This window comes from Gemmatimonadota bacterium (assembly GCA_016713785.1).
Classification (GTDB): domain Bacteria; phylum Gemmatimonadota; class Gemmatimonadetes; order Gemmatimonadales; family GWC2-71-9; genus JADJOM01.
In genome coordinates this window covers 567,111-616,246 of sequence record JADJOM010000003.1, presented here as the reverse complement: position 1 = coordinate 616,246, position 49,136 = coordinate 567,111, and the positions used below count along the sequence as shown (strand labels likewise).

The following is a 49,136-nucleotide window of genomic DNA, read 5'->3' as shown; positions in this document are numbered from 1 at the left end:
GCCAGCTCGGGCCTGACCTCCTCAACAAGCAGGCGTGGTACATCGCCCACCTCGGCGCCGCGCTGGCCGTGTTCATCGGGGGCCCGCTGCAGTTCAGCACCTCCCTGCGCACGCGACGCCCGGCGCTCCATCGGCTCATCGGGCGGTGCTACATCGGCGGCGCCACCATCGCCGCGCTTTCCGCGATCTACCTGGGCGCGACCATCGAGTACGAGGGCTCGCGCCTGCCGATCGTCCTGCTCGGCGCGCTCTGGCTCTTCTTCACGCTGGCCGCGTGGCGGTGCGCCCTCCGGCGGCGCTTCGCCGCCCACCGGCTGTTCATGATCCGGAGCTACGGCCTGGCCCTGGTGCTGGTCTGGCTCCGGCTCATGTATGACCTCCAGGACTGGCTCTTCTTCTACGTCCGGGATGAGGCCATGCGCGACGCGACCCGTGAGTGGGCGAGCTGGGTGATCCCGCTCCTGGTGCTCGAACTGTGGCTTGCCTGGCTGCCCCTGCTGCGGGGCGACGCCCGCCGGGCGGCGACGGCGGAGTAGCGCGGGGGCCGGACGTGGAGCCGGCATGTCCTTGCCGCGGCCGACGAGCCGGCCCAGTTTGTCCCACCGGCACCACCGCTGCGCCGCGCCATGCAGGAGCCTTGGCGGCTCTGCTTGTCGGCCTGCTGGCCCCCTTCGACGAGGACCTCGTGGGCTCCCACCACCCTGCCGCGGACGCGACCGGCGCGGCCCCCCTCACTCTTCGCGACACCCTGTTCGGCGACCTGGCGCTGCCGCACTGGCCGCCCGCGGGCGCTCCGGTGGGGGACGCGCCGTGGAGCTCCTTCGCGGCGGCGCGGCACCACCTGGAGGCGGGAGATCCCGGCGCGGCGCGGGCCCGGTGGCGCGAGGTGCTTGCGCTGCCGGGCCTCGAGACGCGCCACTACCTGCAGGCCTGGAGCTTCCTCCGGGCGCAGGGGGAGCAGCCGCCGGAGGCCCAGGCCAGGCAGGTGCATGGCGTGGTCCTCGAGGTCGCGCTGGCGGAGGGCCTGGATCTCCTGGCGGCGTACGACGACCACTCGGCGCGCTACTACAACTACTCCGGCGCCGGGGAAGTCTGGGAGCGGCCGGATGCCTCGCTCGACGGGTGCATCGACCGGCTGCTCACCCACAGCGTCGCGGTGGTGCAGCGCATCGGCCCGTGGCTCGAACCCCGCCGCCCCGCCCCGCCGGCGGGCCAGGTCCGGATCAACTTCCTGACGCCGAGCGGGCTCTATTTCGGGGAGGGGACGATGGAGGCGCTGATGGGCTATCCCGTGGCGGTGCCGGTGCTCAACGGCGCCATCGAGCTGATGCAGCAGCTGGTCGACCGGCAGGCGGCATGAGCGTCCCGCGGATGGACAATGTCGGCATCGTGGCCGCTGGCCTCGATGACCCCCTGGCGCGGCGGCCGTGACGACCGGCGCGGGGGGCCGAGTGACGCCGCGGCTGGTGATCCGCCTTGCGACGCCTGGGGACGGTGCCGACCTGGCCCGGATCTACCGCCCCGCGGTGGAGGAGCATCCGACGTCGTTCGAGGCCAGCGCGCCGGACGGCGCGGAGATGGGGCGGCGGGTGGAGGCGCTGCTGCCGCGGTTCCCATGGCTCGTCGGGGTGGAGGGCGAGGCCCTCCTCGGCTACGCGTACGCCAGCGCGCACCGCGAACGGGCGGCGTACGGGTGGTCGGTCGAGGTCTCCGCGTACGTCGATGCGCGGGCGCATCGGCGCGGGGTGGCCCGTACACTGTACACCAGCCTCCTCGGCGTCCTCCGGCTGCAGGGGTTCCAGAATGCCTACGCCGGGATCGCCCTGCCGAACCCGGCGAGCATCGGTTTCCATGAGGCCATGGGATTCCGGGAGGTCGGTACCTACCACCGCGTGGGGTTCAAGCATGGGCAGTGGCGGGACGTCCGCTGGTTCGAACGGGCCATCGGCGCATACCCCGCCCCGCCCGATCCGCCGCGGCCCCTGGCCTCGGTACTGGCCGAGCCAGCATTTTCCGCCGCCCTGGCCGCCGGCTGATCCGCCCGACAGCCTTCGCCTTCGATGCCGCCCCTGCCCGGTGGGGCAAGCAGGCTCCCGCCCACAGCCCGCCGGGCGCCGGGCGCCGCGGCGACCACCAACCCTCGACCAAGTGAACCCATGCCCCGCGCCATTCCCTGCCTGGCCCTGACCCTGCTGCTGGTCCCGTCGCTCGCGTCGGCCCAGGCCGCGCCCGCGCGCCCCGCGGACAGCAGCCTCGCCGTGACGAGCGCCGAGCTCGAGCATGCGATCACCCTGGCCGACACCGCCCCGGTGGCCGATACCCGGGTGCGGTTCGTGCCCATCGGCGGCTACAACGTGGCGGTCTCGATGGTGCGGCGCTCCCAGGTGGACGGCCGCACCCCGCCCGACGCCATCGTGCACGACGCCATCACCGAGGTGTACGAGATCCGGGAGGGACGCGGGATCCTGGTGGTGGGCGGGACGCTGGTGGACGCCCGCCCGTTCCCGCCGGAGAGCCCGGTGGTGCTCGGGCTCATCGGGCCGAGCGCCCGGGGCACCGCCATCCGCGGGGGGATCCGGCGGGAGGTCGGGCCCGGGGACATCGTGGTGATCCCGCCGCACACGCCGCACGGCTTCGCGGAGCTGCTCACGCCACGGATCACCTATGTCATCGTGCGGGTCGACGGCGACCGGGTGCTGCGGCCGGCACCGTGACCCTGAGCCCCACCCGGGACTAGCGCAGCGTGAGGGCGTGGGCCACGAACTGGTCCACGGCGATCTCGCTCCCCTCGTAGAAGCCCGACGCCTTGTTGGTCGCGAGGTCGGCTTCATTCCGGTGCAGCGCGGTGAAGACGTAGCGGGTGCCGCTGCCCTCCGGTGCCAGGGTCATGATGGCGGTGATCGGGATGTCGTCGAAGACCGCCGGGCGATAGCCCGGGAACAGCATCGACGTCCAGACCAGGCGCTCCATCGGGACCACCTCCAGGACGCAGCCCACGTTGGGCGCGTCCGGGCCATCGCCGACGGCGATGTCGATGCGGACGATGCCGCCCGGCCGCAGGTCGAGCTCGGCGCGCGCCACCCGCCCCCAGGCCCGGGGCATGTACCACTCCTTGAGGTGCTCGGGCAGGGTCAGTGCGGCCCAGACGAGCCGCGGGGGGGCGTCGATGAACCGCTCGATGGCGAAGTCCAGCTTCGGATTGAACTGGGACTGCGTGGTCATGGGGCCGCTTCCTTGTCCTTGAGTTGTTTGACGTAGGCGTCGAACCGGTCGAGCCGCGCCTCCCACTCCCGCCGGCGCGCCGCCAGCCAGCCTTCAACCACCGCGAATCGCTCGGGGACGAGTTCGTAGGTGCGCACCCGCCCGCGCTTGGCGGATCGCACCAGCCGGCTGCGTTCCAGCACCCCGAGGTGCTGCACGAACGAGGGGAGCTGCATGTCGAAGCGATCCGCCAGCTCGCTGACGGTGGCGGGTCCGGCCGAGAGCCGCTCCAGCACCCGGCGCCGGGTGGGATTGGCCAGGGCGTGAAAGACCTGATCGGTGGCGACCTGCGCCATGTGGTGCCCCTTCCCGATGCGCGGGTGATCCATCGTGCTCCTCCGAGTCTAGCACAGACTGATACTTTTGTAAATACCTAAGTATTCGAGACACCGGAGGCCGTCCGCGCGGCCTGCGACCCGCACCGCGGGCAGGGCCGGGGATTGCCGCAGGCTCCGATGGTCGAGAGATTGGAGGCAGGGTCGGCCTCCCAGAGTCCGACTCACGCGGACGTTCCCAGCCTGGGGCGGCGGCTGAACATGCACGATGCTCCTGGCAGGACCGTGCATCGGTCCCCGGGTTTTCCAGGCCGCGTCGCGGCGCCCACCCTGACACTGCCCATGACCAACTCCCCGGACCCCCGCGTCTATTTCGCCGCCGAGCGGACGCTGCTCGCGTGGCTGCGGACTGGCCTGACGATCATGGGCTTCGGTTTCGTCGTCGCGCGATTCGGGCTGTTCCTGCGACTGGTGAGCCTCCAGCACCTGCCGGGAGAGGTGGCCGGCCACGGCGTCTCACCGGTCCTTGGGGCTGCCCTGGTCATGCTCGGGGCCTTGGCCACTGCCTATGGAGGGGTCGCGTTCTCCCGGCACTCCAGGCGACTCCCCCCCCACGACCTTCCCACGACTGGCGCGGCGGTGATTCCCCTGCTGCTGACGGCCGCGCTTGTTGTGGCAGGTCTGGTCCTGGTCTGGGTGCTGCTCCGCTGACCCCGGCCCATCCGTGACCCCGCGGGCCAGGCAGCACCCCGCCCGGACGCCGTGCTCGCGTCGTTGAGCAATCCCCGCGTCAGGCTGACGCGCACACCAAGGGGGGCAGGTTGCATATCGTGTTGTGGATCCTGCAGGGCGTCGGCGCGCTGCTGTACGGCGCGTCCGGCGTGATGAAGGTGTTCCTGTTCGACAAGGTGAGCGGGGACGTCCCCTCCTTCGGCGCGTTGCCGCGGCAGGCGTGGACGGCCCTGGGCATGCTCGAGCTGGCCTGCGTGCTGGGGCTCATCCTGCCGGCCGCGTTCCGCTGGCGCCCGGGCCTCACGGTGGTGGCCGCGGGGGTGCTGGCGCTGGAGAGCCTGGTGTTCATCTGGGTGCACGTGCGGTATCGCGAGGTGGGGTCCATCGTCATGAGCGCGGCGCTGGGCCTGCTCATGGCGTTCCTCGCGTACGGGCGGCTGGTGCTCAAGCCGATCGCCTGAGCGGCCGCCTCCGGTCAGCCGCCCGCCACTCCCCGAACCCCGTCGCCGGAGGGCAGGATGGCTGCCCTGGCGCGGAATGCCCAGCCCGGCGGGAAAACGACACCCCTGGACCCGATGACGACAAGGAGCATCCCCATGCAGGCTGCAGCCCAGGCTCGGATCAAGGACGGAGACCGCTGCCAGGTGGTCGGCGGCACCCATGCCGGCAAGTCCGGCACGGTGCGCGACATCCACACGAGCAAGACTGGCGCCGTCACCATCACCGTCGTGCAGGACAGCGGCGTGCGGTTCAAGACCCTGGCGAAGAACGTCACCGTGGAGCGCCCCGGGACGGCCCGGTAGGCCGGGCTCCCCGCCGCTGTCCCCTGCCATGGACGGTGCCGCCGCCGCGGCAGACGCCGGGCGGCCGCGGCCTCCTCGCTCCCCGACTCCTCTCACCCGAGGCGCACGTGTCCCTGACGGATGACGAACTGCGCGACATCCTCGCCCGCGCCGAGGAGCTGGACAGCGTGGCACGGCGGGGGGCCGAGCGGACGGCGGATGTCGCCGCGCTGATCGGGGCGGCGGAGGAGGTCGGGCTGTCGCGGCGGGCGGTGGAGCGCGCGCTGGCCGAGCGCCTTGACCTGCCCCTCGCCCCGCCCACCGTCGGCAGCCTGGCGTGGGCCCGCTCCATCGACGGCCGCTGCTATGTTGCCGAGGTGCTGGCGACGACCCCGGAGAGCACGCAGGTGCGGTTCCTGCGCGGCGGGGAGCATGCCATCCCGACGGAGGGGGTGCGCCCGTGCGGGTTCCTTCCAGGGGAGCGCGTGAGCTGTGACTGGCCGATGTGGGGCCCCTGGACCGGGACCGTCGTGGCCTACACCCCCGAGCGGCAGCGCATCAAGTTGAGCGACGGCTGGGGTTCCACCAGGACCTTCCGCCTCTCGGAGGTATGGCTGGCCCCGGCGGCCGCGGCGCCGGAGCGGGAGCGCCGGCGGGCCTCGATGGTGCTCCTGGGGATCGGCGGCGCGGTGGGCGCGCTGCTGGGGTCGCTGCTCACGGCGCTCCTGCTGCGCTAGGGGCACCAACGCCGCCACCCTGCCCTGGCGGACACACCGATGGATTCGCCTGCGATCGACGCAGGCACGGCCTTTCCACACTCGAGGATGGCATGCGACGCGTCACCGGCATCGGCGGCATCTTCTTCAAGGCCAAGGATGCCCCCGCGCTCCAGGCCTGGTACAAGCGGCACCTGGGCATCGATGTCCAGGCGTGGGGGGGCGCGGCCTTCCCGTGGACCGACGCCGCGGGCAGCCCGGTGGCCGGGACGACGGCCTGGTCGATCGGCCCGCAGGCGGGGAACCAGTTTGCGCCGAGCGCGGCGGCGTTCATGGTCAACTACCGCGTGGACGACCTTCGTGCCCTCGTCGCGGCGTTGCAGGAGGAGGGGTGCCAGCTGGTGGGCGCGATGGAGGAGTCCGAGTACGGCGCCTTTGCCTGGGTGATGGACCCCGAGGGGAACAAGGTGGAGCTCTGGCAACCGCCCGCCGGCCAGTGAGGTCCGGCGCCGCGGTGACGCGCTCCGACTTCATCTCAGTCACACGGCGCCCCCGCGGCGCCCCGCTTCCGGAGCCACCCTCATGACTCCCGGCACCATCCAGCTGCATCGCGTGCTCCGCACCACGCCCGAGAAGGTCTACCGGGCCTTCCTCGAACCCGACGCCCTGGCGCGGTGGCTGCCGCCGCACGGCTTCCTGTGCCAGGTGCACCAGCTGGAGGCGCGCGTGGGCGGCAGCCACCGGGCGTCGTTCATCAACTTCGGCACGGGCGCCGGGCATTCGTTCGGCGGGACGTACCTGGAGCTGGTGCCGGCGCAGCGCCTCGTCTACACCGACCGCTTCGACGCGCCCGGGCCGCCGGGCGAGATGACGGTCACGGTCACGCTCCGGCCGGTCCTCTGCGGCACCGACGTGTCGATCACCCAGGCCGGGATCCCGGCGGCGATCCCGGTCGAGATGTGCTACCTGGGGTGGCAGGAGTCACTGGGGCAGCTGGCCCACCTGGTGGAGCCCGACATCAAGGACGGCTGAGGCGGGCTCAGGGCCGGGGCACCGGCGGTGGCGCGCCGGGCCCGACATCGAGGATCGACGGGGCCGGGGGTGCGAGCCAGCGGGTCTTGATCTGCCAGTAGCCGGCGCCGGTCAGCACGCCTGACGCGATGATGATCCCGAGCACCAGGGCGAGTTGTGCACGGGACTTGGGCCGGGCCTGGAAGGCGTCGAGCACCGGCGGGCCGCCCAGCAGGAAGGCCAGGCCGGTCACGATCGCGAGCGGGATGAACACCAGCGCCTTGATTCGCACCGGCCCCATCACGCCGACGGCGCCATCGCGGAGCGGGAGATAGACGAACAGCAGCGCGGCGAGGAGGCCGCAGGCGATGAGGCCGAGGCCGGCGAGTCGGGTCTTCACGGTGGCGCACCTGGCGCGGGGTGAGGGGAGGAGGTGTACGGTGCGGGATACCTTACCGGTCGCCGGGGACGTTGGGAAGCCGGCACGTCCCGGGGCCACGGTCCGGACGCGCCGCCGCGGCGGGGACCCACAGGAGACCGACTGATGCCGATGTTCCGCCTGCCCGTCGCCTTCACGGTGCTGGCCCTCACCCGGGGGGCGGCGCTCGCCGCCCAGGCCGTCGCGGAGCCGCCGGCCGCGCCCGCCACCCTCACCGCCCACGACAGCGTCGTCACGCTGCTCTACCGGTCCGACACCCTCTTCCACGGCTTCGTCACGGCCAGCGGAGCACCGCCGGACTTCGTGCAGCTCCTCGACAGCACGGCGGGCCGCGTCACCCAGGTCCTCAAGTGGACGGCGCGATCGGGCCGGCTCGAAGTGCGCGGGACGGTGGGCGGCTCGGCGGAGGCGTTCGCGGCGGAGGCAGAGCCGCGTGAGGATGGGCTCCGGGTGGTGCGGCACGCCGTGGGACCGGCGGTCAACCGGCTCAATCGCGCGGTGTACGACCGGCGCGCGGACTGGGTGCTGTCGGTGGACGTCCCGGCGGGGGTGGAGGTGACGCCGGCTGCCGGAACGGGCGACGGGAGCGCCTTCACCCTCGTGGCGGCGGGCGGCGAGGTGGCGCTCCGCTTCCGGCCGCGGTTCTACCAGCGGCACCGCGGGCTCACCGCGTACCGGCCCTGGGAGTACCGGCCCTGGACGGGATCGGTGGCGGGCTGGACCTCCTGGTATGCCTACTTCGACCGGGTGACCGCGCGGGACATCGCCGCGACCGCCGAGGTGCTCGGCCGACGGCTTCGGGCCTATGGGTACCAGTACCTGCAGGTGGACGACGGGTACCAGCAGCTGCCGATCGGGCGACCGGAGCACTGGCTCGAGCCGAACGCGAAGTTCCCGGGCGGGTTGCCCGCGCTGCAGCAGGCGATCCGGGCCCAGGGGCTCACCCCGGGGCTGTGGACCAACGTCGCGTTCCACGACCGGGAGGCCGCGCAGGCGCATCCCGGGTGGTTCATTCCCGACGCCACGGGGGCGCCGGCCTGGGGGAACTGGGTGGGCTACGTGATGGACGGCAGTGCGGCGGGCGCGATGGATACGCTGGTGACCCCGGTCTACCGGGCCCTGCGGGGGATGGGCTGGGGCTACGTCAAGCTCGACGCGCTCCGTCACCTCCGGTACGAGGGCTACAACAGCCACGCCGCGACGCTGGCGGCGCGGGGGCTCGACCGGGCCGCGGTGTTCCGCGGGGTCGTGGAGCGGGTCCGCGTGGCGCTGGGCGACGACGTCTACCTGCTGGCCTGCTGGGGGATCCGTCCGGAGCTGATCGGCCTGGTGGACGGGATGCGGGTGGGCGACGATGGCTTCGGGTACGGCTCGTTCGCGCAGTACAACTCCTTCAACAACGTGGTCTGGCGCAACGACCCGGACCACATCGAGCTGCGGCAGCCGGACGGGTATCGGGCGGCGACGCTGACGACCCTCACCGGCTCGGTGCTGATGCTGACGGACCGGCCCGCGGTGTACGAAACCGGACGGGTGGAGGCGGCGCGCCGGACGGCCCCGGTGCTGTTCACCAGGCCCGGGCAGGTGTACGACGTGGATCCCTCGCGCTCCGCGCGGCTGGCGCTGGCGGATGTCGAGGTGAGCGGCTCGGGCCCGCGGGCGTTCGACGCCGACCAGCGGGAGGTCGTGTCCCTCTACCAGCTGGACGTGGCGCGGCCCTTCGAACAATGGACGGTGCTGGCGCGCACCCGGGACGACGGGGCCGGCGTGCCGCTCGCGGAGCTCGGGCTCCCGGCCGGGAGGGCGTACCATGCCTTCGAGTTCTGGACGCGGAGCTACCGCGGGGTGGTGCGCGACACCCTGGCCGCGGGTCCCATCGCCGCACCGTACGGGGTGCAGGTCTTCTGCCTGCGGGCGGGGGTGGCGCATCCGCAGCTGCTGGCCACGAACCGCCACGTGACCTGCGGTGGCCCCGACCTGGCGCACGTCGAATGGGCCGACCCATCGCTCCGCGGGGAGAGCGACCTCGTCGCCGACGACCCGTACGAGATGTACCTGACCGAGCCGGCCGGCTTCCGGTACGCGGGGGTGACGGCCACGGGCGCGCGGGCCGGCAGCCGGCTCCGCGCCGATGGGGTGCGGGTCGTGCGCCTCACCAGCCCGGCCGGCGGGCGGGTATCGTGGGCCGTGCGGTATGCCCGGCGCTGAGCGACCAGGGGCACCCCTGGCGTCCGTGGCTGCCCACGGGGCCCCCTGCCCTGGCGGCGGCGCCGGCGCTATGCATTCCGGGTGATCGTCGGCGGTGCCGCCAGCTGCGGCGGGACCGCACTTCCCCCTGCCCGGGGTTCCTCCATGACCCGCCCCCGTCATCCGCTCCCCCCGTATCTCGGTCACCCGCAGCCGTGGACCGTGGCCGGCCACATGGGGCTGCGGGCCCTGAGCCTGCTGCCGCTGCTGGTGATCACGCTGCTGCTCGGCATGGCGCTCTATCACTGGCAGGAGGGGCTGGGCTGGGCCGATGCGTTCCTCAACGCGGCGATGCTCATGGGCGGGATGGGCCCCGTGGACCGGGTCAGCACCACGCCGGGCAAGTGGCTGATCGGCAGCTACGCGCTGTTCGCGGGCCTGGTGTTCATCGTGATGGCGGGCATCATGCTGGGCCCGGTGGTCCACGCGGTGCTGCACCGGTTCCACCTGGAGTCGGGCCAGGGCAGCGACCCATCCTGAACGCGGCGGACGCCACAGGCCGCGCCCCCTCGGACCGGCACCCCGATTTCACCCCTCACGGAGCGGTTCCCATGCAATTCCTCGCCATCGGCGGCATCGCCGGCATCCTCTCGGGACTCTTCGGCATCGGGGGCGGGGTGGTGATCGTCCCCGCCCTGCTGCTCATTGCACGGATGAAGCCGGAGACCGCCACCGGCACCTCGCTGGCCGCCCTGCTGCTCCCCGTCGGGGCGCTCGGCGCCTATCGATACTACCGCAGCGGCTTCCTCGACCTTCCGGTGGCGCTCAAGCTGGCGGCGGGGCTCTTCGTGGGCGCGTGGGTGGGCGCGCACCTGGCGCTCAAGCTCTCCCCCCGGGACCTGCAGCGCGCCTTCGCCGTTTTCCTCGTGTTCGTGGCGGGCCACCTCTGGATGTCGGCGCCATGACGCGCGCCCGCCCCGCCACGCGCTGAACCGGGCCAACGGCCACCGCGGGGCGGTGCGCGATCCTCGCGCCGGAAGCCCGGATCGGCGAGGAGATCAAGTGGATCGCGCCGGCCTTCTCCGCCCAGCTGCGCCACCTGCGATAGCCGGCGCGGGGCGTGCGCGTCCCGGCTGGCGCCCGGGGGCCGGCCCGCGCAGCTTTCGCGACGGTCGCCGGCCGATTCCCCCTCGCCGCAGGAGTTCCTCGCATGCCCGCCCCAGGCACCCTGGTCCACATCGCCTATCGTGCCCTGCCGGGGCAGGCGGAGACGGCGCACCGCGAGCTGTCGGCGCTGATCGCCACCGTCGTGGCCACGGAGCCGGACTGCACCGGCATCCAGCTCTACCGGGAGGCCGCCGACCCCACCCGCATCCTCCTGCTGGAGCAGTGGTCGAGCCAGGCGGCGTACACCGGCCCGCACATGCAGACCCCGCACCTGCGGGCGTTCATCGCGCGCGCGCCGCAGTTTCTCGCCGGCCCGCCCGAGATCAGCTTCTGGGACGGCCTCGACGACTTCCGGCGGCCGGCCTGACGGCCCGAGGGTGTGGCTGGCGCCTTGCCGGGGCGCTCATGCTGATCCTGGCCACGGGTGGCCCGCTCCGGGCGCAGGCACCCGGGATCGCCACGCTCACGGTCACGGTCACCGGGGTACGGGCCGAGCTGGGGGGCGAGCTCGTCGTCGCGCTGTACGACCGGGCATCGGCGTGGCTGTCGCCCGACTCGGCCCGGGCGGTGCAGCGGCTGGTGCCGGCGGGGGATTCGGCGGTAGCAGTGTTCGCCGGGCTGCCGTTCGACTCCAGCCTGGCGATCGCCGTGATCCACGACCGGAACGGCAACGGCCGGATGGACATGCGCTGGTTTCCCTTCCCCAAGCCGAAGGAGGGCGCGGGGGTGTCGCGGAACCACCAGCGCATGGGGAAACCGCGGTACGCGGAGGCGGAATTCACGCTGTACAACGCGGAAGAGGCGCAGCGGATCGCGCTGCGCTACTAGCCACACCCTTCACCGCCCGGGGAGTTCACCGATGCGCATGGCCACCCTGTGCCTCGCCACCGTGCTGGGACTCGCCGCCGGCGGGTCGCGGCCGGCACTGGCCCAGGTCCTCCGGGTCGGCGACCTCACCACCCGGCAGATCGCCGCGCTGGATCGCTCCCGGACCGTGGTGCTGCTGCAGGGCGGCATGCTGGAGGAGCACGGCCCCTACCTGCCCGCCTTCACCGACGGGATCCTCAGCGACCGGCTCAGCGACGCCCTCGCGGCCGGCATCACCCGCGCGCTGCCGGGGTGGACGGTGCTGCGGTTCCCGGTGATCTCGGCAGGAAGCAGCGGGTCGAACGAGATCGGCGGGCGGTTCAGCTTTCCCGGGACTTACGCGGTGCGGCCCTCGGTGCTGCGCGCGATGTTCATGGACCTCGCCACCGAACTCGGCGAACAGGGCTTCCGGTGGATCCTGGTGGTGCACGTGCACGGCTCCCCGCTCCACATCGAGGCCCTCGACGACGCCGGCGACTACTTCCGCGAGAGCACCGGCGGGACGATGGTCAACCTCTGGGGCCTGCTGCCGGTGCTTGCCGGCTGGGGGAGCGTGCTCGGCACCCTGCCGGACTCGGTGCGATCGGAGGACGGCGTCTCGCTCCACGCGGGGCTCGACGAGCACAGCATGATGCTCTACCTCGATTCGACGCGCGTGGCGCCGGACTTCCGCCAGGCCCCGACCGTGGCGGGCGGGAGCTACGACTCGGCCTTTGCCGTGGCGCGCCGGCCGGGGTGGCCGGGCTACCTCGGCGCCCCGCGGCTGGCCTCCGCCGCCACCGGCGAGGCGATCTGGAACGGCTTCGCGGGCGCCACGGTGCGGACCGCGGTGGAGATCCTGCGCGGCAAGGACCCCGCCGGCTACCCGCGGTACATGAGCTACCTGCGGAAGAGCCCGCTGTATCTGGGGTGGATCGCCGCGGCGGAGCGCCGGGACAGCACCCTCGCCGCGGGGCAGCGCACGTGGCTCGAACGCCGATCGGCGGCCCGGGCCGCGCCGTGACCGCGATCCGCGGGATCTACTGGGACGCGCCCGATCCCGCGCTGGCGGGACTGCCGGCGCTGCCGGGGGCGCAGGGCGTGGCGCTCTGGCCCACCCCGATCGACGCGGACAGCTGCTTCGCGGACGCGGGCTTCGAGGAGTTCGAGGACTCGGATGCCGAGTGGGATGCGGCGTTCGAGGCGCTGGGGGCGCTGCTGGTGGCGACGGTCGCCGTGGCGGCGGGCCCGGCGGAGCCGCTCCCGCCGCCCCCGCCCGAGCGGTCCTGGTTCGGGCTCCGCCGCGTGGCGCGGCCGGCGCCCACCGCGCTCGAGGCACTGCTGGAGGCAACCCACGACGACAACCGGGGCCGGGTGACCGTCTGCTTCGGCAGCCCCCGCCGCGCGGCGCTCTCCACCGCCGATGGCCATCCCATCTGGTGGCTGCACGTGCTGCCCGCGGTGGACGGGTTGCCCGACGCGGTGCGCGCGGCCTGCGCCGCGCGTTACCCGGTGGCGCGGCGGCCGCTGCCGTGGGGCACGCTCAGCCCGTTCGGGCCGCGGCGCGGGTGACGCGCGCCCGCACGGGGCCGCCCGCTCAGATCACCGCGACGAACATCTTCCGGACCTGCCAGTAGTAGACCGCGCTCGCGTGGCTGTCCATGTCGTCCTGTTCGCTCCCGATGTAGACCTCGGAGCCGACCATGACCTGGACCCGCTCCCCGGCGTCGAGGGTCTCCTCGGTCACGCCCTCGACCTGGAACAGCATGGAGTTGTCGATGTCGGTCACGGTGCGGCTCACGTCGTCGCCATCGGAGTCGAGGCTGGTCGCGAGCATGGTGGTGGGAAGGTGGATCACGTCGCGCCCGCGGATGACGTCGATGAAGAGCCGCACCTGCAGGCCGAGCTTCCCGTAGGAGAAGCCGAAGCGGTCGCGGAGGGAGAGCACGGCCTTGTTGTAGTAGTTGCGGACGTTCGCGTTGACCTGCAGCCGGCCGGTGCGCGGGAGGGTGACGTTGCCGCCACAGGAGGCGAGGCTCGTGGCGGTGTCCGGCCGGGTGGTCAGCCCGAAGGCCCCGATGATCGCCGGGGTGCTCTCATCGCGGTCGAAGACGAAGTTGTTGACGAGGTTGCCGGCCGCCGGGCCGGCGAAGGAGGTGTCCGCGGTGACGCGCCCCCGGGGGTCGAGCATCTGGACATCGAACAGCGGAAAGGGGGGCACGAACTCCAGGGCGCCCGGCGGCGGCGCATGGGGGCGCTCTCCCCAGGCGACATCCAGCCTCGGCCCCGCCGCCCCGGAGAGGGCGTGACTGTCCAGCTGGAGCTGCACCTTCCGGTAGCCCCTGGTGAGCGCCAGCCACTTGCGATAGCCGGGCAGGGCGCGGGCCGCCTGCCGGTGGAACTTCCGGCGCGCGGCGTCCTTGAGGGCCTCGAGGCGGGTGGCGTCGCCGCCCGCCTTGAGGCTGGCCTGCCGCCACTCGAGCTTCACCGCGTGGGCGATGGCGGCGGCGCGCTTGAGGTCCGCGGCGGGGATCAGCTTGCGACAGGCCTGGTGGTATTCGCGGGTGAGCCGACGCAGGGGACGGTCGGCGGCTTCCTGCCGCGCGAGGCGGTGGGCGCGGAGCGGGTTGCCACGAAGCGTGCTGCCGGTCCGGGAGCGCCGGTCCTTCAAGGGAATGGTCGACATGGTCCGAGGGGGTCGGGGTGGGGAGGGGTCAGCGCGAGGCAGCGCCTGCCGGTCCCAACATGGGGCGCGCACCGACCCACGGCAAGCAGTCGGCATCCACCCCGCGCGGGACGCGGGCGGTGGGCTGGTCCATGGTGGCCCGAGGCCGGGGACGCGGGCCCGGGGTGTCCCCCCGTTTCGCCGGGGTGGGAGCCACCGATAGAATTGGGCATGCGCAAGCACGTGCTTCTGTACGGCATCCTGTGCGGGGTGCTGATCGCGGCGCTCCGGGCCATCGAGTACCGCTGGCTGGTCGTGGATCACTCGATCGAGATCTACGGCGGCCTGGTCGCCGCCGTGTTCGCGGGGCTCGGCATCTGGCTCGGGCTGCGGCTCACCCGGCCCGGCCCGGAACGGGTGGTGGTGCGGGAGGTCGTGGTCGAGGCGCCCGCCACCTTTGTCCGGGACGAGCGGACGCTCGAGGCCCTGGGCCTGACCCCGCGGGAACTCGAGGTGCTGGAGCTCATCGCGGCGGGACTCAGCAACCGGGAGATCGCCGACCGGGTGCACGTGAGCGAGAACACCGTGAAGACCCACCTGAGCCGGGTGTTCGACAAGCTGGGGGCCCGGCGCCGGACCCAGGCGGTGCAGCTGGGGAAGGACCTCCGGCTCATCCCCTGAGCTCCCCGCCGGAGGAGACCGCGGCGGGCCCGGGGCGCCCGCGGCCTCCCACTTTCGCATGATTTTCCGGCCCGAACGCGCAAAATCACCCCTTCGGGTGATGCGCCCACCGGGGCCGGAGGCTAGACTCGGCCGTCCTCAACCCCCTTGGAGTCTGCATGCGGAAGATCGTACTGACCTTCGGGCTGATCGCGGGCGGCGTGCTGTCGGCGATGCTGCTCATCACCCTCCCGTTCCAGGAACAGATCGGGTTCGACAAGGGCGCCATCATCGGTTACACCACGATGGTGCTCGCCTTCCTGATGGTGTATTTCGGCGTCCGGTCGTATCGTGACACCGTCCTCGGCGGGCGGATCTCCTTCGGCAAGGCGTGTGTGGCCGGGCTGCTCATCACCCTGGTGGCGACCGCCTGCTACGTGGCCACCTGGGAGGTCATCTACTTCGGGACCGAGAATGACTTCGCCGACCAGTACGCGGCCCACAGCCTGGAGAAGGCGCGGGCCGGCGGCGCCACCGAGGCCCAGCTGGCGGCCCAGGCGGCGGAGATGGCCAAGTTCAATGCGCTGTACCAGAACCCGCTGGTGAACATCGCGGTGACGTTCCTGGAACCGCTGCCGGTGGGGCTGCTGTTCACCCTCCTCTCGGCCGGGCTGCTCAGCCGCAAGCCGCGACTGCAGGGCATTCCGGTCACGACGTAGCCGGCCGTACCCTCTCGCGGGAGTCCCGATGGTCCGCATGGTTCGATGGCTGGCCGGGCTGGCGCTGCTGGGCCACCCGCTGGCGGCGCAGTCGTCGGGGGCGCTGCTGGTGCCGCTCCTCCCCGCCACGACGGTGGAGGCCGAGCTGCTCCAGGAATGGGCCCCACCACGGCTGCAGGAGCTCGCCGGCCGGATCCAGGAGGCGGCGCGTGCCGACCCCGAGTGGTTCCGGCGTCACGTGGAGGCGTCGACGCCCGGCGAGCCCCTGCCCTACGATGCGCGCCTCGGGGTCACCGCGGAGGAGTACCGGGAGTTCCAGGCGCTCTCCACCACCCTGGAGTTCCGTCCCGCCTTGACGGTGCCGCTGACCCTCGCGCGGACGCCCACGGGGTGGCGCATGCCGGACGACTTTGCGCCGCCGAGCCTGCGCGGGCTCGAGATCGACACCGTCGCCGACGTGATCCGGACGAGCTACGGCGTCCTGGCCACCCGGAGCCTGGTCGAGGCCTCCGACTACCAGCGTGCCACGGGGCGCTGGTCGGGGCCGCAGTGGAAGCTGGAGACGCTGGATCCGGGGACGCTGACCGGCGTGGTGGCCACCTTCGCGGTGGGGCGGCTGGAGGCGACGGGCCACACCCTGCTGTATTACAACGCCCAGGAAGCGCGGGAGGGCGCGGTGGTGCGGCAGGCGATGGTGTTCCTCCGCCTCCCGGCGCGCTGAGCCCACGCATGCCCCGCCCTGCGCGTCCCGCACCGGCCTGACGTGCAGATCGTCGCCTTCCGCCCCGAGCTGGCGCCGGCGTTCGCGGCCCTCAACCTCGAGTGGATCGAGCGGCTGTTCGCGCTCGAGCCCGCCGACCTCGCGGTGCTGCGCGACCCCGCGGCGGCGATCCTCGCGCCCGGCGGCGCCATCTTCTTTGCGCTCGACGGCGAGGCCGCGGTGGGCACGGTCGCGGCCATCGCCGCGTCGCCGGGGCATTTCGAGCTCGCCAAGATGGCCGTGACACCGGTGTACCAGGGGCGCGGGCTCGGCGAGGCGCTGGGCCGCACCGTGCTGCACTGGGCGGGGGAGCAGGGCGCGGAGACTGTCTTCCTGTTGACCAACAGCCGGCTCACCGGCGCCATCCGGCTGTACGAGCGGCTGGGGTTCGAGCACCGGCCGCTGCCCAGTCACACCGAGTACGCCCGCGCCGACGTGTACATGGAGCGGGCCCTCCCGGCGCCCCACGCCGGCGGCGCCGCCTGACCGAACGGCGCGCCGACGATCCCCCATCGGAGCACACCCCATGGCCACCCAGGCGCAGGTGCGACGCATCGCGATGGCACTCCCGGGGACGGAGGAGATCCCGGGACGCTTCGGGTTTGCGGTCCGGGACCGGGACAAGCTCAAGGGCTACGCGTGGGTCTGGCTGGAGCGGGTGCACCCGAAGCAGGCGCGGGTGCCCCAGCCGAAAGTCCTCGCCATCCGGGTGGCCAGCCTTGACGACAAGGAGTTCCTGCTCGGCCTCGACCCCGGGAGATTCTTCACCGAGCCGCACTACAACGGCTACCCGGCGGTGCTGGTGCGGCTGCCCGCCGTGACGGTGGGGGAGCTCCGGCCCCTGCTCCTCGAGGCATGGCGCTGTCAGGCGCCGAAGGCGCTGCGGGCCACCGTGGAGGGGGTGGCCCCGGCCAGGGCGAGCCGCACCCCCGCGCGGCCCCGGCGCCGGGGGACGCGTGGCGGCTGAGCGCCGGGCGCGGCGGCCGCGCGCGATGGCCGCAGGTCCCCCGCCTTTCTATTGTTCCTGCGTGCGCCGCTGTCCCTGCTCCCACCCCTGCCCAGGCCCGCCATGCCACGGCTCTCCAAGGCCCTCCGTTTCTGGCCCGTCGTCGGGGCCGTCCTGCTGACCGACTGCGCCACCAAGGCGGTCGCGGTGCGCGAGCTCTCCCCGGCGCACGTGCCGCACCCGGTGGCGGGGGAGCTGCTCCGCTTCACCCTGGCCTACAACACCGGCGGGGCCATGAGCCTGAGCCTCGGCCCGCTGACGCGGCCGCTGCTCACGGTGGTGGCGCTGGTGGCGCTCGGGGCGCTGTTCACCTGGTACCGGCGGCTGGCTCCGGACGCCACCGGCAAGCTGCTGGCGCTCGCGCTGCTGTGGGCCGGGGCGGCCGGCAACCTGTGGGACCGGGTGCGCAGCCCGCGCGGCGTGGTGGACTTCATCGACGTGGGGCTGGGCGGCTGGCGCTTCTGGATCTTCAACGTGGCCGACGTGGCCATCACTGTCGGCGCGGTGCTGCTGGCCGTGCTGCTTGCCCGCGAGGAACGGCCCCGGCCGGCGGGCTGACGGGGCGCCCGCCGCGCCGGCCGCGGGAGTATCTTTCATGCGTCCCCGTAGCCGAGCCTGCATGACCGGTACCGCCGATCGTCCCGCCGTCCTGCCACGCCGCCCGCAAACCCGCCGGGAGGAGCTGGCGAATGCCCTGACCCACGGCTCCGGCCTGGCCGCGAGCCTGGTGGGGCTTCCGGTCCTGGTATGGGCGGCGAGCCGGCGCGGCGGGCCGCGGGAGCTGGTGGCCTGCGCCGTGTTCGCGGCCACCCTGGTGCTCCTCTACGCCGCCTCGACCCTGTATCACGCGCTCCCCGCCTCGCGGGCCAAGCGCATCCTCCGGGTGGTGGACCACACCGCCATCTACCTGCTCATCGCCGGCAGCTACACCCCGTTCACGCTCGGCGTGCTGCGGGGGGCGTGGGGGTGGACGCTGTTCGGGGTGGTGTGGGGGCTCGCCGTGGTCGGCATCCTGCACAAGACGCTGCTCGGGTTCCGCTTTCCCCGGCTCTCCACGCTCATGTACCTGGGCATGGGGTGGCTCGCGGTGGTGGCGGCCGGGCCGCTGGCGCGCGCGCTGCCGGCGGGCGGGCTCGCGTGGCTGGTGGCGGGCGGGCTGTGCTACACCATCGGCGTGCTCTGGTACGTGCGCGACCACCTGCCCTACCGCCACGCGCTGTGGCACCTGCTGGTGCTGGCGGGAAGCGCCTGCCACTACACCGCGGTGTACCGGTACGCCACGGGCCCGCTGCGCTGATCCACCCCCCTCACGGATCCCCGATGCTCGACGCCATCCGCAACCTGGTCACCCGCAAGGTCCTGCCCCCCGCCACCGGCCCGCGCGGCGGGGAGAGCGTGCAGCTGGCGGCCTGTGCCCTGCTGCTCGAGCTGGCGCACGCCGATGGCGAGTTCAGCGCGCCCGAGCGGGCGCACATCGAGGGCTCGCTGGCACGCCACTTCGGGCTCGACGCCGCGGGGGCCGCCGAGCTGCTGACCCTGGCCGAGGCGGCGCGCAGCGCGTCGGTGGACCACTTCCAGTTCACCCGGGTGATCGCCGCGCAGTACGACCTGGGGCAGAAGATGGTGCTGGCGGAGGTGATGTGGGGGGTGATCCTGGCCGACGGCCAGCTCGCGGAGCACGAGGCCTACCTGGTGCGGAAGATCGCCAACCTGCTGGAGCTCGAGCCCGGCTACCTGGCGCAGGCGCGCCGGGCCGCCGCCCCGCCGACATGACCCGCGACCGGCGGATGGGCCTGCTCTGCCTGGCGGCCGGCCTCGCCTGCGGCTCGTCCACCGAGCCCGAGGAGGGGACCTACCGCCTGCACTCGCTGCGCCACACGCCGGTCCCGTACGTGGACACCCTGGGATGCTGCACCTACACCGGGGGCCGGCTCGCGCTGGACGCGCAGGACTACGACCTCCGGCTCTACTTCCAGAACAACACCAATGCCCTGGTGGACACCGCGTTCGAGCGCGGGACGTACACGGCCCGCGGGGACAGCCTCGCCTTCACCCCGCTGCAGGGCAACTACCCGTTGAGCCTCTCCGGCGCGGTCCGCCAGCGCGACACCCTCCGCCTGGCCCTCGGCGGCGATGGCCCCGGCGCGTCCGACCAGTTTCCCGCCGTGTTCATCCGGTAGCGCGGGTCATGCGGCTCATCCTGCGGTTGCTGGCCCCCGCCGGCACCGCCGCCGAGGCGGCGGCGCGGCTCGGAGAGGAGCTCCTGCCGGCGGGGTTCCGGATGGCCGCTCCCCCGGAGCCCTACTGGAAGATGCCGGCGTGGTACGAGCACACCTGGCACCTGGACCCCGCGACGGAGGCCGACTTCGACCAGCTGCTGGCACGGACACCGCTCGGCTGGCACCACGTGGTCCGTGACGGCGAGTGCGACGCGGTGTGGGTAGCCGAGCCGGGCGCGGCGTTCCTGATTCCGGAGGCCACCTGGGCCCAGGTGCTGCTGGTGCATCCTCCCGCACCGTGATGCCCCGGCCCACCCCGCGCCGAGTGATGGCCCGAGGCGGGGCCCGTCGCTAGCTTGGCCGCAGGTGTCCGCGCCACCCACCCTTCGCCTTCACCCGCCATGCTCATCGACGTCTCCGAGTCGGACCTCACCCTGCTGGCGAACGTCCTGAACGAGGCGCTGCAGGACGCGGCGATCCCCGACCCGGTGTTCGCGGAGCGGATGGGGGAGAGCCGCCCGGCGGGGGCCGCGCTGCTGGCGCGCCTGGCGGCCTTTCGCTCCGCCCTGACGCTGAGCCACACCGGCGCGGGTCAGGAGGAGTGGCTGGTGGATGTCGGCAACCAGCCGCCCACGGAGGACCAGGTCACGGCCCTGGCGGCCAGCGCCATCGGGCCCGCGAACGCGGACCTGCGCGGCGCACTGCGACACTACGGCCTGCTGCGCGCGCTCGGACCGGGGTGGGTGGCCGCCATGGCGCCGACCTCCGGCGACCAGGCCGCGGTCCCCGGCTGGGCCGTGCAGCAGATGCAGCTGTTCCTGGGCAGCGGCCAGCCGCCCAGGCCATGAGGGTGGCGGATCCGCCCCCTCCATACTGGAGCGAGCATGCGACATCCGGTCCTCCCGCTGGTGTGCCTGATGCCCCTGGCCACGGGGTGCGCGAGCGTGAGCGTGACCACCACCGTGCTGCCGCCGCACCGGCTGGAGCGGCCGGTCTGCGCGTCCGCGGTCCTGGTGGCCGACCGGCCGGAGGATGTCCCGGCGGGCGGGCGCCTGCTGGCCCGGCTGCGGGTGAGCGGCGGCGACTTCTCCACCACCAGCGACAAGCTGCGGCGACGGCTCCAGGAGGAGGCAGGCAAGCTCGGCGCCAACCGGGTGCTGGCAGTGGCGGTGACCACGCCGGGGACCCTGGCGGCGCTGGGGATGACCGCGGCCACGGCGTTCCGGCCGGCCCCGGGGAGCCCGGATGCCCGGAACGACCAGGCCACGAACCCCAATCAGGCCACGAGTTCGTCGGCGCCGGTGCCGACCGACCCGAACTACTATGGCCGCGGACTGGCGTACGCCATCTTCGTCCCGGACGACACCCTTCGCACCAATCTCGAGTGCCCGCCGGGGGCGCGCTGACCAGGCTCGCGGGGCTCATCGGCGCCACGGTGGGTGGGTCGGTCGGGTGGTGGCTGGGCGCGCGGCAGGGCGTGATGACCGGCTTCGTGCTGGGCGTCGTCGGCACCGCGGTGTGCGGCTACTGGGCCCGGCGCTGGGCCGACAGCGCGCTGCGCTAGGAGCGCGCAGCCACCTCCGGGAATTGCGATCGGCGGGGACGGATTGGCCCGGCGGGCGCGCCCTGCCTAGCTTGCGTCAAACCAACCTCCCATTCATTCCCATGCCGATCACCCAGACCATCGACCACGCCCGGCGCCGGACCACGACCCTTGTGACGGGGCCCGTGCACCTGTCCGACGTCGAGGCCCACTGGCGGGCCGAGGTGGCGGAGCGGGGCGAGGGCTACCCGGAGCTGGTCGATGCCCGGGAGGCGACCCTGGCCTTCGGCACGGCGGAGGTGCGCCGGATGGTGCACCTGATCCGCAGCACCCATACCGAGAGCGCCCTGGGCCCGACGGCGGTGGTGGTGCGGACCGAGGTCGGCTATGGCATGGTGCGGATGTTCGGCCTGATGCTCGAGCCCGAGTGCGAGATCGTGCCGTTCCGCGACCTGGCGGCGGCGGAGGCCTGGCTTGCGGCGTTCGAGACCCGGGGTGATACGACCTCGCGGGAGCCCGAGGTGGGGATCGCCTGAACGCCCTCGCCGGGGCCGGGCAGCGGGAGTAGGTTTGGGTCCGCGTGGCCCAGGCGGGCGGGTGTCCGGGCTCCGGGCACCCGCCCATTCTGCAACGAACCTCCACCATCACACGTACATGAAGCGTCCGACCGGCAGCCCTGCCCCCTCTCCACCCTCGACCGCACCGGCCCCTGGGCCGGGCCATGTGCCCCGGAGACCCGACCCGATGTCCACCCGCCCGCGCCCGGTGACCGCCCTGCTGCTGCTCGCGCTTGGGTGCGCGACGCCCGCGCCGGCCCCGGGGCCCACGCCCGCCCCGGCGCCGCGGATCGTCGGCGCGTCCCCGGCGGCGCTGGCCCAGGCCGACAGCGTCCGGCGCTCCTTCACCGCGGCGGACGTGGCGTTCATGACCGGGATGATCGGGCACCATGCGCAGGCGATCACGATGTCGCACTGGGCCCCGACCCATGGGGCGAGCCCGGCCCTGCTCCGGCTGACGGAGCGGATCATCAACGCGCAGCAGGACGAGATCGCGACGATGCAGACCTGGCTCCGCGACCGCCAGCTGCCGGTGCCGGACCCGATGGTGGGTCACGACATGGCCATGATGGGGCACGCGCATGACGGCATGCCGATGATGCCGGGCATGCTCACGCCGGCGCAGATGGCGGAGCTCGAGGCGGCGCGCGGGCCGGCCTTCGACCAGCTCTTCCTCCGCTACATGATCCAGCACCACCGGGGCGCGCTCACGATGGTGGAGACCCTGTTCGGGTCCCAGGGGGCGGGCCAGGAGGACCTGATCTTCAAGCTGGCCTCCGACGTGCACACCGACCAGGTCACCGAGATCGCGCGGATGGAGCGGATGCTGGCCGAGCTGGCCAGCGCCGCCCCGCCCGCTCCATGAGCAGTCGTTCGCAGGAAATGCCCGTCCACCACCCCTCACCGGATCGTCTCATGCGCAACGTTCCGCCCCCAGCCCGCGCGGCCCTGGCCGCGCTCGGGCTGGTCGTCCTCTCCGCCTGTGCCTCCTCCACCGCCGGGCCCGCGGGCGCCGGGCCCGCGCCGCGGGCCATGATGGGCCCGCCGTCGCCGGATCCCCGGGTCGGCCTGCGGGCCGGCCTGTTTGACGCCCAGCAGGCCGCCTGGAACCTGCGGCTGGTGTCGACCACGCCCTCGCCGGGGCCGTTCGCCGGGGTCACCAACTCCGACCTGGCGTTCAGCGGCAAGTACGCCATCCAGGGCAACTACAACGGCTACCAGGTGTGGGACATCAGCAACCCCGCCAAGCCCACGCTGGCGGTGGGGTACCTCTGCCCCGCGTCGCAGAGCGACGTGTCGGTCTACAAGCACCTGCTGTTCGTCTCGGGCGAGGGCCTCTCCGGCCGGCTCGACTGCGGCACCCAGGGCGTGGCCGACACGGTGAGCAAGGACCGCCTGCGCGGACTGCGGATCTTCGACATCACCGACATCGCCAACCCGAAGAACGTCGGCAACGTCCAGACCTGCCGCGGCTCCCACACCCACTCGGTGCTGGCGGACCCGAAGGACCCGGACAACGTCTACGTCTACATCTCCGGCTCCGCCGGGGTGCGCTCGCCGAGCGAGCTGCCCGGCTGCTCCCGGGAGATGCCGGAGGACGACCCGAACAGCGCGCTGTTCCGGATCGAGGTCATCAAGGTGCCGGTGGCGCACCCGGAGCAGGCGGCGATCGTCTCCTCGCCCCGGATCTTCAACGACCTGGCGCCGCCGCCGCAGCATGGCGAGGCGCCGGCGGACGCGGCGGCGCGTGCCGCGGCGCTGGAGCAGGCGCGGGCCCGCGGGGCGTTCATCGTCAAGTTCGGCGAGCAGGAGATGGCGCTCCCGGACGGCTTCGCGAAGAACATGCTGGACAGCGTGGTGAAGGCGCGGAACGGCACCGGCGCGGCCACGGGCGCGGACAGCGCGGCCCTGCGGGCGGCGCTCCCCGACATGATCGCCCGCATGACCGGCGGCCCGGCGCGGGGCCCGCGGCGGCGCACCGGCCCCACCCAGTGCCATGACATCACGCTGTACCCGGCCATCGGGCTGGCGGGGGGCGCCTGCGAGGGCTACGGGCTGCTGCTCGACATCAGCAACCCGACCGCCCCGACCCGCCTCGCGGCGGTGGCCGACTCGAACTTCTCCTACTGGCACTCGGCGACGTTCAACAACGATGGCACCAAGATGCTGTTCTCCGACGAGTGGGGCGGCGGCGGGCAGCCCAAGTGCCGCGCCACCGACAAGCAGGAGTGGGGCGCCGACGCGATCTTCCTGCGCCAGGGGAACCAGCTGGTGTTCCAGAGCTACTACAAGCTGCCGGCGGCCCAGACGGTCCATGAGAACTGCGTGGCCCACAACGGTTCGCTCATCCCGATCCCGGGCCGCGACGTGATGGTGCAGTCGTGGTACCAGGGCGGCATCTCGGTGTTCGACTGGACCGACGCGGCGCACCCGATCGAGATCGCCTTCCACGACCGTGGGCCGGTGGACTCGACCCGCATGGGCAACGGCGGCTCCTGGTCGGTGTACTGGTACAACGGCGTGATGGTGAGCAGCGAGATCTCGCGCGGGCTCGACATCTTCGAGCTGACGCCGAGCGCGTACCTGACCCAGAACGAGATCGACGCCGCCAGGACGGTGCACCTGGACTACCTCAATACCCAGGGGCAGCCCAAGTTCGCCTGGCCGGCGAGCTTCGCGCTGGCCCGGGCCTACCTGGACCAGCTGGAACGGTCCAAGGGGCTGGCGCCGGAGAAGATCGCGGCGGCCCGCTCCACCCTGACGGCCGGGGAAGGCGTCACCGGCGAGGCGCGGCACACCGTCCTGCGGGGGCTGTTCCAGAGCCTCCGGGCCGATGCCGCCACCGCGGCGGATGGCGCCAAGGTGCAGCTGGCCGCCGACGCGGTGCACGGCCTGGCGATGGCGACCCACTAGTCGACACCGCTGGCGGGTCCGGGCCGCAGGGGCGCCATCGGCGCTCCTGCGGCCCGTCCCGTTCCGGGACACCCCCGTCACCCCGGAGGCCTTACCGCCGGGGGGGCCCGGGTTACTTTCTAGGACGCGACCGCCGCCGGATACCCGACCCCGAACCTGCACCGACCACCCCTCCCCCTCCGCACCGCCTCATGGGCCTCCGCATGCGCCTGTACCCGGCTCCCGACCCCGACCTGGGGGCGTTCTCCATCGCGCCGCAGACGCTCAAGGCGTGGCTGCGGTATGCGCGGAGCCGGCCGGAGGTGACGCTGCGGGAGTCGTGGCGGGAACTCGATGCCATCCTCGGGGCGACGGACCCGGCGCCCTCGGCCTCGCCGCTCACGCCGCGGGGGGCCACCTGGAACTTTCCCGGGGCGTCGGAGCGGGGGGCATTCGCGCTGTCGTCCAAGGCAACGGCGCAGCTGCGGGAGGCCATCGACCGGGTGAGCCGCACCCAGGTCGAGGCGCAGATCCGGCGCCGGTGGATGGTGGAGGCCATGAACGCCGGCGCCGCCTCCGAGCGCGACGCCGCCGAGCTCACCGCCGCCGCCGATGAGCTGCTGCAGTACCTCCGGCTGCTGCGGGAGACCTGCGCCTTCGCCGAGACCAAGGGCTACGGCCTGCTGATGGAGCTGAGCGAGGACCCGTGAGCGGCGGCGCGCCGGAGCCGGCATGAGGATCGTGGGCGGCGCACTGGCGGGCCGGGAATTGACCGCGCCCAACGACTTCCGGGTGCGCCCCACGGCGGAACCGGTCCGCGACACCCTGCTCAGCGCGCTGGCGGCCGACCTGCCGGGCGCACGGGTGCTCGACCTCTTCGCCGGTACCGGGGCGCTCGGCCTCGAGGCGCTGTCGCGCGGGGCCGACCGGGCCGACTTCGTGGAGTTCCGTCCCGCGAGCCTGCACGCCCTCAAGGCGAACATCGTGGCGCTGCGGCTCACGGACCGGACCCGGGTGTTCAAGCGGGACGCGGTGCCCTTCGCGGCGGCGCTGGCGGCCGACAGCTACGACATCACCTTCGCCGACCCGCCCTACGAATCGCGGGTGCTGGACCGGATCGTGGAGGCCTGGCGCGCCCAGCGCTACAGCCGGGTCCTGGCGGTGGAGCACGCGAAGGGCCACCGCCTTCCCCCGGGCGCGTTCCGGCGGACGTTCACCGACAGCGCGGTCACGGTCTATCGTCGCTGAGCGATGGCCTTCACCGCCGCGCACAAGACCGCCGGCCGTGAAACCGGGTAGCTTGCAGGCTGACCCGCCCGTCCCGGCGCCTGACGGGGCGGGTCCCGAGGCTCCCTTCGACCCGTGATGGTCCCCATGCCGCACCCCGAGATGCACCGCACCGCCCACATCGGCTGGATGCGCGCCGCGGTGCTCGGCGCCAACGACGGCCTCATCTCCACCAGCAGCCTGGTCGTGGGCGTGGCGGCGGCGGCCAGCACCCGGGCCCCGGTGCTGCTCGCGGCCACCGCGGGGCTCGCGGCCGGGGCCCTCTCGATGGCCGCGGGGGAGTACGTGTCGGTGAGCTCCCAGGCCGACACCGAGAACGCGGACCTCACCCGCGAGCGGAAGGAACTGGCCGCCGAACCGGAGCACGAGCGGCGGGAGCTGGCCGGCTTCTACGAGGCCCGCGGCCTCACCCCGGAGCTGGCGTTGCAGGTGGCCGACCAGCTCACCGCCCACGATGCCCTGGGCGCGCATGCCCGCGACGAGCTCGGCATGTCGGAGACCACGCGCGCGCGGCCCATCCAGGCGGCGCTGGCCTCCGCGGCGGCCTTCGCGGTGGGGGCCGCGCTGCCGGTGATCCTGGTGCTCGCGGTGCCGCTCGCCCGGTTGACGCCGGTCGTCATGGGCGCATCGCTGGTGCTGCTCGCCCTGCTCGGGGCGCTTGCGGCACAGCTCGGGGGGGCGCCGCGCCTCCGTGGGGCCCTGCGCGTGGCCTTCTGGGGCGCGGTGGCAATGGGCGTCACCGCCCTGGTCGGCCGGCTGTTCGGCGCCACCGCCGGATGACGCGGTGACCGGCGCCCGCACCGGCAGGCCTGTCGGCGCCGGCCGCTAGCATGCCGGGCGCGCCCGTCATCGTGCGAGAGGCCACGCCCGCGGACGTCGCGGGGCTGCTGCCGCTGCTGGCCGCGCTTGGCTACCCGGCGTCCCGCGCGGTGTTGGGGGAGCGCCTCGCGGCCCTGGCCACCGAGGATCCGACCGGCCGGCTGCTCGTGGCCGATGCGGATGGCCGGCTCCTCGGCTTCGCGACGCTGCACGTGACACCCGTGCTGCACCGTGCCACCGGCGTGGGTCGCGTCACCGCCCTCGCGGTGCTGCCCGAGGCCCAGGGCCGCGGCGTGGGCCGGTGCCTGATGGAGGCGGCCGAGGCGCACTTCCAGGCGCTCGGCCTGTGCCGGGTGGAGGTGACGAGCGGCCTCACGCACCTGCCGGCGCACGAGTTCTACCGGCGGCTCGGGTACGCCGACCACGGCGTGCGGCTCGCCAAGCCGCTGCCCGACTGATCGCCCTTCACCCCGGTCCCCTCATGCCCGGACCCCTCCTGCTCCTCGCGGGCGCGATCTTCTCCCTGCTGGCGCTGCTGCACGCCGCCTACACGCTGCTCGACCTGCGCACGCCGCGCCGGCTGGTGCCCACCGACCCGGCGGTCCTTGCCGCCATGCAGGGCACCACCATCCGGCTGTCGCGCGGCGGCGCCACCATGTGGCAGGGGTGGGTCGGCTTCAACCTGAGCCACAGCCTCGGGGCGCTGCTCTTCGGGGGGGCGCTCATCGCCACGGGGTGGCGGTGGCCCGTGGCGGGGCTGCCGGCCGCAGTGCTGGCCCTGCCGGTTGCCATCTGCCTGGCCTACCTGGTTCTGGGCGTGCGGTACTGGTTCTGGATCCCCACCACCGGGATCGCCATCGCCACGCTGGCGTGCCTCGGCGCGTGGCTGCTGGCGTGAATCCGCGCCCCGGGTCCAGCCGCATGGACCGCCCGGTGCCCGCTCGGTAGATTCGCGCAGGTGATCCTCAGGCCGTACACCACTCCCCGAAGGCACTCCTCCCATGACTGACCCCGGGACACCGCCCGTCGGCCTGAACGCCGTCACCGTCCTGCACCGGGCCCTGGTGGGCGGCCTGACCGTCGTGGTCGCCATCTTCAGCTTCCTCATCTTTCAGCGTGGCGGGCCGCTGCTCGCCGCCGACGCCTCACGCGACCTCATCGGCCTCGTGATCGGCGGCGCGGGGCTGGTGCCGCTCACGCTGGGGTTCCTGGTGTTCCGGCCCCGGGTGCCGGCCCGCCTGCCGGGGCAGGGCGCCGACGTGTACTGGGGGCAGCCGGAGGCGTCGGGGCGGGCATTGCTGGTGTGGGTGCTGTTCGAGGGCAGCGGGATGATCGGGGCGGTGGGCTACCTGCTGAGCGCGCACCTGGCCGCCGGCTTCACGGCCGCGGCCGGGCTGGCGGCGCTGGTGCTGAGCGGCCCGGGGTTCCTGGGAGGCCGCCGTGACTGACGCCGCGCAGGGCCGCGCATGCTGAGGGTGGTGGGCGCGGGCCTGCTCTGGGGCGTGCCGGCCTACGTGGTGGGGGCCGCGCTCGGCGCGCTGCTCATCTCCAGGCTCTCCTCCAACCGGCACGACCGGTCGCAGGAGGCCGCGGTGACGGGGCTGTTGATCGCCGGCCCGATCGCCGCCCTCCTGGGCTTCGGCTACGGCGTGCTCCACGCGCTGGGCAAGGTCTGACCGGCCGTGCGGGCGTCCCTGTCGTGTGGCCCGCCGCTGGCATGGGAACCTCGCAGGATGCTCTGGGCGCGCGGCCCCGCTGACCGGGAATCGCCGGGGGCGCGGGCACCCCGCGCCGCGCTTATCTTCCACGCACTGCACCTCCCGTCGAGGACGCCGCCGTGCCCCCTTCGCTCCTGCCCGACCGCGACGCCACCCGCATGACCCGCGAGGCGTTCGCCGCCTTCCTCGACCGTCTGGCCGCGATCGGCGCGTCGCCGGCCGAGTACCGGGCGTTCGCCGTCACGCACTATGCCGATGCGGAGCTGGAGCGGGCCCGCATCCAGGTGGTGCGTGCGCTGCTCGGCTCGCTGGCCGTGCCGGACCAGGCCACCGCCCTTGCGGACCAGCTGCGGGCCCTGGCGCGCGGGCTGCGCGAGCGGCCCGCCTGACCGGCAGGCGCCGGCCCCGCCGCCGCGTCCTCGTCGCGGCGCTCACGGCCGGGCAGCTCCTCGCCGCGGTGATGCTCGGGCTGCGCGGCTTTCCCTACTACGGTTCGTCGCTGGTGTCCAACGCGCCGGCCTGGGAGCTGCCGCTGGCGGCCGCGCACCTGCCCGGCATCGCGCTGCTCACCGCGACCGGGCAGTGCTGCGGCTTCCGGAACGGGCGGGTGCTCGGGCCGCGCATCGTGGCGGGCCATATCCGCCTGTCGGCCGCGGGGCTGGCGCTGCTGGCCCTGGCCAACTGGGGTGCCTGGCTGGCGATCGGGGCCGCGGGGGCGCTGGCGCTGCGGCGGCGGGCGGCGGCGCCCGCGGCGGCCGGCGCCCTGCCGCCCAGCGACCTGGCGGACAGGTAGGAGGTGGGCGCCGGGGGGGCCGCCGTGCCAAACGCCCTGAGCCTGCTGCGGATCGGGCTCGCCGCCGGGCTCCTGCCGGCGGCGCTGCTGGACCGCCGCGACGCCTTCTGGACGTGCCTGGTGGCGGCGCTGCTCACCGACGCACTCGACGGCTTCCTTGCCCGCCGGCTCCACGCCAGCAGCGACCTCGGCCGGCGGCTCGACAGCCTCGGGGACTACGTGCTGCTGCTGGCCCTGGTGCCGGCGCTCGTCCTGCTGTGGCCGGCGCTCATGCGGCGGGAGGCGGCGTGGTTCGCGGTGGGGGTGGCCGCGTACTTCGCCCCCACGGCCTGGTCGCTGCTGCGGTGGCGACGGATGCCTGGCCTGCACACCTGGGCCTCGAAGGCGCTGGCGGTGCTGATGGCGATGGCGCTGCCGTGGATGCTGCTGGGCGGGCCGGCGCTGCCAGTGCGGCTCTGCTGCGCGCTGCAGGTGGCCGCGGCCGTGGAGGAATTCGCGATCCTGCACCTGCTGCCCGGCTACAGCGGCGGCATGCCCAGCGTCGTCCATGCCCGGCGCCACCGGGCGGCGCCCTGATCGTGCTGTCCGTCGCGTCCCCGCACCCCGAGGACCGCATGCCCGCGCCGTCCCACGTCTCCTGGTTCACCCGCCTGGCCAAGTCCACCAGCCGCCTGGCGGGTCGGCCGCTGTCGTTTGCCCTGGCCGCCGCGGTCATCGCGGCGTGGCTCCTCACCGGGCCGCTGTTCGGCTTCAGCGACACCTGGCAGCTGGTCATCAATACCGGCACCACGATCGTGACGTTCCTGATGGTGTTCCTGATCCAGAACACCCAGAATCGCGACGCGGAGGCCGTGCAGATCAAGCTGGACGAGCTGCTCCGCGCCACGGCCGGCGCCCACAACGCGCTGCTCGACCTCGAGGAACTGGAGGAACGGGAGCTCGACCGGATCCGGGCCACCTACACCCGGCTGGCGCGGCAGGCGCGCGAGGACCTGCGGAGTGGCGCGCCGGACACGGGGAGTCCGGAACCCCGCTGACCGGGCCGCGCCACCGACCAGCCACCTGATCGCCTTCCATTCCACGGTGAGGATCTCCCGATGACCATGCCGCAGCTCACCCCCGCCCACCGCGCCCTCGAGCGCCTTATCGGACACTGGCTGGGGGAGGAGCGGATCCATCCCTCGCCCTGGGCCCCCGCGGGGGCCACGGCGCAGGGCACCGTCTTCAACCGCAGCGCCCTCGACGGCTTCGCCGTGGTGCAGGACTACGCCCAGGCGCGGGACGGCCAGGTGAACTTCCGCGGCCACGGCATCTTCCGGTGGGACCAGGAACGCGGCGAGTACGTGCTGCACTGGTACGACTCCAGCGGCCAGGCGCCGGCGGAGTTCCGCGGCCCCTTCCTCGACGGCGTGCTGACCCTCGGCGCCATGCACATGCAGGGACACACCCGCGCCATCTTCGACTTCCGCGCCGCCGACCGGTACCTCTACCGGATGGACGTGTCGCCGGACGGCACCCAGTGGCACCCGTTCATGGAGGGGACCTACCTGCGGCAGGCCGCGGCACGGTGAACGAGGCACCCCGGGCGTTCCGCTCCGCGGACGCGCTCCGGCGCTGGCTGAGCCGGGAACACCAGCGCGCCACGGAGCTGGTGGTGCGGTGCTACAAGGTGCACGCCGCCCATCGCGGCGTGACCTATGCCCAGGCGCTCGACGAGGCCCTCTGCGTGGGGTGGATCGACGGGATCCGGCGGGGGCTCGACGACGACAGCTACTCGGTGCGCTTGACCCCGCGGAAGCCGCGCAGCATCTGGAGCCTGGTGAACGTGCGACATGTGGAGCGGCTCACCGCGGCGGGCCGGATGCGGCCCGCCGGGGTGGCGGCCTTCGAGGCGCGGGAGGCGGCACGCACGGGGATCTACTCGTTCGAGCAGCGGCCCGAGGCGTTCGGTCCGGCGCTGGAACGCCAGTTCCGGGCGCGGCGCCTGGCGTGGCGCCGCTTCCTCGAGCGACCGCCGGGGTATCGCCGCACCTGCATCCACTGGGTGACGAGCGCCAAGCGGGAGGCCACGCGGCTGCGACGGCTCGAGATCCTGATGGCCTGCTCGGAGCGGGGGGAGAAGATCCCGCCGCTCATCCCGTAAACATGGCCCAGCCACCCCGCCGCCTCACGACCGCGGCCGTGGCCGCCGGCGCCCGGACGCTCGCGCGACGTGATCCGGTGCTCGCCCGGTTGCTGGCGCGGCAGGGGCCGCCACCGCTGTGGGGTCGCCAGCCGGGCTTCCCCACGCTGGTCCGGATCATCCTGGAGCAGCAGGTGTCGCTCGCGGCGGCGCGCACCATGTACCTCCGCCTGCACAGCCGCCTGGGTGGGGTCACCCCGCTCACGGTGCACCGCAGCGCCGTGGCCGGCCTTCGGGCGCTCGGGCTCACCCGGCAGAAGGCGGCGTATTGCCACGGGCTCGCCACCCGGATCCTCGATGGCGCGCTGGATCTCGGCGCGGTGGCCCGCGCCCCGGATGCGGCCGGGCAGCAGTGCCTGCTGGCGGTGCCGGGGCTCGGGCCGTGGAGCGTGTCGATCTACTACCTGATGGCGCTCCGGCGGCCCGACGTGTGGCCACCCGGCGACCTCGCGCTCGCGGTGGCCCTGCAGCGGGTGCACGGCCTCTCCCGGCTGCCGACGGCGGCGGAGCAGGCGCGCCGCGCAGAGGGGTGGGCGCCGTGGCGCTCGGTCGCGGCGCGCCTGCTCTGGCAGTACTATCTGGAGACCCCGCGCAGCCCGCGTGGATGATGGCTCGCTCCAGGTTCCCCCGGGACCCCTCATGCCCGACGACTCCAACACGATCACCCGGCTCTACCAGGGCCTCCGCACGCGGGACCACGCGCTGATGGCGCGCTGCTACGCGCCCGACGCCACCTTCGGTGACCCGGTGTTCCCCGACCTGCGGGGCGCCCAGGTCGGTGCGATGTGGCGGATGCTCTGCGAACGGGCCACCGACCTGCGGGTGGAGGCGTCGGGCATCCACGCGTCGGATGGCACGGGGCGGGCCCACTGGGAGGCGTGGTACACCTACAGCGGCACCGGCCGGATGGTGCACAACGTCATCGACGCCACCTTTGAACTGCGCAACGGCCTGATCGTGCGGCACCGCGACCGGTTCGACCTCTACGCGTGGGCCCGGCAGGCACTCGGGATCAAGGGGCTGCTGCTGGGATGGGCGCCCCCGGTGCAGGGTGCCATCCGCGCGCAGGCCGCTGCCGCCCTGGCGCGTGCCACCGCGCGCCACGCGGCCGGCTGAGACGGGGCGCCGTGGCGCGTGTCGTGGCGTTCCTCCGGGCCATCAACGTGGGTGGCCACACCGTGACCATGGCGCGGCTCAAGGCGCTGTTCGAGGCCCAGGGGCTCGGCAGCGTCGAGACCTTCATCGCGAGCGGCAACGTGATCTTCGAGAGCCGGGCCACGCGCCTCGACCGGCTCGAGGCCACCCTGGCCGCCCACCTCGAAGCGGAGCTGGGCTACGGCGTGGCCGTCTTCCTGCGCACCGGGGCCGAGCTCGCGGCCATCGCGAGCCACCCGGCGTTCCCTCCGGGTGAGGTGCGGGGTGCCTACGCGGTGCACGTGGCCTTCCTGGGTGCGCCCCCCTCGCGGGCGGCCGCCCGGACCGTGGCCGGGTTCACCACGGCCGAGGATGCCTTCCACGTGCGGGGCCGGGAGGTCTACTGGCTGTGTCGCATCCGGACCAGCGACTCCGCGTTCAGCAACGTGCGCTTCGAGAAGGTGCTCGGAATGCCCGCCACCTTCCGCAACCGCAATACCCTCGACCGGATCGTCGCGAAGTACGGCTTCGCGGCGGCCCCGGGGCGGCGCCCCGGATGACCGGCCCCTCCTTCGCCTTCCTCATCTTTGACCTCGACGGGGTGCTGCTCGACTTCCATCCCGAGCGCCGGCTGGCGCGGCTGGCCACGATCACGGGCCTCGCGCCGGCGTTCCTGCAGGCCGCCATCTGGGACGCGGACTTCGAGCGGGCGGCGGAGGCGGGGGCGTGGCCCACCGGCGCGGCCTACCTCGCCGAGTTCAACGCGCGGATCGGCATGACGGTGAGCCGGGAGCAGTGGATCGCGGCGCGGCGGGAGGCGATGACCCCGCGGGCGGCCGTGATCGGCTACCTCCGGCGGCTCAAGGAGCGGGTGCCGCTGGCGCTGCTGACCAACAACGGGGCGCTGCTTCTCGAGGCCCTGCCCCAGCTCTGCGGCGACGTGACCGACCTCTTCGGCGACCGGCTCCACGCCTCGTTCCAGTTCGGCGCCCGCAAGCCGGACCCCGCGGTGTACCAGCGGCTGCTGGCCCGGCATGGGGTCCCGCCGTCCGCGGCGCTCATGGTGGACGACGACGCCCGCAACGTGGCGGGCGCGGTGGCCGCCGGGCTGGCGGGGTACCGCTACGAGGGGCTCGACGCGCTGGCCGCGTTCCTGGAGCCGCGCCTCCCCCCCCGCCAAGGCTGACAGGCCCGCCGCGCGCGAGTACCTTGGAGCCGCGCGTCTCCCTCACGCCACGAGCCCCATGCACCGCCTGCTGCCCCTCCTCGCCCTGCTTGCCGCCTGCCGGCCCGCCCCGGCCGAGGCGCCCGATGCCCTGGTGTCCCGCTTCTATGGCGCGGTCATCGCGTCCCGCGAGACCGGGGCACCCACCGCCGCCGCCCTGGCGGCCTGGCGGCCGATGCTGAGCGACACGCTGCGGTCGCTGCTCGAGGCCGCGCGGGCGCACCGCGACGCCGACGCGGCGCGCGCGCCCGACGAGAAGCCGGCCTTCGCCGAGGGGGACCTCTTCTCGAGCCTGTTCGAGGGGCCCACGTCGGTCACCGTCACGGCGGTCGACAGCGCCCCCGGCGCGTGGCGGGTGACGGTGCTGATGCGCTATGCCGGCGCCACCCCCGAGGCGGAGTGGACCGACACGGTGCAGGTCATCGAGCAGCATGGACGCCGGGTCATCGACGACGTGGCGTACGGGGGCACCTGGGACTTCGCCAGCCAGGGGCGCCTGCGGCGCGCGCTGGCCTCCGCCCTGGCCGGCGGGGGCCCGTGATCACCCTCCAGCCGGTGGAACCGGCCCATGCGGCCACCCTGCAGCCGCTGCTCGAGGATCCCGAGGTGACCGGGCCGACGCCACTGCCCCACCCCTACCCGGCGGACGGCGCCCGGGAGTTCGCGGCTCGCGCGGTGGCGCTCCGCGCCGCGGGCACCCAGTACTCCTACACCATCTGCGAGGACGGACAGCCGATCGGCGTGACGCTCCTCAAGGAGGTGCACCGGGTGCCGGGGGAGGCGGAGCTCGGCTACTGGCTCGGGCGCCCCTTCTGGGGTGGCGGGCGGGCCACGGCGGCCGCCGGCGCCACGGTGGCGATCGCCTTCGGGGAACTGGGACTGGTGGCGCTGCGCGCCATCTGCCGGGCCGACCACGCCGCGTCGCTCCGGGTGCTCGCCAAGCTCGGCTTCGAGGAGACCCGCCGCTTCGTGGACCACCATCCCAAGTGGCCGGAGGGCTGGCCCCACGTGGAGCTCCGGCTCACGCGCCCGGCGTAGCCGCCCCGGCCGGGGTGGATCGTCGCGGGCCCGTCGGCGCGATATCTTGGAGCGGGTGCCCTGGTCCCTCCCGGGCGCTCCGCGGACGCCGGCCTGACCGCGCGCCGTGCCCCTCACCCCGTGACAGGAGTCCCCTCATGCAACGCAGCGCGAACGCCCGCTGGTCCGGCGACCTCAAGTCCGGGACCGGCAGCATCCGGGTCGGCAGCGGCGCCTTCGAAGGGCCCTACTCGTTCGTCAGCCGCTTCGAGGGGTCCGGCGATACCAACCCGGAAGAGCTGCTCGGCGCCGCCCACGCCGGCTGCTTCTCGATGGCCCTGTCCCTCGCGCTCTCCCTGGCCGGCCACCCGCCCACCAGCGTCACCACCACCGCCACCGTCACCCTCGACAAGGTGGGCGCCGGCTTCGGCATCACCGGGATCGCGCTCTCCACCCGGGGGGTGGTGCCCGGGGTGAGTGCGGCGGAGTTCCGGCGCCTGGCCGAGGAAACAAAGGTGGGCTGCATCATCTCCAAGGCGCTCTCGGCGGTCCCCATGACGCTCGACGCCCAGCTGCTGCCCGGCTGAGCCTCCGGATGCCAGGAGCCCCGATGTCCCGACTCCGGATCGGTGTCGGCCTCGCGACGGCGGTACTGCTCCTGCTGAGCAGCGCCGCCCACTCGATTGCGGGCGGCCGGCAGGTGGCCGCGGAGCTCGCCGCGGCACAGGTGCCGCCCGACCTGGCGCTCGGCCTGCAGGTGGGGTGGCAGTTCGGGGGCGCCGCGATGCTGGTCTTCGGCCTGATCGCGCTGGAGGCGTTCGTGGGGCGCTGGCGGGGGCGCGCCGTATCGCTCCGCCCGGTGCGCTTCATCGGCGCGATCTACCTGCTGTTCGCGGCGTGGGCCCTGGTCCGGAGCAACTTCGACCCGTTCTTCCTGGTGTTCGCCGTGCCGGGCGCGCTGCTGCTCGCCGTGGCGTGGCCGCGCGCCGATGACGACGCGCCCCCGACGGGCTGAGCGGAGCTCACCCCTGCCCCTCCTCCCCCCGCTGGTGGCCGGGCGGATCCGGAGCCGGGACCGCCGCGGCAGTTCCTCCCCCGTGGTGGTCGACACCGCCGCGGGCCGGTACCTCGTCAAGCTGCGCGGCGCGGCGCAGGGCACCGGCACCCTCGTGGCGGAGGTGATCGTCGGGGCGCTCGCCGACCGGCTGGGCCTGCCGGTGCCCCCACGCCGCGTGCTCCAGCTCCTGCCCGACCATCCCACCGACGACCGCAACGATGAGCTGGCCGACCTGCTGGCGGCGAGCATCGGCGAGAACCTCGGCTTCACCTACCTGGACGGCGCGCGGACGCTCGTGCCCGGCGAGGTGGGCCGGCTGGATCCCGACTTCGCGGCGCAGGTGCGGTGGCTGGACTGGCTGGTGCAGAACCCCGATCGCGGCCCCGCCAACCCGAACATCCTGGTGCAGGGTCGCGGCTTCTGGCTGATCGACCACGGGGCGGCGCTCGCGTTCCAGCACGACTGGAGCGCGGTGACGGAGCAGAGCCCGCACCGCCCCGAGGCGCCGCTGCCGCACCTGCTCGACGGGCACGCGGCCCGCGTGGCGGGCTGGGATCCGCTGCTCACGGCCCTGCTCCCCCGCGAGACGATCACCGCGGCGGTGGACGAGGTGCCGGATGCCTTCCTGCTCCCGTTGCTGCCGGCTGGCGCCGGGGCCGAGCCGCTCCGGCGGCGGCGCGCCGCCTACGCCGCCTTCCTGTGGAAGCGCCTGCAGGGACCCCGCCCGTTCGCCGTCGCGGCCCGCTGAGTCCGCGGAGTATCTTGCCCGCATGATCCAGGATCCCCGCGACCCGGGCGAGGCGCCCGGCGACTTCCGCTTCAGCGAAGCGGCGGCGGTGGCGGTCTTCCAGGCGCGCCACGAGGCGCTCCACCTCGGGACGGCGGACGTGACGCCGGGGCACCTCGCGCTGGGGGTGCTCAAGGCCCTTCCGGCGGAGGGGCGGACCCGGCTCCTGCCCGATCCCGCGGGCTACGCCCGGCTCTGCCGGCGCCTCGGCGCGGGCACCGCCGCCGCGCCGCCGATCCCGGAAGAGGTCGAGTACACCGCCGCCGCGCGATCGGCATTCGCCACGGCGCGAGCCGAAGCGGGTCCGGCCGAGATCGAGCCGCTGCACCTGCTGGTGGGCGCCCTGTGCCATGGCGATGCGGCCACGATCGCCGCCCTGGAGGAGGCCGGGCTCCCGCTCGAGGCGGTGCGGCGCCGGATCGGCGCCGGGGAGGGGCCGGTTCCATGAGCGGCGAGCCGTGCGTGCTCACCCTCCCCGGCTGGACCAGTTCCGGGACCGACCACTGGCAGAGCCAGTGGGAACGCCGCTTCCCGGCGATCACCCGGATCGCGCAACGCGACTGGGAGACGCCGGACCCGCGGGAGTGGCTCGACACGCTGGAGCGGGCGGTCGCCACGGCGCGGCCGGCCCCGGTGCTGCTCCTGGGGCACAGCCTCGGGGCGCTCAGCATCGCGCACTGGGCCCAGCACCCCGTGCCGCATGCGGTGGCGGCGGTGCTGGTGGCTCCCGCCGATCCGGATCTCCCCGGCGCGCCAGCGGCGCTGCATCCGTTCGGGCCGGCCCCGTCAGGACCGCTCACGATCCCGGCGCTGCTCATCGTCAGTGACAACGATCCCTACCTGCCGATCGGGCGCGCGCGCGAGCTCGGCCACGCCTGGGGCGCCGAACGGGTGGAGGTGCCCGGCGCGGGTCACCTCAACACGGCCTCCGGCCATGGGGCGTGGCCCGAGGGCTGGGCGCTGGTGCGGGACTTCGCGGCGCGCCTGGGCCTGGCGCTGCCGCCGTGGGGGTAAGCCGCTCACGCACGGTGCAGGCGAGCGCCACGACTGGCGTCTCCACACCGACCCCGTCAATTTGCGCCCATCTCGTCTCGGAGCTCCCCCTGTCTCGACCTGTCCGGCGCGTCCTCTGCGCACTGCTCCTGGCCTCCCACGTGAGTGCCTGCACCACCTGGCGGGTGGCCGGTCCGACACCCGCCGAGTACCTCGCCAGCCACACTCCCGGCGAGGTCCGGGTGTCCCGGGCCAACTTTCCCGACCTGCTGCTGATCGAGCCCTCGATCCGTGGCGACAGCCTGCACGGCTTCCCGGCCAGCGGGGGGCGGGTCTCCTTCCCGCTCGGTGAGGTGCAGCAGCTCACGATCCGGAAGGTCTCGTGGACGCGCACCTTCGGGGTGGTGGGGGCGGTGGCCGGCGGGGTGGCCCTGGTGGCCCTGCTCAGCAACTGCGACGATCCCCGCAGCTACTGCTGAGCCGCGGGCACCGACGGGCATGCGCGTGATCCTGGGAGCGATCGCGGGGCTGGTGGGGGTGGGCTGGCTGGCCCTCGCGCTCCTCGGGGATTCGTTCCGGCGGTCGTTCGGTGCCTCGGGCACCGGCGCGCGGGTGGCAATGCTCCCTCCCGTTGCGGCGCTGCTCCTCCTGCTGCCGCTGCTGCTGCCCGGGCAGCGCGGGCTGCTGTACCTGGGCGCGGTGACCGCGGGGCTGCTGGCGCTCTGGGGCGTGTGGACGCTCCGGGAGTCGGTCGCCGTGGGACTGGCCGCGCTGGGCTACGCGGCGGCCTGGCTCGTTCACTGCCGGATGGTGCTGCGTGGCGGCTGAGGCCGGCCCCGGTCGCTCCGGACCGGCGGACCGTCGCCACGCGGTCCCCTTCGACGCGGAGCACTTCGCGCGGCAGGCCGCGGCCGGCGCGGGCCCGGCCGACGCGCTCGCCGCCTTCCGGCAGATCTACCAGTCCAATCACTGGCGCGGGAGTGAATCGGCCTCGGGGGCCGGCGCGAGCGGCGACCAGACGGCGCGCATCCGGGCCGAACTCCCCGTGCTGTGCCGCGCCCTCGGGGTGCGGCGGCTGCTCGACCTGCCCTGCGGCGAGGGCCACTGGATGGCGCGGGTCGACCTCGCGGGCATCACCTACCTGGGCGCGGACCTGCTGCCGGAGGTGGTGGGGCGCGCGGCCCTCGATCATGGCGGAGCCGGGCGGGAGTTCCTGGTGCTCGACCTGACCGCGTCCCCGCTCCCCCCCGCGGACCTGCTGCTCTGCCGTGACGCGCTGGTCCACCTCTCCTTTGCCGACATCGGCCGCGCCCTCGTGAACCTGCGGCGCGCCGGCATCCCCTGGCTCCTCACCACCACCTTTCCCGACGAGCCGGCCAACGAGGACATCGTCACCGGTGACTGGCGCCCGCTCAACCTGGAACGGGCGCCATTCCACTTTCCGGCGCCGGTCCGGCTCTTCAGCGAGGGCTGCACCGAGGGCGCCGGCCGCTTCGCCGACAAGAGCCTGGCGCTGTGGCGCATCGCCGACCTGCCGGTGCCCACGTGAGCGGGGGGTCGCGCCGCTGGTGGACGGCGACCCGCCGGGTCGTATCTTGCGGAAGCCCGAGTCCCCACGTCCCCCCGAGGCCACCCATGCGCCGCGCGCTCTCGCTCCTGCCACTGCTGCTCCTCCTCCCAATGGGCGTCCACGGCCAGGAGACGCCCGAGGCGGCGGCGACCGCGTTCGCGGCCACGCTGCGGACCTCCGACTGGCGCGGCGCCGCGCGGCTGATGCACCCCACCGCCCTGCGGCAGCTGCGCGACCTGTTCAGCTTTGCCCTCAACGACGCGGATGACGCGGCCATCCGGGAGCAGATCTTCGGGGTCAGCTCCCCGGCCGAGGCGGCGGCGCTGCCGGACACCATCCTCTTCGCGAACTTCCTCCATGCCGTGACCACCCAGGGCGGCCCCGAGCTGCTGCAGGCCCTCGGCACGGCGGAGGTCACCCCGCTCGGCCACCTCATGCAGGGCCCCGACACCGCGCTGGTCGTGTCCCGGATGACCATGTCGGTCCAGGGCGTCAGCCTGACGTCGTACGAGGTGATGCTGTTCCGTCGGGAGCGCGGCGTCTGGCTGGGGCTGCTCAAGGCCGACATGGCCAACATGGCCGCGATGCTCAAGCAGATGTCGGGCGTCCGGGGCAGCTGACCCGGTCCGCCCGACCGTTCCGCCCATCACGCGAGGGAGACCGTGACCCACCACCCCCGGACCGCCGCCGCGCCGCGGCGCGCCCCCCGCCCCGCCCGGCACGCTCCATGGCTGCTGCTCGTGCTGCTCGCCTGCGGCGGACCGCCGGTGTTCCGGCTCACCCCGGTGCGGCCGGTGCCGGAGCTGCGGGAGGAGGCGCTCCGCGCCACGCCCCCAGTGGAAGCGGGGCCCTTCCGCGCGGAGGAGCTGGTGGAGCTGGTCCGCCTCGACTCCACCATCCGGCTCGACATCCGCTACGCGACCAGCGACAACTTCCTGAGCACGCCCCTGTACAGCCAGGCCCGCGCCTTCCTGCAACGACCCGCGGCGCTGGCCCTGGTCCGGGCGCAGCAGGCGCTGCGGGCGCAGGGGTACGGGCTGCTCATTCACGACGCCTACCGGCCCTGGTACATCACCAAGGTCTTCTGGGACGCGACCCCCGCCGACAAGCACGACTTCGTGGCCGACCCGGCCCATGGCTCCCGGCACAACCGCGGCTGCGCCGTGGACCTGACCCTGGTGGAGCTGCGCACCGGACGGCCGGTGACGATGCCGAGCCTGTATGACGAGATGTCGGAGCGGGCCTACCCCGATTATCCCGGGGGCAGCGCGGAGCAGCGGCGGCTGCGCGGCCTGCTGCGCGCGGCCATGGAGGCGGAGGGCTTCACGGTCTACCGCTACGAGTGGTGGCACTTCGACTACCGCGACTGGGACCAGTATGCGGTGCAGAACGTGCGCTTCGAGGACATCCCTCCCCGCTAGGCGCCGGCCGCCGCCCGCGTTGCCCGGGGTTCCGCCCGCGCCTATACTCCACGGCAGGCGTCCGCCCTCCCCCTGGGCCCTCCCGCGGACGTCGCCGCCTGATGGCTTTCACGGTGCAGCGCTGGCCCGACAGCGAGGTCCTTGTGGTCACGGGCCACGGTGCCGGGAGTCTCGAGGAGTCGGATCACGTCCTGGATGAGCTGGCCCGGCAGCGGCTGGTCCCCGTGATCCGCGCGGTGCTGTTCGACCTGCGCCAGCTCGAGTGGATCCCGAACCCGGAGGAGGCCCGGCTCATCGCGGCCCGCTACGGGACGTTTGGCGCACGCCACGGCTGCCGCATGGCCTACCTCGCGCCGCCGGGCGCGCAATACGGCGTGGCGCGGATGATCGAGATGCTGTCGCAGCAGTATGGCGTCCGGGCGGCGACCTTCGCCACCCTCGAGGCGGCGCACGCCTGGCTGCTCCACGAGGTGCGGGCGATGGGGGCCTGAGCGGCGCTCCCCCTTTCTTGAGGATCCCCATGCCGCGCCGCTTCCGCCGCCTGCTCCCGGCCCTCGGCATCCTGATCGCGTGCGGTGCCGCACGCCTCGGCGCCCAGGCGGCCCCGCCCGACTCCGTGCGCCTCGACCTCGCCCGCCAGCTGCTGGTGCTCAACCGCTCCGCCGAGCAGGCCATGACGAACATGGACGCCATGCTGAGCAGCCAGCGCAGCCTCAATCCCCGGATCCCCGGGGTCTTCTGGGACCGGTTCGGCGCCCGCGTCCACGAGGGCAGGGACGATTTCCTCCTCATGCTGGCCAACATCTACGCCCGGCACTTCACGGCGGCGGAGCTGCACGAGCTGATCGTCTTCCACCAGACGCCGATCGGCCGGCGCCTGATCGAGCTGCAGCCGCGGATCTCCCAGGAGTCGATGGAGGCCGGGCAGCAGTGGGGGGCGCGGATCGGGCAGGCGGTGGCCGCGCAACTCGAGTCTGAAGGGGTGACCCTGGAACCGTAGCTGGCGGGGCTGGCGCCCCCGCCAGCCCGCCGCCACCTTCCTTCCGAACCGCTTCCCCGGGGTCCGTCGCATGCCGGAGTACCTGGTCATCGAGCTGCTGGTGCTCGGGATCGCCATCCTGCTGTGGCTGGACCACCGGCGGGCGCCCCACCCGCCGGCCGAGCCGCCGCCGCCCGCGCCGGGGCCGGCGGACCCGCCCCCACCCGCGTCCTGAGCATGTCCCTCGACTTCACCTCCCGCCGGGTCGGGCGGCTGGCCGCGGGGATCGCCGGCCTGGCCGTGCTGGGGCTGGGCGTCTGGACCGCCATCGACCAGAGCATGCCGGACGTCGGCATCGTGGATGGCTACTGGATGGTGGGCGGCGGGCTCCTCGCCGCGGCGGGGGTGGCTCCGGTGGCGTGGCGCTGGCGGCGGGAGCGCGCCCTGCTGGCGGTGGGCGGCGCGGCGGTGGCCGGCGCCTGGCTGCCGCTGGTGGTGCTGGCCCTGCGTGCGGGCATGCCGGTGCGGGCCCGCCTCAAGGGCGCCATCTTCTTCAGCAGCGCCGACGTGATCGGCCTGGCGCTGCCCGTCGGCTGCACGCTGCTCTGGCTGGCGCTGCAGGAGCACCGCGTGCCCCGGGACCCCGCGGCGCCGCCCTGAGCCCGAGGAGGCCGGCATGGCCACCGATCCCGCCGCCGCGACGCTCGCGACCATCGACGCCTTCAACGCCGCGTGCAATCGCCACGACATCGACGCGCTGATGGCGCTCATGACCGACGACTGTCTCTTCGACAGTACCCGCCCGCCGCCGGACGGCGAGACCTTCGTGGGCCAGGCGGCGGTGCGCGCCTTCTGGGCGGCGTTCTTTGCCCGCTCGCCGGCGGCGCGGTTCGAGACCGAGGAGGCCTTTGCCACCGGGGACCGGGCCGTGGTGCGCTGGGTCTATCACTGGGAGCGGGAGGGGGTGCCCGGGCACGTGCGCGGGGTGGACCTCTTCCGGGTGCGCGCGGGCCGGGTCGCGGAGAAGCGATCCTACGTGAAGGGGTGAGCCGGTGATGCCCCCCGCACCCGTGCTAGATTCCGTCCCATGCTGACCCTGCCGTTTGCACTCAAGGTCCCCGGGGTGGACTCGTTCGCTGGGCTGACGATCTCCTCGACCAGCTACGCCTTTCACGGGCTGCTGCGGTATGAGGGCTCGGTGGTGCAGCTGGAGTGGGCGGGCACCGCCGCGGTGGACGAAGTCACGGTGCTGGACGTCGACTCCCGCACCGTGGACCTGCCCCCCGAGGCGCTCGACATCGACGTACGCGAGCTGCGTCGGGTGGCGTATCGCGCCGGGTGGTGGCGCCCCCGGCTCGAGCTCGCGTGCCACGACCTCCGGACCCTGCGGATGGTCCCGGGGGAGGAGGCGGGGGAGCTTCGGCTCCACGTGGCGCGGCGTGACCGCGCCGCGGCCCGGGCCATGGCCGCCGCGCTCAACGCCGCGATGGCCACCCCGTCGCTGCACCATACCCTGCCGCCCCAGGGCATCCGCTTCCGGCCCCGCGAGGAGGACACGCGATGAGCGCCACGCCCCGCCTCAGCACCCTGCTGCTGCTCGCCACCGCCCTGCCCGCCTGTTCCGGCCTGGGCGAGCGGCTCGGCCGGACCGGCCGTGGCGACGCCGCGCTGGACTCCGCCCGCCTCGCCGACAGCGTGGCCCAGGCGGCGGCAGCCCCGGCCGCCACCGACGTCCTGCCGGTGACGGTCGACAGTGCGCTCCCGTGGCCCGAACTCGAGCGCCGCCTGCGCGCCACCCCGGAATCGGTCCGGGCGGTGATGCAGCGGCACGACCGATCGGTGGCGGTGCTCTTCCTCGACGGCCGACGCTACCACGGCACCGAGCCCACGATCGACGCCATCATCGCCCTGCTGCGGACGGTCGATCCCAGCGGGCGCATCCTGATCGCCACCGAATGACCGCCGCGGACCGGGCCGCGCGCCTGATCGAGGAACTCGGCCTGGCCCCACACCCGGAAGGGGGCTGGTACCGCGAGCTGCACCGCAGCGCGGCCGCGGTGGCCCCCGCCGACGGCCGACCCGCCCGCGCGGCCCTGACCTCGATCTACTTCCTGCTCCCCGCCGGGAGCCACAGCCGGTGGCACCGGGTGGCCTCGGACGAAGTGTGGCACTTCTACGAAGGCGATCCCCTGGAGCTGCTCCTCGCCCCTCCAGACCTGGCCCACGTGGAGCGGGTCCGGCTGGGCCCGGCGCTGGCCTCCAACGGCCCGGTGTACGCCGTGCCGGCCGGCTGGTGGCAGGCGGCCCGCCCGCGCGGGGGCTACACCCTCGCCGGCTGCACCGTGGCACCGGGGTTCGACTTTGCCGACTTCACTTTTCTCCGGGATGACGCCGCGGCCCTGGGCCGGCTCGCGGCGCTGAGCGGCGAGCTGGCCGCGCTGGCCTGAGGCCACCGCTTCACGACGCCCGCCGTGACCGGTACATTGCGCGGACGCACCCCGCTCCGGGCCCGACCATGACCTTCCTCTACATCCTTGCCGCCATCGGCCTCGTGGGCCTGGCCTGGCGGCTGGCCCAGCTGGGCCAGGGGGCGCGCGCCACACCCGCCCGGACCACGGGCGCGCCCGAGACCGTCGAGTCCCTCCTGGCCGCGGGCAACACCATCGGAGCCATCAAGCGGCTGCGGGAGGAGACCGGCCTGGGGCTCGCGGAGGCCAAGGCGGCGATCGACGCCCGCAAGGGCGGCCTGCGGCTCCCGACCGGAACGCACCCGCCGGCGGCACCGGCGGGCCCCGCCGATCCCGCCGCCGTGGCCGCCGATCCCCTGCTGCGCGACTTCCTCAATGCCGGCAACCTCATCGCCGCGATCAGGCGCTACCGGGAACTCACGGGGCTCGGGCTCAAGGAATCGAAGGAGGCGGTCGAGCGCCTCGTGAACGGGCACTAGCGACCCGATGCCGCGCATCTTCACCCACCGCTTCACGGTCCCCGACGACGCCATCGACGTCAACCGGCACGTGAACAACCTGGCCTACCTCCGCTGGATGCTCGACGTGGCGATCGCCCACTCGAGCGCGCAGGGGTGGCCGGTGGAACGCTACCTCGAGATCGGGCAGGCGTGGGTGGTGCGCTCCCATGCCATCGAGTACCTGCGCCCGGCCCTGCAGGGCGAGGAGCTGCTCCTGCTGACCTGGGTGGAGGACATGCAGCGCCGGAGCTCCCGGCGGCGCTACCTCTTCTTCCGCCCCGCCGATGGCGCGGTCCTCGCGCGCGCGGACACCCAGTGGGTATTCGTGGACGGCGCCACCGGGCGCCCCGTCGCCATCCCCGTCCCGCTGCGGGAGGCGTTCGAGCAGGTCCCGCCCGGCGAGCCCGTGCTGGAGACCCTCGGGCTGGTCCCCGTCGCCCCGCAGGCGGCCCCGTGACCGTCGCCCTCGTGGCCCTCGCCATCCTGGTCCTCAACCTGCCTTTCGGGTATTGGCGCGCCGGGGTCCGGAAGTTCTCGCCCGCCTGGTTCGCCGCCGTGCACCTGCCGGTGCCGCTGGCGGTCGGCCTGCGCTACGCCGCGGGCCTCCCCTTCCGCCTGGCCACCCTGCCGGTGTTCGTCGCGGCGTTCTTCGGCGGCCAGTTCCTCGGGGCGCGCTACCGGACGCGAGGCCCCGCGTGAGTGGCGGCGACATCCGGACCGACCGGCTGACCCTCCGGCCGGCCACCCCGGCCGCGCTCGAGGCGGCGCTGGGCGGCCCCGGCCGCCTCGGCCCGGCGCTCGGGGTCGCGGTCCCCGCCACCTGGCCGCCGGAGTACGTGGACGACGACGCCCTGCGCTGGACCCTCGCCCGGCTGGTGGCGCACCCGGATGAGGCGGAGTGGTGGATGTACTTCGTGCTGCTGGGACGCGTGGGAGCACTGCCGCTGCTCGCCGGGACCGCCGGCTTCAAGGGGCCCCCGGACGCCAGCGGCACCGTCGAGGTGGGCTACGGCATCGTGGCCGAACGGCACCGGGAGGGGCTCGCCAGCGAGGCCACCCGGGCGCTCATCCGGCGCGCCTTCGGCCGCCCGGGTGTGCGCCGCGTCATTGCGGAGACCCTGCCGGAGCTGGTTCCTTCCATCGGCGTGATGCGCCGGTGCGGCATGGTGCCGGCCGGTGATCCTTCCGCGCCGGGCATCGTGCGCTACGAGTTGTCCCGCGACGCCTTCTCGGCGCGCTCCTGATCCCCGGAGGTCGCATGGCCGCCCAGCACCCCGCCATCCTCACCGCTCTCCTGCCCCTGGAGGGGCACCACCCGGCCCTCGCCTGGACCCGCCGGCGGCTTGTCCGCCTCCGGGCCGGGGCCGCGATGATCCGCGGCCAGCTGGATCGGCGCAGCCCGGAGCAGCTGTTCGGGCTCGTGATCATCCTGGCCCTTGTCGGTTTCCTTGTTGCCCTCCTCCTGCAACCCGGCGCCGTGGGCCGGGGAGGACGCTGAGCATGCGACGCCTCCTGCTCTGCCTGCTGCTGACCGCCCTCGCCTGTGGTGGCAAGGACGCGGGCGAAGGAACGCCCGCCGACGTCTCGCTGGAGCGCTTCCAGCTGCTGCGTTTCCTGCAGGGCAACTGGCGCGGGACCGGTGGTGACACCGGGCCGTTCTACGAGAGTTACCTCTTCGTGGACGACTCCACGATCCGCACCTTTACCTACGCCGACTCGACCTTTGCCCAGGCCCGCGACAGCGGCATGGTCCTGTGGCGCGCCGGCGTGGTGGCGGTGGAGGGCGGCACCGCCCGGTGGGTGGCGGTGTCCTTCGACACCACCGGGATGGAGTTCAGCCCCCAGCGCGGGGCGTCGAACCTCTTCCGCTGGACCCCGGAGGGCCGCGACCGCTGGACCGCCGAGCTGGCCTGGCCGGGGCCGAGCGGCCGGAGCCGGGCCTACCTGATGGAGCGCGTCGGCTCCTGATGACGGAAGCGGAGTTCCGGCGGATGCTGGCGCGGCTGGCCGCGGCGTGGGGCCGGCGCGACTACGGCGCGGCCGCGGCCTGCTTTGCAGAGGACGTGTGCTACGCCGACCCGTTGCGCTACCAGCTGCAGGGCCGCGCCGCGCTGCGCGTGTTCTTCGAGGCGGATGACGGCCTCCCGCAGCGCACCGAGTGGCACGCCGTCGTGTTCGATGCCGCGGCGCAGCGCGGGGCGGCCGAGTATTCCTACGAGGGCACGCATCGCTACCACGGCGTGGCGCTCATTGCCGTGCAGGCGGGGCGGATCACTCACTGGCGCGAGTACCAGCACGTGGACGCCCGGGCCTGGCCCGAGTTCACCGCCGCGACGCCGGGACTCGCGCCGCCCTTCACCGCACCGGAAGCCAGCGCCGGATAGTCACCACGCGGCCGCCCCGCCGGCCGCCACCTCCACCGGACCCGATCATGCGCCCTGTGCTCCTGCTCCTCGCCATCCTGCTGCCGGGGTGTGCCGCCTCCAGCGCGTCGCCCGCGACGCCCGAGCCGGCCCCGACCCCGGCGGCCGCACGCCCGCTCTCGAGCTTCGTGGTGAAGGTGACCAGCGGCGCCCGTGAAGGCGTGGAAGTCGACTGGGCCATCTTCCCGGACGAGAGCTGGCCCCTGGAGGGGCGCCGGGACCGCACCCCGTTCCAGCTGGACCTGCCGCAGGGCCGGGTGGCCGCCATCGTGCGGCCCACCGGCCGGAATCGCCTGCTCGAGGTGAGCCTGTATCGCCGGCTGCGGGACGGCTCGCTCGAGCGGCTGCAGCCCCCGAGCGGACCGCACCCCATCGCCGTCGTGGTGTCAGAGCCCGGCGACAGCGTGCCGAGGATCCTGGCCCCTGACGACGCCGCGTCGAGCGCGCGGCCCTGAGCCGGCGGCCCGCCGTCATGCACTACCTGCTGCTGTACGACGTGGCACCGGACTACGTGGCCCGACGCGCGGCATTGCGGGAGGACCACTTGGCGCTCGCGCGCGCGGCGGCCGCCCGCGGCGAGCTGGTGCTCGGGGGCGCGCTCGCCCACCCGGTGGATGGGGCGGTGCTGCTGTTCCGCGCCGACTCGCCGGCGGTGGTGGAGCGCTTTGTCGCCGCCGATCCGTACGTGCGCCACGGGTTGGTCACCGCCTGGCGCATCCGGGAGTGGACCACCGTGGTGGGCCCGCAGGCCGAGCACGCCCTGTAGCCGGGCCCCCGTGGGCTGCTTCCCCTGCGGCGCCCGGCGCTGCATCTTCCCCGCCGCAGCTCCTCCCTGACCCTGGTTCGTCCCCATGCCCCGCAAAGCGACTCGCGTCCGCCCCCGCGCCCCCAAGGTGGCGCTCCCCCGCGCCCGGAAGGGTCGCCGGCTCTCGCCCGGCATCGTCCGGCTCGACTACGAGCGCGCCACCGGCTACATGGTCCGGCTCAGCTACCGCCGCACGGCCACCGGCTACCGGCCGCGCTTCCGGCGGTACTTCAGCGACGTGAAGTACGGTGGCCCCCGCAAGGCGCTGCGCGCCGCGGAGGCGTGGCTGTCCGAGGTCAGCCGTACCGGCCGGGTCCCGGTCACCGCCGGCCACCGCTGAGCCCCGCCCTGGTCACCGGTGGCGCGGACCGGCGGACCGTGCCAGCTTCCCTGCATGGCATCCCCTCCTCGCCGTCCCGGCGGCCGCCGCCCCATCGGTCGCCAATCGCCCGATGACCAGACGGTCCTCCCGTCGTTCCTCGAACTGCTCGCCCTGCTCGCCCCCTTCGGGGGGGCGTTGGTGGGATGGTGGCTCGGCCTGCAGCTGGGAGGGATCTGGTTCGGGCTCGTGGGTGGCCTCGTCGGCACGGGGGTGGGCGCGGTGATTGCCCGGCGCGGCGCGTCCAGCATCCTCCCCTAGGCAGAGCACCCACCCGCCATGCCCGCGCTGCCCCTCGCCACCATCCCGGCCTCCCCGGCCTCCCCGGCCGACCGGGTCCGCCTGGTGCGCCGGAGCAGCCGACTCACCGCGCTGACCGTCGGGTACAACCTGCTCGAGGGCGTGATCTCGCTGGTGGCGGGGGCGCTGGCGGGCAGCGTGTCGCTGATCGGCTTCGGCATCGACAGCGGCATCGAGGTGCTCGCCTCGATCACCGCCCTCTGGCGCCTGGGCCGTGACGGGGAGCCCGTGGCGCGGGCCGCCGCGGAGCGACGGGCGCTCCGCATCATCGCGGTCAGCTTCTTCGGACTCGGCGCCTGGGTCAGCTGGGATGCCGCCGCGACACTCCTGAGCCGGAGCGCCCCCGACCGCTCGCCGGTGGGCATCGGGCTGGCGCTGGCCTCACTGGTGGTGATGCCCCTGCTGGCACGGGCCAAGCGCCGGGTGGCCCTCTCGCTCGGCAGCCAGGCCCTCGTGGCCGAGGCGCGACAGACCAGCCTCTGCACCTGGCTGTCGGCCATCCTGCTCGGGGGATTGCTCCTCAATCAGCTCCTCGGCTGGTGGTGGGCCGACCCGCTCGCCGCCCTCGTCATGGTCCCGTTGATCCTCAAGGAAGGCCGCGAGGCCTGGCGCGGGCACCTCTGCTGCGATCATTGCCAGCCCTGAGTCTGGCGTGAACCCGCCCATCCCCGCCGGCGTCCGCATCGGGCACGTCCACCTCAAGGTGGCCGACCTCGAACGCGCCCTCGCCTTCTACCATGGCGTGCTGGGCTTCGCGATCACGCAACGCTACGGCCCCGACGCGGCGTTCCTGAGCGCGGGTGGGTACCACCACCACCTGGGCCTCAACACCTGGGAGAGCC

87 protein-coding genes (2 of these 87 cut by a window edge) are annotated in these 49,136 nt (G+C 73.9%); 83 read left to right on the top strand and 4 right to left on the bottom strand.

What is annotated here, in order from left to right; all coding sequences use genetic code 11:
* The 4 genes from IPJ95_10670 to IPJ95_10655 all read left to right on the top strand — a co-directional run.
* On the top strand, positions 1–536 hold the 3' portion of the coding sequence (locus IPJ95_10670; protein MBK7924076.1) for a DUF2306 domain-containing protein. 112 nt of this gene lie to the left of the window's left edge; 536 of the gene's 648 nt are visible here — the last part of the coding sequence; the start codon falls outside the window, past its left edge; the stop codon is at positions 534–536.
* A 101-nt stretch (positions 537–637) separates the two neighbouring features.
* Complete coding sequence (locus IPJ95_10665; protein ID MBK7924075.1) at positions 638–1,360, top strand: hypothetical protein; 723 nt, start codon at positions 638–640, stop codon at positions 1,358–1,360.
* Between the two features lie 103 nt (positions 1,361–1,463).
* Positions 1,464–2,036: an N-acetyltransferase gene (locus IPJ95_10660; protein MBK7924074.1), complete on the top strand. Its 573-nt coding sequence runs from the start codon at positions 1,464–1,466 to the stop codon at positions 2,034–2,036.
* A gap of 120 nt (positions 2,037–2,156) precedes the next feature.
* Complete coding sequence (locus IPJ95_10655; protein MBK7924073.1) at positions 2,157–2,714, top strand: hypothetical protein; 558 nt, start codon at positions 2,157–2,159, stop codon at positions 2,712–2,714.
* A 19-nt stretch (positions 2,715–2,733) separates the two neighbouring features.
* On the opposite strand, the gene IPJ95_10650 is transcribed toward IPJ95_10655, so the two are convergent.
* Positions 2,734–3,222 (bottom strand): SRPBCC family protein, encoded by a 489-nt coding sequence (locus IPJ95_10650; GenBank protein ID MBK7924072.1) that lies wholly within the window; start codon positions 3,220–3,222, stop codon positions 2,734–2,736.
* The gene (locus tag IPJ95_10645; GenBank protein MBK7924071.1) at positions 3,219–3,557 is read right to left on the bottom strand and encodes a helix-turn-helix transcriptional regulator; all 339 of its coding nucleotides are present in this window, start codon (positions 3,555–3,557) and stop codon (positions 3,219–3,221) included. Before IPJ95_10645 ends, IPJ95_10650 begins: the two co-directional genes overlap by 4 nt.
* A 321-nt stretch (positions 3,558–3,878) precedes the next feature.
* Here IPJ95_10645 and IPJ95_10640 point away from each other — a divergent pair, with 321 nt between their 5' ends.
* From IPJ95_10640 to IPJ95_10615, 6 genes are all read left to right on the top strand, one after another.
* Complete coding sequence (locus tag IPJ95_10640; GenBank protein ID MBK7924070.1) at positions 3,879–4,247, top strand: DUF202 domain-containing protein; 369 nt, start codon at positions 3,879–3,881, stop codon at positions 4,245–4,247.
* Between the two features lie 119 nt (positions 4,248–4,366).
* Positions 4,367–4,729 (top strand): DoxX family protein, encoded by a 363-nt coding sequence (locus IPJ95_10635; GenBank protein MBK7924069.1) that lies wholly within the window; start codon positions 4,367–4,369, stop codon positions 4,727–4,729.
* A 135-nt stretch (positions 4,730–4,864) separates the two neighbouring features.
* The gene (locus IPJ95_10630) at positions 4,865–5,071 is read left to right on the top strand and encodes a KOW motif-containing protein (GenBank protein ID MBK7924068.1); all 207 of its coding nucleotides are present in this window, start codon (positions 4,865–4,867) and stop codon (positions 5,069–5,071) included.
* Between the two features lie 107 nt (positions 5,072–5,178).
* A complete protein-coding gene (locus IPJ95_10625; GenBank protein MBK7924067.1) occupies positions 5,179–5,787 on the top strand; it encodes a hypothetical protein in 609 nt (202 codons plus the stop codon).
* A 92-nt stretch (positions 5,788–5,879) separates the two neighbouring features.
* Entirely contained in the window at positions 5,880–6,266 is a 387-nt protein-coding gene (locus tag IPJ95_10620; GenBank protein MBK7924066.1) for a VOC family protein, read from the top strand.
* 82 nt (positions 6,267–6,348) lie between these two features.
* Positions 6,349–6,798, top strand: a complete 450-nt coding sequence (locus IPJ95_10615) for an SRPBCC family protein (protein MBK7924065.1) — start codon at positions 6,349–6,351, stop codon at positions 6,796–6,798.
* 7 nt (positions 6,799–6,805) lie between these two features.
* On the opposite strand, the gene IPJ95_10610 is transcribed toward IPJ95_10615, so the two are convergent.
* Complete coding sequence (locus IPJ95_10610) at positions 6,806–7,177, bottom strand: hypothetical protein (protein ID MBK7924064.1); 372 nt, start codon at positions 7,175–7,177, stop codon at positions 6,806–6,808.
* Positions 7,178–7,321: 144 nt separating this feature from the next.
* Here IPJ95_10610 and IPJ95_10605 point away from each other — a divergent pair, with 144 nt between their 5' ends.
* From IPJ95_10605 to IPJ95_10575, 7 genes are all read left to right on the top strand, one after another.
* Positions 7,322–9,424: an alpha-galactosidase gene (locus IPJ95_10605; GenBank protein ID MBK7924063.1), complete on the top strand. Its 2,103-nt coding sequence runs from the start codon at positions 7,322–7,324 to the stop codon at positions 9,422–9,424.
* A 144-nt stretch (positions 9,425–9,568) separates the two neighbouring features.
* Positions 9,569–9,943 carry a hypothetical protein gene (locus IPJ95_10600; GenBank protein ID MBK7924062.1) on the top strand — a complete coding sequence of 125 codons (375 nt, stop codon included), beginning with the start codon at positions 9,569–9,571 and terminating at the stop codon, positions 9,941–9,943.
* A gap of 71 nt (positions 9,944–10,014) precedes the next feature.
* Entirely contained in the window at positions 10,015–10,368 is a 354-nt protein-coding gene (locus IPJ95_10595; GenBank protein MBK7924061.1) for a sulfite exporter TauE/SafE family protein, read from the top strand.
* Positions 10,369–10,613: 245 nt separating this feature from the next.
* On the top strand, positions 10,614–10,937 hold the full coding sequence (locus tag IPJ95_10590) for an antibiotic biosynthesis monooxygenase (GenBank protein ID MBK7924060.1): 324 nt from the start codon (positions 10,614–10,616) through the stop codon (positions 10,935–10,937).
* 38 nt (positions 10,938–10,975) lie between these two features.
* Entirely contained in the window at positions 10,976–11,398 is a 423-nt protein-coding gene (locus IPJ95_10585) for a DUF2141 domain-containing protein (protein MBK7924059.1), read from the top strand.
* 37 nt (positions 11,399–11,435) lie between these two features.
* The gene (locus tag IPJ95_10580; protein MBK7924058.1) at positions 11,436–12,440 is read left to right on the top strand and encodes a creatininase family protein; all 1,005 of its coding nucleotides are present in this window, start codon (positions 11,436–11,438) and stop codon (positions 12,438–12,440) included.
* Entirely contained in the window at positions 12,437–12,988 is a 552-nt protein-coding gene (locus IPJ95_10575; protein ID MBK7924057.1) for a hypothetical protein, read from the top strand. Before IPJ95_10580 ends, IPJ95_10575 begins: the two co-directional genes overlap by 4 nt.
* A gap of 25 nt (positions 12,989–13,013) precedes the next feature.
* Here IPJ95_10575 and IPJ95_10570 read toward each other — a convergent pair whose 3' ends face one another.
* Positions 13,014–14,102, bottom strand: a complete 1,089-nt coding sequence (locus IPJ95_10570; protein MBK7924056.1) for a hypothetical protein — start codon at positions 14,100–14,102, stop codon at positions 13,014–13,016.
* A gap of 210 nt (positions 14,103–14,312) precedes the next feature.
* Between IPJ95_10570 and IPJ95_10565 the strand changes: the two genes are divergently transcribed.
* From IPJ95_10565 to IPJ95_10240, 66 genes are all read left to right on the top strand, one after another.
* On the top strand, positions 14,313–14,762 hold the full coding sequence (locus IPJ95_10565) for a helix-turn-helix transcriptional regulator (protein ID MBK7924055.1): 450 nt from the start codon (positions 14,313–14,315) through the stop codon (positions 14,760–14,762).
* Positions 14,763–14,920: 158 nt separating this feature from the next.
* On the top strand, positions 14,921–15,460 hold the full coding sequence (locus IPJ95_10560) for a DUF4199 domain-containing protein (protein ID MBK7924054.1): 540 nt from the start codon (positions 14,921–14,923) through the stop codon (positions 15,458–15,460).
* A gap of 37 nt (positions 15,461–15,497) precedes the next feature.
* Complete coding sequence (locus IPJ95_10555; GenBank protein ID MBK7924053.1) at positions 15,498–16,181, top strand: hypothetical protein; 684 nt, start codon at positions 15,498–15,500, stop codon at positions 16,179–16,181.
* An 18-nt stretch (positions 16,182–16,199) separates the two neighbouring features.
* Positions 16,200–16,706 (top strand): GNAT family N-acetyltransferase, encoded by a 507-nt coding sequence (locus IPJ95_10550; GenBank protein MBK7924052.1) that lies wholly within the window; start codon positions 16,200–16,202, stop codon positions 16,704–16,706.
* Positions 16,707–16,746: 40 nt separating this feature from the next.
* Positions 16,747–17,187: a hypothetical protein gene (locus IPJ95_10545; GenBank protein MBK7924051.1), complete on the top strand. Its 441-nt coding sequence runs from the start codon at positions 16,747–16,749 to the stop codon at positions 17,185–17,187.
* Positions 17,188–17,289: 102 nt separating this feature from the next.
* On the top strand, positions 17,290–17,784 hold the full coding sequence (locus IPJ95_10540) for a signal peptidase II (protein ID MBK7924050.1): 495 nt from the start codon (positions 17,290–17,292) through the stop codon (positions 17,782–17,784).
* A 61-nt stretch (positions 17,785–17,845) separates the two neighbouring features.
* Complete coding sequence (locus tag IPJ95_10535; GenBank protein ID MBK7924049.1) at positions 17,846–18,523, top strand: hemolysin III family protein; 678 nt, start codon at positions 17,846–17,848, stop codon at positions 18,521–18,523.
* Between the two features lie 23 nt (positions 18,524–18,546).
* Entirely contained in the window at positions 18,547–18,999 is a 453-nt protein-coding gene (locus IPJ95_10530) for a TerB family tellurite resistance protein (GenBank protein ID MBK7924048.1), read from the top strand.
* On the top strand, positions 18,996–19,406 hold the full coding sequence (locus IPJ95_10525) for a hypothetical protein (GenBank protein MBK7924047.1): 411 nt from the start codon (positions 18,996–18,998) through the stop codon (positions 19,404–19,406). The genes IPJ95_10530 and IPJ95_10525 overlap by 4 nt, the downstream gene beginning before the upstream one ends.
* 8 nt (positions 19,407–19,414) lie before the next feature.
* Positions 19,415–19,747 carry a hypothetical protein gene (locus IPJ95_10520; GenBank protein ID MBK7924046.1) on the top strand — a complete coding sequence of 111 codons (333 nt, stop codon included), beginning with the start codon at positions 19,415–19,417 and terminating at the stop codon, positions 19,745–19,747.
* Positions 19,748–19,846: 99 nt separating this feature from the next.
* Entirely contained in the window at positions 19,847–20,293 is a 447-nt protein-coding gene (locus IPJ95_10515) for a hypothetical protein (GenBank protein MBK7924045.1), read from the top strand.
* A gap of 36 nt (positions 20,294–20,329) precedes the next feature.
* Positions 20,330–20,851, top strand: a complete 522-nt coding sequence (locus IPJ95_10510) for a hypothetical protein (GenBank protein MBK7924044.1) — start codon at positions 20,330–20,332, stop codon at positions 20,849–20,851.
* Positions 20,830–21,009, top strand: a complete 180-nt coding sequence (locus IPJ95_10505; protein ID MBK7924043.1) for a hypothetical protein — start codon at positions 20,830–20,832, stop codon at positions 21,007–21,009. The genes IPJ95_10510 and IPJ95_10505 overlap by 22 nt, the downstream gene beginning before the upstream one ends.
* A gap of 101 nt (positions 21,010–21,110) precedes the next feature.
* Complete coding sequence (locus IPJ95_10500) at positions 21,111–21,524, top strand: hypothetical protein (protein ID MBK7924042.1); 414 nt, start codon at positions 21,111–21,113, stop codon at positions 21,522–21,524.
* Between the two features lie 208 nt (positions 21,525–21,732).
* Entirely contained in the window at positions 21,733–22,410 is a 678-nt protein-coding gene (locus IPJ95_10495) for a DUF305 domain-containing protein (GenBank protein ID MBK7924041.1), read from the top strand.
* A 50-nt stretch (positions 22,411–22,460) separates the two neighbouring features.
* Positions 22,461–24,458, top strand: a complete 1,998-nt coding sequence (locus IPJ95_10490; protein ID MBK7924040.1) for a hypothetical protein — start codon at positions 22,461–22,463, stop codon at positions 24,456–24,458.
* A 203-nt stretch (positions 24,459–24,661) separates the two neighbouring features.
* Positions 24,662–25,147: a hypothetical protein gene (locus IPJ95_10485; GenBank protein ID MBK7924039.1), complete on the top strand. Its 486-nt coding sequence runs from the start codon at positions 24,662–24,664 to the stop codon at positions 25,145–25,147.
* A gap of 22 nt (positions 25,148–25,169) precedes the next feature.
* A complete protein-coding gene (gene rlmJ / locus IPJ95_10480; GenBank protein ID MBK7924038.1) occupies positions 25,170–25,685 on the top strand; it encodes a 23S rRNA (adenine(2030)-N(6))-methyltransferase RlmJ in 516 nt (171 codons plus the stop codon).
* A 126-nt stretch (positions 25,686–25,811) separates the two neighbouring features.
* A complete protein-coding gene (locus IPJ95_10475) occupies positions 25,812–26,504 on the top strand; it encodes a VIT family protein (protein ID MBK7924037.1) in 693 nt (230 codons plus the stop codon).
* A 50-nt stretch (positions 26,505–26,554) separates the two neighbouring features.
* Positions 26,555–27,001: a GNAT family N-acetyltransferase gene (locus tag IPJ95_10470; protein MBK7924036.1), complete on the top strand. Its 447-nt coding sequence runs from the start codon at positions 26,555–26,557 to the stop codon at positions 26,999–27,001.
* Positions 27,002–27,024: 23 nt separating this feature from the next.
* On the top strand, positions 27,025–27,441 hold the full coding sequence (locus IPJ95_10465) for a hypothetical protein (GenBank protein ID MBK7924035.1): 417 nt from the start codon (positions 27,025–27,027) through the stop codon (positions 27,439–27,441).
* 103 nt (positions 27,442–27,544) lie between these two features.
* A complete protein-coding gene (locus IPJ95_10460) occupies positions 27,545–27,991 on the top strand; it encodes a hypothetical protein (protein ID MBK7924034.1) in 447 nt (148 codons plus the stop codon).
* 18 nt (positions 27,992–28,009) lie between these two features.
* Positions 28,010–28,219, top strand: a complete 210-nt coding sequence (locus IPJ95_10455) for a hypothetical protein (protein ID MBK7924033.1) — start codon at positions 28,010–28,012, stop codon at positions 28,217–28,219.
* 161 nt (positions 28,220–28,380) lie between these two features.
* Positions 28,381–28,650 (top strand): hypothetical protein, encoded by a 270-nt coding sequence (locus tag IPJ95_10450; protein ID MBK7924032.1) that lies wholly within the window; start codon positions 28,381–28,383, stop codon positions 28,648–28,650.
* 71 nt (positions 28,651–28,721) lie between these two features.
* Complete coding sequence (locus IPJ95_10445; GenBank protein MBK7924031.1) at positions 28,722–29,054, top strand: hypothetical protein; 333 nt, start codon at positions 28,722–28,724, stop codon at positions 29,052–29,054.
* Positions 29,055–29,078: 24 nt separating this feature from the next.
* Positions 29,079–29,630, top strand: a complete 552-nt coding sequence (locus IPJ95_10440) for a CDP-alcohol phosphatidyltransferase family protein (GenBank protein MBK7924030.1) — start codon at positions 29,079–29,081, stop codon at positions 29,628–29,630.
* Positions 29,631–29,668: 38 nt separating this feature from the next.
* On the top strand, positions 29,669–30,091 hold the full coding sequence (locus IPJ95_10435; protein ID MBK7924029.1) for a low affinity iron permease family protein: 423 nt from the start codon (positions 29,669–29,671) through the stop codon (positions 30,089–30,091).
* Positions 30,092–30,151: 60 nt separating this feature from the next.
* Positions 30,152–30,625 carry a DUF1579 family protein gene (locus tag IPJ95_10430; protein ID MBK7924028.1) on the top strand — a complete coding sequence of 158 codons (474 nt, stop codon included), beginning with the start codon at positions 30,152–30,154 and terminating at the stop codon, positions 30,623–30,625.
* The gene (locus IPJ95_10425) at positions 30,622–31,197 is read left to right on the top strand and encodes a YdeI/OmpD-associated family protein (protein ID MBK7924027.1); all 576 of its coding nucleotides are present in this window, start codon (positions 30,622–30,624) and stop codon (positions 31,195–31,197) included. The genes IPJ95_10430 and IPJ95_10425 overlap by 4 nt, the downstream gene beginning before the upstream one ends.
* A gap of 2 nt (positions 31,198–31,199) precedes the next feature.
* Entirely contained in the window at positions 31,200–31,844 is a 645-nt protein-coding gene (locus IPJ95_10420; GenBank protein MBK7924026.1) for a DNA-3-methyladenine glycosylase 2 family protein, read from the top strand.
* Positions 31,845–31,875: 31 nt separating this feature from the next.
* Positions 31,876–32,352: a nuclear transport factor 2 family protein gene (locus IPJ95_10415; protein ID MBK7924025.1), complete on the top strand. Its 477-nt coding sequence runs from the start codon at positions 31,876–31,878 to the stop codon at positions 32,350–32,352.
* 11 nt (positions 32,353–32,363) lie between these two features.
* Positions 32,364–32,930: a DUF1697 domain-containing protein gene (locus IPJ95_10410; GenBank protein ID MBK7924024.1), complete on the top strand. Its 567-nt coding sequence runs from the start codon at positions 32,364–32,366 to the stop codon at positions 32,928–32,930.
* The gene (locus tag IPJ95_10405) at positions 32,927–33,556 is read left to right on the top strand and encodes an HAD family phosphatase (GenBank protein MBK7924023.1); all 630 of its coding nucleotides are present in this window, start codon (positions 32,927–32,929) and stop codon (positions 33,554–33,556) included. Before IPJ95_10410 ends, IPJ95_10405 begins: the two co-directional genes overlap by 4 nt.
* A gap of 58 nt (positions 33,557–33,614) precedes the next feature.
* Positions 33,615–34,136: a hypothetical protein gene (locus IPJ95_10400; protein ID MBK7924022.1), complete on the top strand. Its 522-nt coding sequence runs from the start codon at positions 33,615–33,617 to the stop codon at positions 34,134–34,136.
* The gene (locus IPJ95_10395; GenBank protein ID MBK7924021.1) at positions 34,133–34,633 is read left to right on the top strand and encodes a GNAT family N-acetyltransferase; all 501 of its coding nucleotides are present in this window, start codon (positions 34,133–34,135) and stop codon (positions 34,631–34,633) included. The genes IPJ95_10400 and IPJ95_10395 overlap by 4 nt, the downstream gene beginning before the upstream one ends.
* A 137-nt stretch (positions 34,634–34,770) precedes the next feature.
* Positions 34,771–35,199, top strand: a complete 429-nt coding sequence (locus IPJ95_10390) for an OsmC family protein (protein ID MBK7924020.1) — start codon at positions 34,771–34,773, stop codon at positions 35,197–35,199.
* Positions 35,200–35,222: 23 nt separating this feature from the next.
* Positions 35,223–35,627, top strand: a complete 405-nt coding sequence (locus tag IPJ95_10385) for a hypothetical protein (protein MBK7924019.1) — start codon at positions 35,223–35,225, stop codon at positions 35,625–35,627.
* Between the two features lie 31 nt (positions 35,628–35,658).
* Positions 35,659–36,417 (top strand): hypothetical protein, encoded by a 759-nt coding sequence (locus tag IPJ95_10380; protein ID MBK7924018.1) that lies wholly within the window; start codon positions 35,659–35,661, stop codon positions 36,415–36,417.
* 22 nt (positions 36,418–36,439) lie between these two features.
* Complete coding sequence (locus IPJ95_10375) at positions 36,440–36,904, top strand: hypothetical protein (protein MBK7924017.1); 465 nt, start codon at positions 36,440–36,442, stop codon at positions 36,902–36,904.
* Positions 36,901–37,470, top strand: coding sequence for an alpha/beta hydrolase (locus IPJ95_10370; GenBank protein ID MBK7924016.1), 570 nt, complete (start codon positions 36,901–36,903; stop codon positions 37,468–37,470). Before IPJ95_10375 ends, IPJ95_10370 begins: the two co-directional genes overlap by 4 nt.
* A 140-nt stretch (positions 37,471–37,610) precedes the next feature.
* A complete protein-coding gene (locus IPJ95_10365) occupies positions 37,611–37,928 on the top strand; it encodes a hypothetical protein (protein ID MBK7924015.1) in 318 nt (105 codons plus the stop codon).
* Between the two features lie 19 nt (positions 37,929–37,947).
* The gene (locus tag IPJ95_10360; protein MBK7924014.1) at positions 37,948–38,277 is read left to right on the top strand and encodes a hypothetical protein; all 330 of its coding nucleotides are present in this window, start codon (positions 37,948–37,950) and stop codon (positions 38,275–38,277) included.
* Positions 38,267–38,998, top strand: coding sequence for a class I SAM-dependent methyltransferase (locus tag IPJ95_10355; GenBank protein ID MBK7924013.1), 732 nt, complete (start codon positions 38,267–38,269; stop codon positions 38,996–38,998). Before IPJ95_10360 ends, IPJ95_10355 begins: the two co-directional genes overlap by 11 nt.
* A gap of 86 nt (positions 38,999–39,084) precedes the next feature.
* The gene (locus tag IPJ95_10350) at positions 39,085–39,639 is read left to right on the top strand and encodes a hypothetical protein (GenBank protein ID MBK7924012.1); all 555 of its coding nucleotides are present in this window, start codon (positions 39,085–39,087) and stop codon (positions 39,637–39,639) included.
* Between the two features lie 174 nt (positions 39,640–39,813).
* Positions 39,814–40,440: a M15 family metallopeptidase gene (locus tag IPJ95_10345; GenBank protein MBK7924011.1), complete on the top strand. Its 627-nt coding sequence runs from the start codon at positions 39,814–39,816 to the stop codon at positions 40,438–40,440.
* A 101-nt stretch (positions 40,441–40,541) separates the two neighbouring features.
* Positions 40,542–40,931: a hypothetical protein gene (locus tag IPJ95_10340; GenBank protein MBK7924010.1), complete on the top strand. Its 390-nt coding sequence runs from the start codon at positions 40,542–40,544 to the stop codon at positions 40,929–40,931.
* Positions 40,932–40,960: 29 nt separating this feature from the next.
* Complete coding sequence (locus IPJ95_10335; protein MBK7924009.1) at positions 40,961–41,440, top strand: DUF2059 domain-containing protein; 480 nt, start codon at positions 40,961–40,963, stop codon at positions 41,438–41,440.
* Positions 41,441–41,510: 70 nt separating this feature from the next.
* A complete protein-coding gene (locus tag IPJ95_10330) occupies positions 41,511–41,654 on the top strand; it encodes a hypothetical protein (protein ID MBK7924008.1) in 144 nt (47 codons plus the stop codon).
* Positions 41,655–41,656: 2 nt separating this feature from the next.
* Complete coding sequence (locus tag IPJ95_10325; protein MBK7924007.1) at positions 41,657–42,079, top strand: hypothetical protein; 423 nt, start codon at positions 41,657–41,659, stop codon at positions 42,077–42,079.
* 16 nt (positions 42,080–42,095) lie between these two features.
* Positions 42,096–42,467, top strand: a complete 372-nt coding sequence (locus IPJ95_10320; protein MBK7924006.1) for a nuclear transport factor 2 family protein — start codon at positions 42,096–42,098, stop codon at positions 42,465–42,467.
* 39 nt (positions 42,468–42,506) lie between these two features.
* Positions 42,507–42,983 (top strand): hypothetical protein, encoded by a 477-nt coding sequence (locus IPJ95_10315; GenBank protein ID MBK7924005.1) that lies wholly within the window; start codon positions 42,507–42,509, stop codon positions 42,981–42,983.
* Complete coding sequence (locus IPJ95_10310; protein ID MBK7924004.1) at positions 42,980–43,378, top strand: hypothetical protein; 399 nt, start codon at positions 42,980–42,982, stop codon at positions 43,376–43,378. Before IPJ95_10315 ends, IPJ95_10310 begins: the two co-directional genes overlap by 4 nt.
* Positions 43,375–43,866: a cupin domain-containing protein gene (locus IPJ95_10305; GenBank protein ID MBK7924003.1), complete on the top strand. Its 492-nt coding sequence runs from the start codon at positions 43,375–43,377 to the stop codon at positions 43,864–43,866. Before IPJ95_10310 ends, IPJ95_10305 begins: the two co-directional genes overlap by 4 nt.
* A gap of 68 nt (positions 43,867–43,934) precedes the next feature.
* Entirely contained in the window at positions 43,935–44,366 is a 432-nt protein-coding gene (locus IPJ95_10300) for a hypothetical protein (protein ID MBK7924002.1), read from the top strand.
* Between the two features lie 7 nt (positions 44,367–44,373).
* Positions 44,374–44,844 (top strand): acyl-CoA thioesterase, encoded by a 471-nt coding sequence (locus IPJ95_10295; protein MBK7924001.1) that lies wholly within the window; start codon positions 44,374–44,376, stop codon positions 44,842–44,844.
* The gene (locus tag IPJ95_10290; GenBank protein ID MBK7924000.1) at positions 44,841–45,086 is read left to right on the top strand and encodes a hypothetical protein; all 246 of its coding nucleotides are present in this window, start codon (positions 44,841–44,843) and stop codon (positions 45,084–45,086) included. The genes IPJ95_10295 and IPJ95_10290 overlap by 4 nt, the downstream gene beginning before the upstream one ends.
* Positions 45,083–45,631 carry a GNAT family N-acetyltransferase gene (locus IPJ95_10285; protein MBK7923999.1) on the top strand — a complete coding sequence of 183 codons (549 nt, stop codon included), beginning with the start codon at positions 45,083–45,085 and terminating at the stop codon, positions 45,629–45,631. The genes IPJ95_10290 and IPJ95_10285 overlap by 4 nt, the downstream gene beginning before the upstream one ends.
* A gap of 14 nt (positions 45,632–45,645) precedes the next feature.
* Positions 45,646–45,885 (top strand): hypothetical protein, encoded by a 240-nt coding sequence (locus IPJ95_10280; protein ID MBK7923998.1) that lies wholly within the window; start codon positions 45,646–45,648, stop codon positions 45,883–45,885.
* A gap of 2 nt (positions 45,886–45,887) precedes the next feature.
* A complete protein-coding gene (locus IPJ95_10275) occupies positions 45,888–46,355 on the top strand; it encodes a hypothetical protein (GenBank protein ID MBK7923997.1) in 468 nt (155 codons plus the stop codon).
* Positions 46,355–46,771 (top strand): nuclear transport factor 2 family protein, encoded by a 417-nt coding sequence (locus IPJ95_10270; GenBank protein ID MBK7923996.1) that lies wholly within the window; start codon positions 46,355–46,357, stop codon positions 46,769–46,771. The genes IPJ95_10275 and IPJ95_10270 overlap by 1 nt, the downstream gene beginning before the upstream one ends.
* 47 nt (positions 46,772–46,818) lie before the next feature.
* Positions 46,819–47,265 (top strand): hypothetical protein, encoded by a 447-nt coding sequence (locus IPJ95_10265; protein ID MBK7923995.1) that lies wholly within the window; start codon positions 46,819–46,821, stop codon positions 47,263–47,265.
* A gap of 17 nt (positions 47,266–47,282) precedes the next feature.
* Positions 47,283–47,576 (top strand): hypothetical protein, encoded by a 294-nt coding sequence (locus IPJ95_10260; protein MBK7923994.1) that lies wholly within the window; start codon positions 47,283–47,285, stop codon positions 47,574–47,576.
* Positions 47,577–47,661: 85 nt separating this feature from the next.
* A complete protein-coding gene (locus IPJ95_10255) occupies positions 47,662–47,955 on the top strand; it encodes a hypothetical protein (GenBank protein MBK7923993.1) in 294 nt (97 codons plus the stop codon).
* Positions 47,956–48,009: 54 nt separating this feature from the next.
* On the top strand, positions 48,010–48,255 hold the full coding sequence (locus IPJ95_10250) for a hypothetical protein (GenBank protein MBK7923992.1): 246 nt from the start codon (positions 48,010–48,012) through the stop codon (positions 48,253–48,255).
* A gap of 18 nt (positions 48,256–48,273) precedes the next feature.
* Positions 48,274–48,939, top strand: coding sequence for a cation transporter (locus IPJ95_10245; protein MBK7923991.1), 666 nt, complete (start codon positions 48,274–48,276; stop codon positions 48,937–48,939).
* 7 nt (positions 48,940–48,946) lie between these two features.
* Positions 48,947–49,136, top strand: the 5' portion of a protein-coding gene (locus IPJ95_10240) for a VOC family protein (GenBank protein ID MBK7923990.1). Its footprint extends 311 nt past the window's final position; 190 of the gene's 501 nt are visible here — the first part of the coding sequence; the start codon lies at positions 48,947–48,949; its stop codon lies off the right edge, out of view.

Coding starts and splice junctions, on each gene's coding strand:
- IPJ95_10435 (MBK7924029.1), top strand. CDS start 29,669: ATGCCCGCGCCGTCCCACGTCTCCTGGTTCACCCGCCTGGCCAAGTCC.
- IPJ95_10510 (MBK7924044.1), top strand. CDS start 20,330: ATGCGACATCCGGTCCTCCCGCTGGTGTGCCTGATGCCCCTGGCCACG.
- IPJ95_10490 (MBK7924040.1), top strand. CDS start 22,461: ATGCGCAACGTTCCGCCCCCAGCCCGCGCGGCCCTGGCCGCGCTCGGG.
- IPJ95_10475 (MBK7924037.1), top strand. CDS start 25,812: ATGCCGCACCCCGAGATGCACCGCACCGCCCACATCGGCTGGATGCGC.
- IPJ95_10455 (MBK7924033.1), top strand. CDS start 28,010: ATGCTGAGGGTGGTGGGCGCGGGCCTGCTCTGGGGCGTGCCGGCCTAC.
- IPJ95_10565 (MBK7924055.1), top strand. CDS start 14,313: ATGCGCAAGCACGTGCTTCTGTACGGCATCCTGTGCGGGGTGCTGATC.
- IPJ95_10275 (MBK7923997.1), top strand. CDS start 45,888: ATGCGACGCCTCCTGCTCTGCCTGCTGCTGACCGCCCTCGCCTGTGGT.
- IPJ95_10555 (MBK7924053.1), top strand. CDS start 15,498: ATGGTTCGATGGCTGGCCGGGCTGGCGCTGCTGGGCCACCCGCTGGCG.
- IPJ95_10470 (MBK7924036.1), top strand. CDS start 26,555: ATGCCGGGCGCGCCCGTCATCGTGCGAGAGGCCACGCCCGCGGACGTC.
- IPJ95_10370 (MBK7924016.1), top strand. CDS start 36,901: ATGAGCGGCGAGCCGTGCGTGCTCACCCTCCCCGGCTGGACCAGTTCC.
- IPJ95_10630 (MBK7924068.1), top strand. CDS start 4,865: ATGCAGGCTGCAGCCCAGGCTCGGATCAAGGACGGAGACCGCTGCCAG.
- IPJ95_10600 (MBK7924062.1), top strand. CDS start 9,569: ATGACCCGCCCCCGTCATCCGCTCCCCCCGTATCTCGGTCACCCGCAG.
- IPJ95_10515 (MBK7924045.1), top strand. CDS start 19,847: ATGCTCATCGACGTCTCCGAGTCGGACCTCACCCTGCTGGCGAACGTC.
- IPJ95_10245 (MBK7923991.1), top strand. CDS start 48,274: ATGCCCGCGCTGCCCCTCGCCACCATCCCGGCCTCCCCGGCCTCCCCG.
- IPJ95_10520 (MBK7924046.1), top strand. CDS start 19,415: ATGCGGCTCATCCTGCGGTTGCTGGCCCCCGCCGGCACCGCCGCCGAG.
- IPJ95_10300 (MBK7924002.1), top strand. CDS start 43,935: ATGACCTTCCTCTACATCCTTGCCGCCATCGGCCTCGTGGGCCTGGCC.
- IPJ95_10415 (MBK7924025.1), top strand. CDS start 31,876: ATGCCCGACGACTCCAACACGATCACCCGGCTCTACCAGGGCCTCCGC.
- IPJ95_10605 (MBK7924063.1), top strand. CDS start 7,322: ATGCCGATGTTCCGCCTGCCCGTCGCCTTCACGGTGCTGGCCCTCACC.
- IPJ95_10375 (MBK7924017.1), top strand. CDS start 36,440: ATGATCCAGGATCCCCGCGACCCGGGCGAGGCGCCCGGCGACTTCCGC.
- IPJ95_10360 (MBK7924014.1), top strand. CDS start 37,948: ATGCGCGTGATCCTGGGAGCGATCGCGGGGCTGGTGGGGGTGGGCTGG.
- IPJ95_10350 (MBK7924012.1), top strand. CDS start 39,085: ATGCGCCGCGCGCTCTCGCTCCTGCCACTGCTGCTCCTCCTCCCAATG.
- IPJ95_10325 (MBK7924007.1), top strand. CDS start 41,657: ATGTCCCTCGACTTCACCTCCCGCCGGGTCGGGCGGCTGGCCGCGGGG.
- IPJ95_10650 (MBK7924072.1), bottom strand. CDS start 3,222: ATGACCACGCAGTCCCAGTTCAATCCGAAGCTGGACTTCGCCATCGAG.
- IPJ95_10400 (MBK7924022.1), top strand. CDS start 33,615: ATGCACCGCCTGCTGCCCCTCCTCGCCCTGCTTGCCGCCTGCCGGCCC.
- IPJ95_10255 (MBK7923993.1), top strand. CDS start 47,662: ATGCCCCGCAAAGCGACTCGCGTCCGCCCCCGCGCCCCCAAGGTGGCG.
- IPJ95_10500 (MBK7924042.1), top strand. CDS start 21,111: ATGCCGATCACCCAGACCATCGACCACGCCCGGCGCCGGACCACGACC.
- rlmJ (MBK7924038.1), top strand. CDS start 25,170: ATGAGGATCGTGGGCGGCGCACTGGCGGGCCGGGAATTGACCGCGCCC.
- IPJ95_10340 (MBK7924010.1), top strand. CDS start 40,542: ATGGCTTTCACGGTGCAGCGCTGGCCCGACAGCGAGGTCCTTGTGGTC.
- IPJ95_10335 (MBK7924009.1), top strand. CDS start 40,961: ATGCCGCGCCGCTTCCGCCGCCTGCTCCCGGCCCTCGGCATCCTGATC.
- IPJ95_10530 (MBK7924048.1), top strand. CDS start 18,547: ATGCTCGACGCCATCCGCAACCTGGTCACCCGCAAGGTCCTGCCCCCC.
- IPJ95_10640 (MBK7924070.1), top strand. CDS start 3,879: ATGACCAACTCCCCGGACCCCCGCGTCTATTTCGCCGCCGAGCGGACG.
- IPJ95_10525 (MBK7924047.1), top strand. CDS start 18,996: ATGACCCGCGACCGGCGGATGGGCCTGCTCTGCCTGGCGGCCGGCCTC.
- IPJ95_10445 (MBK7924031.1), top strand. CDS start 28,722: ATGCTCGGGCTGCGCGGCTTTCCCTACTACGGTTCGTCGCTGGTGTCC.
- IPJ95_10465 (MBK7924035.1), top strand. CDS start 27,025: ATGCCCGGACCCCTCCTGCTCCTCGCGGGCGCGATCTTCTCCCTGCTG.
- IPJ95_10655 (MBK7924073.1), top strand. CDS start 2,157: ATGCCCCGCGCCATTCCCTGCCTGGCCCTGACCCTGCTGCTGGTCCCG.
- IPJ95_10265 (MBK7923995.1), top strand. CDS start 46,819: ATGCGCCCTGTGCTCCTGCTCCTCGCCATCCTGCTGCCGGGGTGTGCC.
- IPJ95_10645 (MBK7924071.1), bottom strand. CDS start 3,557: ATGGCGCAGGTCGCCACCGATCAGGTCTTTCACGCCCTGGCCAATCCC.
- IPJ95_10595 (MBK7924061.1), top strand. CDS start 10,015: ATGCAATTCCTCGCCATCGGCGGCATCGCCGGCATCCTCTCGGGACTC.
- IPJ95_10420 (MBK7924026.1), top strand. CDS start 31,200: ATGGCCCAGCCACCCCGCCGCCTCACGACCGCGGCCGTGGCCGCCGGC.
- IPJ95_10270 (MBK7923996.1), top strand. CDS start 46,355: ATGACGGAAGCGGAGTTCCGGCGGATGCTGGCGCGGCTGGCCGCGGCG.
- IPJ95_10390 (MBK7924020.1), top strand. CDS start 34,771: ATGCAACGCAGCGCGAACGCCCGCTGGTCCGGCGACCTCAAGTCCGGG.
- IPJ95_10315 (MBK7924005.1), top strand. CDS start 42,507: ATGCTGACCCTGCCGTTTGCACTCAAGGTCCCCGGGGTGGACTCGTTC.
- IPJ95_10295 (MBK7924001.1), top strand. CDS start 44,374: ATGCCGCGCATCTTCACCCACCGCTTCACGGTCCCCGACGACGCCATC.
- IPJ95_10540 (MBK7924050.1), top strand. CDS start 17,290: ATGCCACGGCTCTCCAAGGCCCTCCGTTTCTGGCCCGTCGTCGGGGCC.
- IPJ95_10485 (MBK7924039.1), top strand. CDS start 24,662: ATGCGCCTGTACCCGGCTCCCGACCCCGACCTGGGGGCGTTCTCCATC.
- IPJ95_10320 (MBK7924006.1), top strand. CDS start 42,096: ATGGCCACCGATCCCGCCGCCGCGACGCTCGCGACCATCGACGCCTTC.
- IPJ95_10560 (MBK7924054.1), top strand. CDS start 14,921: ATGCGGAAGATCGTACTGACCTTCGGGCTGATCGCGGGCGGCGTGCTG.
- IPJ95_10570 (MBK7924056.1), bottom strand. CDS start 14,102: ATGTCGACCATTCCCTTGAAGGACCGGCGCTCCCGGACCGGCAGCACG.
- IPJ95_10250 (MBK7923992.1), top strand. CDS start 48,010: ATGGCATCCCCTCCTCGCCGTCCCGGCGGCCGCCGCCCCATCGGTCGC.
- IPJ95_10545 (MBK7924051.1), top strand. CDS start 16,747: ATGGCCACCCAGGCGCAGGTGCGACGCATCGCGATGGCACTCCCGGGG.
- IPJ95_10460 (MBK7924034.1), top strand. CDS start 27,545: ATGACTGACCCCGGGACACCGCCCGTCGGCCTGAACGCCGTCACCGTC.
- IPJ95_10585 (MBK7924059.1), top strand. CDS start 10,976: ATGCTGATCCTGGCCACGGGTGGCCCGCTCCGGGCGCAGGCACCCGGG.
- IPJ95_10310 (MBK7924004.1), top strand. CDS start 42,980: ATGAGCGCCACGCCCCGCCTCAGCACCCTGCTGCTGCTCGCCACCGCC.
- IPJ95_10590 (MBK7924060.1), top strand. CDS start 10,614: ATGCCCGCCCCAGGCACCCTGGTCCACATCGCCTATCGTGCCCTGCCG.
- IPJ95_10535 (MBK7924049.1), top strand. CDS start 17,846: ATGACCGGTACCGCCGATCGTCCCGCCGTCCTGCCACGCCGCCCGCAA.
- IPJ95_10430 (MBK7924028.1), top strand. CDS start 30,152: ATGACCATGCCGCAGCTCACCCCCGCCCACCGCGCCCTCGAGCGCCTT.
- IPJ95_10385 (MBK7924019.1), top strand. CDS start 35,223: ATGTCCCGACTCCGGATCGGTGTCGGCCTCGCGACGGCGGTACTGCTC.
- IPJ95_10330 (MBK7924008.1), top strand. CDS start 41,511: ATGCCGGAGTACCTGGTCATCGAGCTGCTGGTGCTCGGGATCGCCATC.
- IPJ95_10615 (MBK7924065.1), top strand. CDS start 6,349: ATGACTCCCGGCACCATCCAGCTGCATCGCGTGCTCCGCACCACGCCC.
- IPJ95_10405 (MBK7924023.1), top strand. CDS start 32,927: ATGACCGGCCCCTCCTTCGCCTTCCTCATCTTTGACCTCGACGGGGTG.
- IPJ95_10305 (MBK7924003.1), top strand. CDS start 43,375: ATGACCGCCGCGGACCGGGCCGCGCGCCTGATCGAGGAACTCGGCCTG.
- IPJ95_10280 (MBK7923998.1), top strand. CDS start 45,646: ATGGCCGCCCAGCACCCCGCCATCCTCACCGCTCTCCTGCCCCTGGAG.
- IPJ95_10495 (MBK7924041.1), top strand. CDS start 21,733: ATGTCCACCCGCCCGCGCCCGGTGACCGCCCTGCTGCTGCTCGCGCTT.
- IPJ95_10580 (MBK7924058.1), top strand. CDS start 11,436: ATGGCCACCCTGTGCCTCGCCACCGTGCTGGGACTCGCCGCCGGCGGG.
- IPJ95_10260 (MBK7923994.1), top strand. CDS start 47,283: ATGCACTACCTGCTGCTGTACGACGTGGCACCGGACTACGTGGCCCGA.
- IPJ95_10620 (MBK7924066.1), top strand. CDS start 5,880: ATGCGACGCGTCACCGGCATCGGCGGCATCTTCTTCAAGGCCAAGGAT.